This is a genomic window from Halarchaeum nitratireducens (assembly GCF_017874695.1).
GTDB classification, from domain to species: Archaea; Halobacteriota; Halobacteria; order Halobacteriales; family Halobacteriaceae; genus Halarchaeum; species Halarchaeum nitratireducens.
In genome coordinates this window covers 1-55090 of record NZ_JAGIKY010000013.1, presented here as the reverse complement: position 1 = coordinate 55090, position 55090 = coordinate 1, and the positions used below count along the sequence as shown (strand labels likewise).

The following is a 55090-nucleotide window of genomic DNA, read 5'->3' as shown; positions in this document are numbered from 1 at the left end:
GACGATGGAGGGCGGGACGCCGCTCGTGCCGGTGCCGTCGCTGGCCGAAGAACTCGGCGTCGCCGCCGTCTACGTGAAGGACGAGGGACGGAACCCGACGGGAACGATCGACGATCGGGGGCAGTCGGTGGCCGTGACGGCGGCGAAGCGCGCCGGCGCGAGCGACGTGGCGCTCGCCTCGACGGGCGACGACGGGCAGTCCGCGGCGGCGTACGCGTCTCGCGCCGGCCTCGACAGCCACACGTTCGTCCCGTCGCGCGCGACCTTCACGAACAAGGCGATGGTGAACGTTCACGGCGGAGACATGTCGGTCGTCGAGGGGCGCATCGACGCCGCGGCGTCGGCGTTCGCGGACGCGGTCGCCGAGCACGACGAGTGGCACCCCGTACAGGCGCTCTCGACGCCGTACCCCCACGAGGGGCTGAAGACGGCGTACGTCGAGATCGCCGAGGCACTCGACTGGGAGACGCCGGATCGCGTGATCCACCCGACCGGCCGCGGCGCCGGACTCCACGCCTTTCGCAAGGCCGCGCGCGAACTCGACGCGCTCGGACTCGCGTCGGGGACGCCGAAGCTCTACGCCGCGCAGGCCGAGGGGTGTGCCCCGATCGTCCGCGCGTTCGAGGAGGGCCGCGAGGCGTACGAGCCGTGGGACGCCCCGGACACCATCTGCGGACGCATCGAGATCCCCGACCCCGCGGGTGGGAACCTCGCGCTCGACGCGATCCGCGAGACGGGCGGTGGGGCCGTCGCGGCGCCCGACCCCGAGACACTGGAGGGGGCGACGTCACTCGCGGGGACCGCCGGACTCGAACTCTCCGCGTCGAGCGGGACCGCGGTCGCGGCCGCTTACGCGCTCGCCGAACGCGGCGAGCTCGACGCCGATGACACGCTCGTCCTCGTCAACGCGGGAGCGGGGAGCAAGGACGACGACGTCCTGCGCTCGCACCTGATGAGCAAGGGGATCTAGCGGACGGCAACCCTAAGTCTTAGACGCATCTAACTCGGGACAGTGATGCTGAGCGACGTGATGGAAGACTACCTGAAAGCGATCTACGTCCTCCAACGCGAAGGCGAGCCGCCGGTCCGGACGTCCGATCTCGCGGAGTACCTCGGCGTGACGCCGCCGACGGTGACGAGCATGGTGGAGAAACTCGACGAGCGCGACCTCATCGTCCGCGAGAAGTACAAGGGCGTCGAGCTCAGCGAGGAGGGCGAAACGGTCGCGCTCGAAGTGCTACGCCACCATCGGCTCCTCGAATCCTACCTCGCCGAGCACCTCGACTACGACTGGAGCGAGGTCCACGAGGAGGCCGACGCGCTCGAACACCACATCAGTGAGGCGTTCGAACGCCGCGTCGCCGACGCGCTCGGCGAACCCGCGGTCGACCCGCACGGCGATCCGATCCCCACCGCGGAGCTCACGCCGCTCGCCGACGACGACACCGGGGTGCTCGCCGACGCCGAGGAAGGCGACACCGTCACCGTCGCGCGCGTCAGCGACCGCGACGACGAACACCTCCGGTACCTCGCGGAGCGGGGCATCGAACCCGGTGCCGAACTCGACGTGGTCGCCATCGCGCCGATCGACATGGTGACGGTGCGCGTCGACGGCCGAGACGTCCACCTACCGACGTCGATCGCGGCGAGTATTCGCGTCGAATCGACCGCGGAGGCGGCGGCGTAGCGCGCCGCGGACGCCGCACGCGTCGTCCGCGTTCGCGTCGCACGCCCCGCACGTCTCACAGAGGACAGATCGATCGCCGTCCGACGGTTTTTTCGCGCATCGCGTCCGCGTATGCGCCATGTCCGGCCTCGTGTCGCTCGTCGCCGGGATCGCACTCGGCCTCTCGCTCGCCGCGCCCCCCGGCCCGATGAACGCCCTCATCGCTCAGGAGTCAGTGGTGCGCGGGTGGCGTGCGGGGTTCCGCGCCGGGCTCGGCGCCATGACCGCGGACGCCTGTTTCTTCGCGCTCGCGTACGCCGGCGTCGTGGCCTTCATCAGACACGCGCCGACGCTCCAGGCCGCGATGAAGGCGGTCGGTGGCCTCCTCCTCTGCTACTTCGCGTACGGGGCGGTGAAGAGCGCGCGCGAGGGTGCCGCGGAGACCGAGTCGGGCGCGGGCTTCCGCAAGACGTTCCTCGCGGCGCTCACGAATCCGATGCAGATAATCTGGTGGCTGACCGCCGGCGTCGCACTCCTCGACCCCGGGACCGTGTCGGCCTTCGGCTACACCGTCGGCGTGACGAACGGCGCGCTCACCGTAATCGGGTTCTTCTGCGGGATCCTCCTCTGGATCACCGGGTTCCCGGCGCTGTTGCGCGTCGCGGGCGACGCGATCGACACGCTCGAACGCGTCGTCGGGTACGGGAGCGCCGTCGTGCTCTGCGCCTTCGGGCTGTGGTTCCTCTTCGACGCCGTCTAACGCTCCGTTTCGGGCTCGGCGTCCATCCGCGGGACTTCCGCGTCGAGCCACTCGCGGAACCACCGGACGCGCTTGAGTCGCTGGTGGGCGATCGACTCCGCGGCGTCGCTGTGGACGCGGTTTCGAGCCTCCTCACCGCGTTCGAGGACGCGCGTCACCATCTCCGCCGCGTCCATGTGCGTGCGCGCCTCGTACCCCATCCGGAGGAGCATCAGGGCGATCCCGTTCGCGCCGACCTTATCGAGCATGTCCGCCTCGACGAGACAGCGGCTCTCGAGGTCGAGCGATTCGAGGTCCCCGGTCTCCGAGTGCGACGCGACGGCGCGACAGACGCGATCGACGAACGATGGAGGGTACTCACCGTGCGTCTCGAGGTACTGGCGGGCGACGCGTGCGCCCTCCTCCGCGTGGACCTCCTGTTCGGCGTCGAGTTTGGCGATATCGTGGAAGAGCGCGGCGACGCGCACGACGTCGACGTCCGCGCCCTCGCGCTCCGCGATGGTGCTCGCCAGCTCGCGGACGTTGCAGATGTGGTTGAAGCGATACTCGGCGGAGTGCCACGGGTACCAGCGCATCCGGCCGCCGTCCTCCTCGTTCTCGACGCTCGCGCTGAGGTAGTCGTAGACGAAGGCCTCCATCGACGCGAGTTCGTCGGCGGTGAGCGCGGACTCCTTTATCTCGACACCCATCGCCTCACCTCCGGCGGGGGTTCGTGTCGCGTTGTCATTGTTACGTCAATAGACGCCTGTTTCGCTCTTTAGCCTTTTGCAGGCGCCGACGCCCGCACGCGGGCGTCTCAGACGTCCGTCTCGGCGCGCACGCCGGGCTTGAGCGCGTCCTCGACCGCGGCCTCGCAGGTCAACATCGCCTCCGTTCGGTCGTCGCCCTCAACCGCGACGCTCTCGACGACGCGCCAGCCGTCGTCCTCGTGGACGACCCCCTTCACCCAGTCCGCGGCGGCGAGCACGAGCGACTCGGTGACGACCACGGGTTCGTTGTCGTCGGCGCGCACCGCTTCCTCGCGCTCGACGGGAACGACGAGGTCGAAGGCGTCGGCGTCGTTCAGCGCGGCGGCTTCGGTGGTCGTGAGCGGGCGATCCGGGAGCGAGGAGAGAGCGGACATGAACACGAGAAGGCGAGGCGTGCGCTAAACCGTTACGCTCGGGCGCCTCACTCGAGGGAGAGAGTCGGCGGCTCGCCGTTCCACCCGTAGGAGAGGACGACGAACGCGACTGCGAGGACGCCGGCGAGGGCGAATCCGGTACGGAGCAGTTTCCACGTGGCACGAAATACGTGCATATCCGAACGGAGAGACAGGAGCGTGATAACCGCCCCGGTTCGCACGGCGGACGAGTCGGTGACGTCGTCACCGGCGCCTCCCTCAACGTCTACGGGTGGGCGTGTCCACCGCGTCACTCCCGACGACGAACTGGAACCCGGGGGCGCCGTGATCTCGAAGATCGTCGACGCACCCGATTAGCGGTAGGTGTCTGAATAGTCCCGGGCGGATTCGAACCGCCGTCAACGGCTTTCTTCCGTACCGGCCGGAACCGAATACGACCAAAGGCCGCTATGATTGGCCACTACACCACGGGACTTCACGTCGGTAGTGGCTCGTGCACTACTAAGGAGTTACTCTTCGGACCGATATACCGCGAGATCGCCGCTCTCGACTCGGCGGTGACACGGCCGGTAGAGGGTGACGACGTTGTCGAGCGTGTGCGCGTCCGCCGGTGTATCGAAGTCGCGGGCCCGTTGCGTTCGACGTGGTGGACGTCGGGCTCCCGGCCGAGAGTCTCGACGCCGTCGCCACAGAGACAACACGCGTGGCCGTCGCGTTCGAGTGCCTCGCGCCGGATCGCCCACCGCCCGTCGCCGTAGCGAAGTGGGCCGCCCTCCCACTGGTGGTAGTCCTCACCGACGACGTTCTCCGACAACCACGACCCATAGCAGTCGAGGGTACAGAACGGCCCGCGCGTCGCCCCGTCCAACCGCGACGGCACGACGGACGGGGAGGTATCGCAGTACGTACACGCGGTGTCTACGCGCTCGCGTTCGGCCGGGTTCTCGGGCAACAACCCCTCGGCGGCCTCGACGCACGCCGAGCAGTAGACGCCGTCCTCGTCCGAGGGGTAGTAGTCGAACTCGTCGCCGCAGACGCGACACGTCGCGGCCTCCGTCGCGTCGCGGTAGTTGCCGTTGTACTCGCCGGCGTTCGGGTTGCAGTCGTCGCAGAGGTCCCGCTGCGACTCGGGGTCGTAGGACTCGACGCTACAGCCCTACAGGTCCGGTTCGGGAGCGGGTCACCGTGAACCTTCGTGTGATGCCGACGGACGCCGCGCTCCGTGGCGAGCGTGTCGCCGCACGTCGGACAGTCGATGGGGGAGTGGACGGAGACGCGTCGTATAGCGATCGTCTCCGCAGCCCTCAATCACCGGCACCCGCACCCGCGCCGGCCTCACCGAGCTGTTCGACGAGGTGCGAACAGGCGTCGGCCTCCGCGTCGAAGCAGTCCGGGCAGTCCGGTTCGCGGTCGATGATCATGTCGAGGCGGTCGGCGACGGTTTCGTCGATGACGGCCTCGAGTTGGCCGGCCTCGTCCCGGTACTCCTCGACGTCGAGGACGTTCGCGAGGAAGCGTTCGAGGACGCAGTACGTGGCGAGCGCGTCGCGCGCGCGCTCCTCGCCGGCGTCGGTGAGGGTCGCGCCCTTGTACTTCTCGTGGACGAGCAGGTCCTGATCGGCGAGTTTCCCCACCATCTCGTTGGCGGATGCGGGGCTGACACCGAGGCGATCGGCGAGCGCGCCCGTGGAGGCCGGGCCGTCCTCGATCTGTTGCACGAGGAAGACCGCCTTCAGGTACTGATCGGCGGTGTTCACGATGCGTCCTCCGTCGTCGTGTAGCGTGTCATGTGCGTGACTCCATGAGTTCGGCGACTGCCTCGGCACCCTCGGCCTCCGTCTCGCGGATGTCCCGCAGGGTCGAGAGCAGCGATTCACGGTCGATACTGAACGAGGTCTCGCTCCGCTCGATGGCCTCGATGAGGTCGTCGTAGAACTTGTACGCGGTCTCCTCGCCGTTCAGCTGGTCGTAGAGGATCCCGTCGAAGTCCTCGGGCCCGGTCTGTGCGTACTGCTCGCGGACGAGCGGCGTGATGTCGATCGCCGCGTCCTCGTCTATGTCGAGTCGGTCGACGATGGCCTTGAGGCGTTCGCGGTGGTCGGCGGACTCCTCACGGGCTTCTCGGAGGAGTTCCTCGATGCGCTCGTCGCGTTCGTCGTCCGGGAGACGCTGGTAGTGCTCGTACGCGCGGGCCTCCACGACCTCCTCCAGCACGATGCCGATCTGGAGGAGACGGGCGAGCTGACCGTCGGAGTCGACCTGTGACGCGACGCTCACGGTCCCTCCCCGCGTCGTGCTCTCGGTCGCATACCCCCCGCTATGTGGAGCGAGTACCTAAGCGCTTTCACCGAGGACGACGCGAAACGCGGTCGAAAAACGGGGGCGAGCGGAACGCGCGTTAGTGGAGGCGTTCGTGGATCCGCTCTTCGAGGTCCTCGCGGAGCTCGTCGACCTCGACCTCTTCGAGGACGGGAACGAAGAAGCCCTCGACGAGCATGTTCTTCGCGGCCTGCTCGGGGATGGCGCGCCCCTCCATGTAGAAGAGGTCCTCCTGGTCGATCTGGCCGACCGTCGCGGAGTGGCTCGCCTCGGTGTCGTGGTTGTTGATGATGAGCTTCGGCGAGGCGTCGGCCTCGGACTCGTCACTGAGCATCAGCGTGTTCTCGCGCTGGTAGCTCGAGGTGTCCCACGCGTCGCGACCGACGTCCTGCACGCCCTCGTAGACGCTCCGGGCCTCGTCGTCGATGACGCCGCGCGTCACCAGGTCCGCCGTCGTGTGCTCGGCACGGTGCCAGACCTTCGAGTCGAGGTCGAAGTGCTGGTCCTCGTGGCCGAAGAACGCGCCGACGATCTTCGTCTCCGAGGACTCGCCCTCGAGCAGGGTCGAGACGCCGGTCTTCGTGAGCTGAGAGCCGATGTTGCCCTCGATCCAGTTCAGCGTCGCGTACGTGTCGGTGACGCCGCGCTTCAGCGTGTAGTTGTACGTGGACTGATCGAAGTCCTGGAGCGAGCCGTACTGGACGTAGGCGTTCTCGCCGACCGCGGCTTCGACGATGCCGGAGTAGTAGCGCTCCTCGGTGGCGGCGTCCGCTCCGGTGTCCTGACGCTCCAGGATCGTGACGGAGGCGTTCTGGTCGGTGACGACGAGCGTGTAGTTGAACAGGGACGTCCCGTTCATCGTCGTCCGGATCTTCACGTCCTCGGCGTCGACGTTCGAGGGGACGTAGATGACCGTCCCGGTCGTGAAGAGCGCGGTGGAGAGCGCGGTGAGGCGGTTCTCCTCGGGGTCGACGACGCTCCCGAAGTGCTCCTTGACGAGCGCTTCGAGGTCCGCGTCGTTCAGCGCCTCGTGGAACGGCACCACGGTCGCCTGATCGTCCGCGACCCAGTCCTTCTCCTCGGTCTGATCGAACGGCTCGACGAGTGCCTCGAAGTCGAGGTCCGCGAGGTTCGTCCACGTCCGGCCCGGCGTCTGGATGACGTCCGGGTAGTCGAGGTCGGAGAGGGCTTCCAAGGCGTCGAGGCGCTTCGCGCGGAGCCACTTCGGCTCGTTGCGCTCCTCGGCGATCCGCTCGACCGTCTCCACGTCGATGCCGGCGTGGAACCGTGTTGCTCCGCTCATGCTACCCGAGGCTCCCCTCCATCTCGAGCTCGATGAGGCGGTTGAGCTCGACGGCGTACTCGATGGGCAGTTCCTCCGTGATCGGCTCGATGAAGCCGGCGACGATCATCTGCTTCGCGTCGTCGTCGTCGAGCCCACGGCTCTGGAGGTAGAAGACGTCCTCGTCGCCGATCTTCCCGACCGTCGCCTCGTGGGCGACGTCGACCTTGGACTCGTTGATCTCCATGTACGGCATGGTGTCGCTGGTCGACTCGTTGTCGAACATCAGCGCGTCACACTCGACGGACGTCGAGGAGTCCTCGGCGCCGTCCGCGATGTGGACGAGGCCGCGGTAGTTCGTGCGGCCGCCGTCCTTGCTGATGGACTTGGACTCGATGGTGGACTTCGTGTCGGGCGCGTTGTGGTAGACCTTCGCGCCGGTGTCGATGTCCTGGCCCTCGCCCGCGAAGGCGATGGTGATGTGGTTGTCCGTCGCGCCACGCCCCTTCAGGATCGAACAGGGGTAGAGCATCGTGGCCTTCGAGCCCATACTGCCCGAGACCCACTCCATCGTGCCGTTCTCCTCGACGATGGCGCGCTTCGTGTTGAGGTTGAACGTGTTCTTCGACCAGTTCTGCACGGTCGAGTACTGCACGTGGGCGTCCTCCTTCACGAAGACCTCGACGCCACCGGAGTGGAGGTTGTGCGTGCCGTACTTCGGCGCGCTACAGCCCTCGATGTAGTGGACCTCGGAGCCCTCCTCGGCGATGATGAGCGTGTGCTCGAACTGACCCATCCCCTCCGAGTTCATCCGGAAGTAGGCCTGCACGGGCATCTCGACCGTGACGTCCTCGGGGATGTAGACGAACGAGCCGCCGCTCCAGACCGCGCCGTGGAGCGCCGCGAACTTGTTGTCGCTGGCGGGGACGCACTTCGTCATGAAGTGCTGCTTGACGAGCTCCTCGTGCTCCTGGACGGCCTCGTCCATGTTGCAGAAGACGACGCCCTTCTCCTCCCAGCGCTCCTGCATGTTCTGGTAGACGACCTCGGACTCGTACTGCGCGCCGACGCCGCTGAGCGCCTCGCGCTCGGCCTCCGGGATACCGAGCTTCTCGAAGGTGTCCTGAATCTCGTCCGGGAGGTCCTCCCAGTTCTCCGCGCCGCCGCGCGTCTCGACGTCGGGGCGGATGTACGGGACGATCTCCTCGACGTCGAGCTCGGAGAGGTCGGGCTGGCCCGGCCAATCCGTCGGCATCGGCATCTTCTTGTACTGCTTGAGCGCGCGGAGGCGGCGTTCGAGCATCCAGTCGGGTTCGTCCTTGTCCTCGGAGATGAGTCGGATCGTCTCCTCGGTCAGTCCCTTCTCGGACTGGAAGGCCGAATGCTGCTCCTTCTTGAACTCGAAGCGCGCCTCGGTGTCGGTCTCTTGTAGGTTCTCTTCTGAACTCATGATTGTATCTTAAGCCGCGTTGTAGACCTGCTCGCGCACCCAGTCGTACCCCTTGTCCTCGAGCTTCTCGGCGAGCTCCGGACCGCCCTCCATGGCGATCTCGCCGTCGAGCATGATGTGGACGGTGTCGGGTTCGACGTAGTCGAGGATGCGCTGGTAGTGCGTGATCTGCAGGACGCCGGTGCCCTGCTCGTCGCGGAGGGCGTTGATGCCGTCCGCGACGTCCTGGAGGCGGTCGATGTCGAGACCGCTGTCGATCTCGTCGAGCACCGCGATGGTGGGTTCGAGGATGGCCGCCTGCAGGACCTCGTTCTGCTTCTTCTCGCCGCCGGAGAAGCCGGCGTTGAGATAGCGCTGCGCGAACCTCGCGTCCATGTCGAGGAGCTCCATCTTCTCCGAGAGGAGCTGCTGGAACTCGGCGACGCCGACTTCGCCCTCGTCCGCGGGGCCCTCCATCGGGGAGGTCTCGTAACCGGCGTCCGCCTCGTCGTCCTCGTCCTCGTCTTCGTCCTCGCCGAAGAGGAGTTCGTCTCGCTCCTCCAGCTTCGCGTTGAGTGCCGTGCGGAGGAAGTTCGTCATCGTGACACCCTCGATCTCCGCCGGATACTGGAAGGCGAGGAAGACGCCGAGCGCGGCGCGCTCGTTCGGTTCCAGTTCGAGGAGGTCCCAAGTGCGTGCGCTCTCGGGGATCTCGTCGATCCCGTCGAAGTCGTCCGCCTCGAGGTGGAGGAGGATATCGCCCTCGGTCACGTCGTAGGCCGGGTGGCCCGCGATGACCTTCGACGTGGTGGACTTCCCGCTGCCGTTGGGGCCCATAAGGGCGTGAATCTCGCCGGACTTGACCTCCAGGTCGACGCCGTGAAGGATCTGTTCGTCCCCCTCGGCGACTTCCGCGTGAACGTTCTTAAGCTCGATCGTGGCCATTGGTTGGGTCGTTCGTATGAACGCCCGCGCGCGGGATTAACGTTTCGGAACCTACCCCCTCTAGTTCTCTGAGTGAAAAACGATTTTTCGATTGTAGAAAGGCGCGCCGGATCAGTCGTCCGCGGCGGCGGGGTCGGCGTGCGACACCTCGTCGCCGAGCAGGTCGAGGTACTGCGCGATCCACTCCGGGTGGTCCGGCCACGCCTGCCCCGTCACGAGGTTGCCGTCCGTCGTCACCTCGTCGACCCACGAGCACCCGGCGGCCTCGCACTCCGGGCGGACCGCCGGATAGCTCGTCATCTCGTAGCCGTCGAGGACGCCCGCCGCCGCGAGGATCTGCGGGCCGTGACAGAGCGCCGCCACCGGCTTCCCCGCCTCGAAGAAGTGTCGAACGGCGTCGAGAACGATCTCGTGCGTCCGGAGGTACTCGGGGGCGCGCCCACCCGGGACGACGAGGCCGTCGTAGTCCGTGGGATCGACGTCGCGCATCGTCGCGTTCAACTCGAAGTCGTGCCCGCGCTCCTCGAGGTAGGTCTGGTCGCCGCGGAAGTCGTGAATCGCGGTCTTGACCGCCTCCCCGGCCTCCCGCTCGGGGCAGACGGCGTCGACCTCGTGGCCGACGGCCTGCAGGGCCTGGAACGGAACCATGATCTCGTAGTCCTCACCGAAGTCGCCGACGATCATCAGGAGTCTCTTTCCCATGGGTATCACCCGCACGGATATACGGCGGGCACGGGCTTAGGCGTTCGCCCGCCTACATGTAGGAGCCGAGTCCGGTCTGGGTCTGCCCCGATTCGACCTCGTCCCACGAGACGCCGAGCGCCTCCGTGATCCGCTCGATGGGCCCCTTCAAGGTCTTCTCGAGCATCGTCTCCCAGTCCACCTCGAAGGCCTCCGGGATCTGGTCGGCGTACTCGTAGCAGATGACGTCCGGGTCGCGCTTGAACTCAATGTAGAGCGGGTCCTCCACGAGCGTCGGGTTCTCCTCCTCTAGCTCCCGGAAGAACTCGGGGTGGACCTTCTCCAAGTAGAGTCGTTTGGGCTTCGATCCCCGCTGGAAGTTCGTCCCGAGGAGGAGGTTCGCGTACTTCGCACCGCGCACCTGCGCGGTGTCCGTGTCGTAGTTGTCGAGGCGCTTCCCGATCCCGCCCGGAATGCCGACGTCGTCGAGGTCGACGTCGCCGCTCCGGAAGTCCTCCACGACGCCGTGGACGTACTCCTTCACCGCGTCGGTGTCCTCGCCGTGGACGATCATGTCGATGACGCGCTTCTGGACCTCCTTCGTGATCGGCGCGATGTCCGAGCGTTTGTACTCGAAGCCCGTGATGTCGATGTCGTCGACGTCCTTTCCCTCCTTCCAGACGATGTGGCCGGCGTAGCGCTTCTTCTTGCCCGCCTGGAAGAACCGTCTATATAGCTTCTCGAACTCGATCTCGAAGAAGTGCTCCTCGGCGTCGAGTTCCTCGCGCGCGAACTCGTCGTAGCGACCGTTGATGTACTCCTCTATCTCGAAGGACTGCTCGATGGCGTCCTCCGTCTCGACGTCGCCGCCGAGTTCGAGCATCACGGAGTCGGTGTTGTGGAGGACGATTCCCCCGAGGCCGTCCACGAAGTTCTCGTTGTCCGCGACGCTCAGGTCGTAGACGTAACCGTCGTGCTCGGCTTCGGTGAGGACGGGGTCACGCCCGCCACGATAGGAGTCGCAGGTCCGAATCGTGTAGGAGTCCTTGCTGTCGCGGTACTTCAGCGAGTGCTGCTCCCCGCGTTGCGTGAGGAGCATCGAGAGTCCTGCGGCGAGTTCGCGACTCGTCGTCTCGAAGTCGAAGTTCCGCACCGCGTGCTCCTCGGAGTACCGTGGGAATTCGCGTGAGCCGTCGCCTTCGACGAGGATGTCGAGGAAGAGCGCCTGTCGGTCCTCGTCGAGGTGATAGACGAACGAGGGGATCCGTTTCCCACGCGAAGTCTGGCCCGCGAACTCCCGGAAGAACACCGCCGAGAGTTCGTTCATCATCTGGAGCTTCAGCGTCCGGTCGTCGTACGTCGCGGACCCCTCACCGGAGTCCGTCTCGTACTCGACTGTCCGCTCCTCGCACGAGTCGCTCGCCGTGATGCTGGCCGTCGCGTTCTCGAAGAGTCGGTGATAGTCGTCCTGTAGCCGTTCGAGCCACTCGCGACGGGACTCCGCGATGCTCGCGCCGAACTTCGCGTCGCTCGTCTCGACCGTCGAGGCACTCCCCTCGGGAACGTACGCCCCGAGGAGGCGAACGAGCGCCTCACCGTCCTCGCAGGTGAGGTCGATGTGGCGCTGGACTTTCACGGTCGAGTCGAGCTCGCCGTAGTGCTCGTGGCCAAACCAGACGTGTTCGTCGTCCGCGTACACGCGCTTCGTCTTCACCGTCGTTCCGCCGGTTCCGCGACCGTCCTCGTACTCGCGTTCGTACCCCTGTAGCACATCGTAGACGTCGATTTGGGTGGCACGCTCGACGTCGGGCATATCGGGAACGCGGAGCGGTTCGTCGACGTCCACCGGGGCGGCTTCTTCGAGGCTGTCCGGTCCCTCGACCACGTAGGAGTGGTCGCGCGTCGTCGTGGACTCACCGAGCTTGTGCCGGAGGTTCACAACCGACCCGTCCGTCTCGTGGCGGATCGCCTGCGTGATCGGCTTCCACTCCGTCTCGCCGGCGTCGTTCAGCGAGAGCGCGTCCCACCCGTCGAGCGTCCGGCGGTCCTTCCCGACGGACACGCTCGCGACCGGACCGCCGTCGGCGGTGACGAGGACGTTCTCCGACGGTGTCGCCCGCTCGAAGAGGTCCTCGATCGGCGTGATGCGGACGCGTTCCTCGGGGTCGCGCACGACGACCGGTCGGTCGCCCGTGACGCTGTCTCCGTAGGCGATCTCGTAGTCGAGTTCGCCCGCCGCGTCGGCTGTGAACTCGATGACGTCGCGGCCCGTGGCGGTAACGGCGGCGCCCATCTCCTTGTCGTAGAGGCGGAAGCGCTCCCAGCCCAGCACGCCGTAGAGCGAGTTCATGATGACCTTCACGGCGGCCTGCTGGCGGTCGTAGCGCTCGTACTCGTTCGTCCCGGGCTCGTGCTCGTTGCGGAGTCCCTTCTTCTCCTCGCGCTCTGAGAGCGTCTCGTCGATGATCTCGCGGATGATGCCGTCCGGCTCCTCCCGGAAGTGCGTCCCGTTGGGCGCGCGGAAGGTGTCGCCCGCGTACTCGTCGGGGTCGACCTTCGTCTCCGGGGAGGCGTTGATGGTCATCATCGACATCGGGTAGAGGCTCTTCAGGTCGAGCACCGTCACGTTCTCCTTCACGCCGGTGATCGGGTCGAAGACGGCGCCGCCCTCGTAGTCCTCGGACACCTGGCGGCCCTTCGAGGGGAGCGCGAAGCGCCCGTGGGCCTTGTGGAGGACGTAGACGTCCACCGCGTCCCCCGGCGTCGTCGCGTCTTCGAGCTTGCAGCCGACGAACGTCGAGACCTCCTCCCAGAAGGAGATCACGTCCTGTTTTCTGTCGATCTCGACGCAGAGCTCGACGTCCCGGATGTTGTACTCCAGGAGGCGTTCGGGGTCGTCCTCCCAGAGGTCGCCGATGTCGCCCGCGTAGCGCTCCTTCCCGACGCCGAGTTCGGTCTCGCCGACCGCATCGAGCCGATAGGAGTCGAGCTCGGAGAACTGGGTTCGCTGGTAGGCGTAGAGGAGGTCGAAGACGACGCGGCCCTTGACGTTCGGGCCCTGCCAGTCGGAACGCCACACCTCGTTCACGCGCGAGAGGCGGTGGTACGAGAGATCGTAGTCGGCGCCCGAGTCGAGCACGTCGAGGCGGTCGATGAGGTAGGGGGCGTCGAAGTCGGAAAAGTTCCACCCGGTGAGGACGTCGGGGTCGGTCTCCGACACGTAGTCGAGGAACGCGTCGAGCATCGCCGCCTCTTCCTCGAAGACCCGGACGTCGAGGGACGCGTCGGCCGCGTCGTCGAGCAGGTCGTAGTCGGGGAGGTCGTCCGGGGCGGGCGCGTCGCCGTCGGGGGCGTCGTAGAGCCACGCGATGTACTCGTCGCGGTAGCTGTCGTGGCTGGTGAGACAGACGATGGGCTCCTCGCCGTCCTCCGGGAAGCCGTTGCGGTCCTCGACCTCGATGTCGAAGGTGTTCACGCGGAGTTCGGCGTCGGCCTCGACGGCCTCGACCTCGTCGTGGCGGACGACGAGCGCGCCGTCGCTCTCGGCGCGGCGGGCGGGCACGCGGACCCCGCTGTTGACGTCCTTGTCGATGAGGAAGCGATTCGGGAAGAGGATGTCCGCCTCGTAGTGATCGTACTCGTCGCGGATGTTCCCGACGTCGCGCGGGGTGCGCCCGAAGATCTTCGTGAGGTCGTCCCCGCGGATCGACTCGTAGCCCTCCTCGTGACCGGTGATGACGTCCTTGGCGAGGTCGTCCTCGGTGAGCGAGTCGGTGGGGGCGTAGAAGTACGGGCGGAAGCCGTGGACGCGGACGTGCTCGACCGTGTTCTCGCTCGTCCGGCCGAAGACGTGGATGACCGGGCGCTCGCGCTCGCCGGAGCCCTCGACGGTGTAGTCGACCTGCGTCACCAACAGGTCGATGGTGGCGTCGACGTCCGGAAGGGCCCCGGACTCGGCGTCGAACACCTCGCTGACGAGGGGGTCGTCGTCGCCGGCGACGTACCGCGCTTCCTCGTCGGGCCGCGGGGTCGCCGCCGCGTCGCCGTCGCCGCCCCCGTCGTTCGTCCCCGAGGGGAAGTCGGAGAGACTCGCGTTGCTCATTGCGCGTTGCTTGCGCCCGCGTTCCTAAAAGCCCGCTCCTTCGATCGAGCCGCGACCGACGCGGTGACGTCGATCGACCGCCGGACGGGGGAAAGGTATATACCGTGGTACTCCATACCATAGATCAGAGGTGAACGACGTGTCCGATAACGCCACGCAGGACGATCAGCGCGGGAACAACGTCCCCCAGCTCCCGGAAGGCGACGACCCCCGAGACGGTATCGAGACCTACGACACCACCGACGGGGTCGTGCTCTACGACTCGGAGAACCCGCTCGCGTGGCTGAAGGCGACGCACGCGGTCCCGCTGGGCGACCAGCGATAACTAGCAACGCTCTTTATCCTCGGTGGCGGTCTTCCGTTCGTGTTCGACTCGCTGAAGCCCGAGAGCGCCGACGCGGACGGGAGCGACGACGGGGACGAGGAGTCCCCCGACGTCGACCTCAGCGACCCGCTTCAGCGCCAGTTCGTCTACCTCGTCGTCGTCTTCAATCTCGCCGTCCTCGCGGCGGCGCTCGGCCTGCTCTTCGTTTACTTCCGCGGTCGGCTCCTCCTCGGCGGTGGCCTCGCTGTCGTCGGGTTCGCCGGCCTCGCCTACGGCTTCGTCACCTACCGGCGCGTCCAGCGCGCCATCGACGCCGGCGAACACGACACGCCGGCGGACGGCGCTGACGGAGAGGCCGCGAGCGACGGGGCCGATCCGGCGGACGCGACGGCGGACGACCCGGCGGCGTGAGAGGCGACACGCCTACCACCGCGGAGTCCCACCGATCGGGTATGCGTACCGTCCGCGACGCCGACGGTCACACCTACCTGCTCGTGAAGCGCTCGGCGGAGAGCAGCCGCGTCCGCGATCCGGAGACCGGGACGGAGACCCACCTGCCGAACGACGAGCTGGAGCCGGCGGGTGGAGTCGATCCCCTCGAAGCCGCCGCACGCGCCGTCCCCGATCCCGTCCGACGCGTGCTCACCGTCGCGCGCAGCGAGCGCGCGCTCGGCCTCCTCTGCGAGCTCCACGAGCGCGGCGCCCTCCCCGTCAGGACGGTGCTCGCCGAGTACGACCTCTGCGAGAGCGACGCCCACGGTCTCTTCACCGAGTTCCGCGCCGCTGGCCTCGTCACCGAGGCCGACGTGCACGGCGAACGCGGCTACGAGCTCACCGAGGCGGGCCGAGCGGGCGTCGGCGTGCTCCTCGATCAGGCGCCGGGCTCCGCGTAGGCGGTGCGGGCGCCGACGGCGATACAGCCGAGTCCGAAGAGCGCGAGCGCGGCGGCGACGAACGGCTCGCCCCGCCCATCGAGGAGGTCGGACGCGTACGACCCGAGAAGGCAGAGCGCGGACCCCGCCGCGATGAGCGCGTAGCCGCGATCGGCGGTCGTCCAGTGCCACCACGCGAGAGCGAACGTGCCACCGGGGATCAGGAAGCTGCCGGCGACGCCGAGCGGGAACGCGACGTCGAGGGCGGCGTCCGCGACGATGCAGGCGAGCCCGAGGAGTGAGACGGCGATGGACACGCGGGAGGGCGTATCAGACATACATCCCCGTGGAGAGCGGACGAAAAAAGAGTTCCCGTCAGTCGAGCGTCGCGGCGGCTGCCGCGTCGACGCCGCGGGAGACGTGCGAGCGATTCGAGGTGGCGTCCTTCTCGACGTGGAGGAGGTCGTCCGCGGCGCCGACGAGTTCGTCGTCGTGGCTGACGACGAGGATCTGCTCGACGCCGAGATCGCGCATCGACTCTACGAGGTTGACGAGCCGCGAGACGTGCCCCGAGTCGAGGAAGACGGTGGGTTCGTCGAGGATGAGCGGCGGAAGCGGCGCCGCGCCGTCGATGCCCTCGGCGAGCAGCCGGTAGACCGCACAGCGCAGGGAGAGATTGAACAGCGCGCGCTCGCCCCCGGAGAGCTGATCGGGCCGGAGCGTCTCGCCGTCCTTCTGATAGACGGTGAGCTCGTAGTTCCCGTCGAGTTCGAGACGCGCGTAGGAGTCGTTCCCGTAGACGAGGTCGAAGGTTTCGTTGAGGAGGCGTTCGAGCTTCTCGACGTTCCGCTGGCGTAACTCTCCGCGGAGGTCGCCGTACGTCGCCTCCAACGCCTCCGTCTCCGCGACGAGATCGTCGAGCGCCTCGACGCGTTCCCGCGCGGCGTCGCGTTTCTCGCGGAGGTCCTCGAGGGTCCCGATGTCCTTTTTCAGGGCGGTGATGCGGTCGCGCACGTCGTCGCGGCGCTCGCTCAGCTCGTCGAGTTTCGCCTCGACCTGTTCGAGGTACTCCGCCGCCCGGTCGCGCTCTGTGCGCGCCTCCGCGAGGCGCTCCTCGTCGAACTCGGCTTCGAGGTCGCGCTTTCGCTCCCGGGCGTCCGCGAGGCGCTCGCGGCGCTCGTCGTTCAGTTCTTCGAGGTCCGTCCGCCGGTCGCGCGCGTTCTCTCGGTCGTTCGCGGCGCTCTCGCGGTCGGCGAGCGCGTCGGCGAGGTCGTCGAGCGTTTCGAGGCGGTCTTTCAGGTCGGCGATCCGACCGTTCAGCTCGCCGAGTCGCTCGCGGGCGTCGTCGGCCGCCGCGTCGGCTTCCGCGGCCGCTTCGCGGGCGGCGTCCGCACGCTCTTCGAGGTCCGCGGCCTCGTCGCGCTTCGCTTCGGCCTCGTCGCGCTTCGATTCGACGGCGTCCGCGTGCCCGTCGCGGAGGTCGGTGACGTCCGCGCGGCGCTCGGTGCGCGTTTCGAGCTCGCTCTCGGCGTCCACGAGCTCGTTCGCGCGTTCGAGGTCGGCTTCGAGCGCCGCCTTCTCTTCGCGGACGGCGTCGAGGTCGGCCTCGATGGATTCGACCGCGTCGCGGCGCTCGTCGATCGCGTCGACGTGCGGCGAGCCCTCGACCGACTGACCGCACTCGGGGCACTTCCCGGCGTCGCGGAGTTCCTCGGCCTCCGCGAGGGCGGCGCGCGCGGCCTGCAGGTCCCCCTTCAGGTCCGATTCGCGCTCGCGGACGTCGTCGAGGTCCGCGCGGATCGACTCGCGGTACGACTCGGCCTCGCCGGGGTCGACGGGCGCGTCGACGAACGCGTCGCGCAACTCCTCGCGCTCGGCGTCGATGGCGTCGATCCGCGCGTCGGCCTCGGCGACCCGCTCGGCGGCCTCCCGGGCCTCACCGTCGAGCGCCACGGCGCGCTCGCGGGCTTCCGCGGCGCGCTCGGCGAGTTCCGCGGCGCGCTCGCGCTTCGACTCGGCCTCGCTCGCGCGCGTCTGGATCGTCGTCCGGCAGTCGCCGTGGGCGTCCTGCACGTCGTCGCGTTCGTCGGCGACGACGGCGCGGCGCTCGCGCACCGTCTCGACGGTCACGTCGTCCGGGGACGCCTCGATGTCGGTCTCCGCGAGGAGGCGCTCGATCCGCTCGTCGAGTCCCTCGACGCGCTCGCGGGCCGTCGAGACGGCGTCGGCGAGCTCCTCGCGCTCGCGCTCCGTCTCCGTGATCTGTTCTTTGAGGTCGGCGACGGTCTCCGTCAGTTCGTCGAGTTCGGCGCGTCGGTCGGCGTACTCCTCGATGACGCGCTCGGCGTCGGCCTTCGTCTCCGCCGCCTGCTCCCGGTTCGCCTCGAAGGTCTCGATCTCGTCTTCGACCGCCGCGAGCTCGGTCTCGGCCTCGTTCAGTCCGGCGTGGAGGTCGCGCGCCTCGAGTTCCGCGACTTGCTCGTCGAGGGTGTCGAGACGCTCGGCGCGGCCGTCGCGGACCGCCTGAACCCCGCGACGGGCCTGCTCGGCGCGCTGGCGGTACGCCTCCAGTTTTCCGAGTTGGAGGAGGTCGTCGATCATGTCCTGTCGCTCCCCCGGCGAGGCGTTGATGAGCTTGTTCACCTCGCCCTGCCGGACGTACGCGCAGTTGACGAACGCGTCCGCGTCCATCCGGAGGAGGTCGACGACGTAGTCGCGGACGTCGCGCGCGCCGTCGATCGTGTCGTCGGGCGTCTCCAGCGTGCAGTCGGCCGTGCTCGCCCGCTCGCCCGCGTGGCGGACGCGCCGGTGGAGGTGGAACGATCCGCCCGCGTGGGTGAACCAGAGGTCGACTTCGGCCTCCTCAGCGCCGATGGTGACGATCTCGTCGAGCGTGCGATCGAGCGGCGTCGCGCCGTAGAGCGCGAAGAAACACGCCTCCAAGAGCGAGGACTTCCCGCTCCCGTTGAGGCCGTGGATCACCGTGACGCCCGAGTCGAGCGAGACGTCCGCGTCCTCGTAACACTTGAAGTTGCGGAGTCGGAGGCGATCGACCCTCATAGGTAGTCCTCCACGGTGGTCGTCTCCGTGTCGGTCGGTGCGCGCTCGTCGGAGTCGGCGCGCTCCGTGTCGGTCGGTGCGTCGGGTCGGTCCATCGCCCCGTCTGTCGTCGCGTCCGTCGACTCGTCAGTACGAGCCGCCGCCTCGTCGGTCGCCGCGTCACTCGCGTCCGGGGTCGTCGCGTCGTCCCCCGCGGCGTCCGCCGCGTCGACGTCCGTCGAGGCGGTGTCGTTCACGGCGGTCTCGAACGCCGCGAGGTCGTCCTCCGCGACGATCTCCTCGATCCGGCCCTTCACCTCGTCGCGGACGTTCGAGTCGGCGATCGATCCCTCGCGGACGGTCTCGTCGATCTCGCGCGCGGCCTCGCTCAGTCCGAGGTCGCGGACGCGCTCGCGGACGGCCTCGTCCGGGTCGGCGAACGACACCTCGTAGTCGGCCTCGACGTCGACCTCGCGGCGGTCGTTGACGCGCGTGATCAGCGCGCCGCGCTCGTCGCCGAAGCGCTCGACGTCCGCGGGCGTCACCTCTCCGCCCACGCCCTCGATGGTGACGACGACGACGGCGTCGTCGATGGCTTCCTCGCGGAGGCGTCGACGGACGCGTTCCTCGCCCTCGGACTCCCCGAGTTCGAGGTCGACGAAAACGAAGTCGCGCGTGTCGAGTCCCCGGCGACTGATCGTCACGCCCTCGCCGGTGGCGCGCTCGGCGTCGGTGGGCTCACGGGGCGCTTCGCTCGCGGCTCCGCCGCTCGCCGTTCGCGGCGCTTCGCGCCGCGCTTCGCTTCCCGTTCCCTCGTTCGGCGACGTCTCGCTTCGCTCGGCGTCGCCCGCATCGAACGTGACGAGGTTGTACCCGCGGGGGTCGCGTTCGCTCGCGCTCGCGCGCTCCGTCGACCCGCAGTAGGTCGCCCACGTGCCGTCGATCCGAACGGTGTCGGGCGTGTGGTCGTCACCGAGGAGGACGGCGTCGAAGGCGACGGGTGAGGCCTCAAGTACGCCTTCGAGGTCCCACTCGCCGTGCGGGAACGGCGTGAAGAGGCCGTGCGAGACGAGCGCGGTGTGCGCGGCGTCGTGCTCGGCGAAGTCGTAGTCGAGGGCGTCGCGCTTGGACTCCGGGACGTAGTCGAGACCGTAGAAGACCGTGTCGCCGACGCGGCGACCAGTGAAGTCGAGGCGTTCTGCGAGTCCGAGCGTCTCGAAGAGGTCGAGCCACTGGGCGTGGCGCGTCCCCTCGTGGTTGCCGACGACGGCGAGGAAGGGGATGTCCGCGTCGGCGAGCGGGCGGAGGATCTCGATGGTACCCATGAGGTCCTCGAGGCCGGGCGTGCGGTCGTGGTAGAGGTCGCCGGCGTGGACGACGGCGTCGACGTCGTCGGCGATCGCGTCCTCGACGACCTGGCGGAAGGCCTCGAGGAAGTCCTGTCGGCGCTCGGGGGAGTGGTACTGTCGGTACCCGAGGTGGGTGTCCCCCGTGTGGATCACCTTCGTCATACTCCACAGTTACGCGCTCCGTCGTAAGTATGCAGCGTCGGATTACTCGGCGACGGCGAGCGTGTAGAGGCGTTTGCGCGCGTCGACGAAGGAGAACCGCGAGTCGACGACGCCGGCCTCGTCGAGGCGGGTCAACGCGTAGCGGACGGTGCGGGGCGGCAACAGCGTCTCCTCGGCGAGTTCGCTCTGCGTGAGGGTCTCCTCGTACTCCAGCACCTTCGCGACGAGCTTCGCGCTCGGCGGCAGGTCACGCAACTGCTCGACGGTGGCCTCGTCGGCCGTCCGAATCGCGCTCATACGATCGACCACGGGATACACAGTGATAATACTTTTTCTTCTCTTAGATTACTGTAGGACATTACTCTCGACCCGCGCAGGGGTGTGGGTACGTCACCCGAAGCCTCTTATGAACTAACGCCCTAGCGATGGGCGATGAGTGACACCGTCGACGACGTCGAACTCCCGTACGAGGAGGGGGCGCCTCAGCAGGAGAAGATCGAGGCCCTACGGGAGCGCCTCGACGTCCTCGAGGAGCAAAACGAGGAGATGCGAGACGAGCTCCTCGACGCGAACGCCGAGAACAACAAGTACCAGCAGAAGCTCGAGCGGCTCACCCACGAGAACAAGAAGCTCAAGCAGTCCCCGCTGTTCGTCGCCACGGTCCAAGAGCTGAACGACCGGGGCGCGATCATCAAACAGCACGGGAACAACCAAGAGGCGCTCACCGAGGTGACCGAGGAGCTCCGCGAAGACCTCGAACCGGGCGCGCGCGTCGCCGTCAACAACAGCCTCTCCATCGTCAAGCAGCTGAACGACGAGGCCGACGTCCGCGCTCAAGTCATGCAGGTCGAGGAGTCGCCCGCGGTCGGCTACGAGGACATCGGTGGGCTGGACGATCAGCTCCGCGAGGTCCGCGAGACCGTCGAACTCCCGATGGAGAACCCGGGTCTCTTCGACAACGTCGGCATCCAGCCGCCGAGCGGCGTCCTCCTCTACGGCCCGCCGGGCACGGGGAAGACGATGATGGCGAAGGCCGTCGCCGCCCAGACGGACGCGACGTTCATCAAGATGGCCGGCAGCGAACTCGTCCACAAGTTCATCGGCGAGGGCGCGAAGCTCGTCCGTGACCTCTTCCAAGTCGCCCGGGACCACGAGCCCGCCGTCGTCTTCATCGACGAGATCGACGCCATCGCCTCGAAGCGCACGGACTCGAAGACCTCCGGGGACGCAGAGGTCCAGCGGACGATGATGCAGCTCCTCTCCGAGATGGACGGCTTCGACGAGCGCGGCGACATCCGCATCATCGCCGCCACCAACCGCTTCGACATGCTGGATCGCGCCATCCTCCGTCCAGGCCGCTTCGATCGCCTCATCGAGGTGCCCAAGCCCGACGAGGTGGGTCGCGCGAAGATCTTCCGCATCCACACCCGCGACATGAACGTCGCGGACGACGTCGACTTCGACGCCCTCGCGCGCGAGAGCGAGGAGCTCTCCGGCGCGGACGTGAAGGCCGTCACCACCGAGGCCGGCATGTACGCCATCCGCGACGATCGGACGGAGGTCCGGATGGACGACTTCCGCAACGCCCTCGAAAAGCTCGATCACGACGACGAGCCGGACATCTCGCGGACGTTTGCGTAGCTCGCTCGTCCCCTCCTACTCCCGCGACTCCCCCAGGCGCTCGCGGCGCTCCTCGTACTCTTCGGTCGTGAGATCGCCGCGCGCGTACGCCGCGCGGAGCTCGTCCAGCGCCGCGTCCCCGCGCTCGGCCGTACCGAACGCCCGATAGACGGCGTAGCCGAGGACGGGCAGGATCCCGAACGGGACGAGGAGGCCGATCCAGCCGCCCATTCCGCCACCGTACATTCCACCGCCGCCCATTCCGCCGCCGTACATTCCACTGCCGCCCATCACCGGAACGAAGAGCAGCATCGCGAGGACGGGAGCGGCGACGAACAGGACGCCGAGCGCGAGCACGGCTTTCAGCCAATCGTCCATACCGGCGCCGTCGGGCGCCGGGGAGAAAAAAGGTGGGAGCGGCCGTTACTGCTCGTCGACGATGTCGCCGATCTGCCGGGCCTCGCCGGAGATGTGGGGGTCGGTCTCGACGATCCGCAACACCTCGTGGTCGGTGACGTCGAAGTAGTCCTTCTGCGTCGCGTCCTCGACGAGATCTCGTTCCAGACGGAACTCGGTACCCTCGTAGACGACGTCGACGCCGTCCTCGGTGAAGGAGAGCGTGGTCATATCCGCCCGGAGGCGATCGACGCGTAAAAGCGACGCGTCGGCGGCCCGTCCGACGAGCCCTTTATTGCGGTGGGGTGGCTCCGTACGGCCGTGTTCGGTTCGGACCCACTCGACCGGTTGCGGCTCCCCGACGGGACGACCGTGGAGGAGCACGACCTCGTGAACGAGGGGGACGTCCTCGTCGGCGGGCAGAGCACCGTCGAGTTCGGCGTCCGGGGGCGAAACGTCGTCGCGGGGGAGCGCGCCCGCTTCGGCGGCGACATCGAGGCCGAGGCGGACGTCCGCCTCGACATGTGGAGCGACGTCGAGGGCAACGTCCTCGCGGGCGGCGACGCCTACCTCGGCGAGCGCGCGCACATCTCCGGTCGGCTCGTCGTCGGCGGCGACCTCGACATCGGCGACGACGTCGACATCGAGGAGGGCTTCGAGGCCAACGGCTGGATCGTCATCCGCAACCCGATGCCGACCGTCGTCTTCTTCATGGCGTACCTCGCCCAGCTGTTGCGGCTCGGCGAGGAGGCCGAAGCGCAGGAGCTCATCGACGAGCTCAGTAGCGACGCCGACGCCCCGCCGATCACGATCCCGCGCGGGGCGCACGTCAGCGACGACGCGTGGCGGGCGTCGACGCCCGCGGAGATCGGTGCGGAGTGTCGCCTCCACGGGAACGTCCGCGCGACGGAGATCGAGGTCGGCGCGGACTCGAACCTCTTCGGGAGCCTGCGCGCGCAGGACGACATCGTCGTCGGCGTCGACACGAAGGTCCACGGCGACGTGACGACGCGCGGTGGCGACGTCTACGTCCGCGAGGGCGCGCTGATCCTCGGGGACGTCTCCGGTGAGAACGTGATCGTCCATCCGGACGCGGACATCGACGGCGGCATCCGCGCGCGCGGCGAGATGACGCTGGATCGAGAGCCCCGGCGGGACCCGGAGTAGTCGCCACGTCCGAGGGGGCGCCCGGACGCACGAAGAGTCGCCGCGGGACCCGCTGACTCCCCGCGGCGTCCGCGTCCGTGCGCGGCGTGCGGAGCCGACGACCCCGTGCGCGTCGCGTCCGCAGTCGTTGTCGTTTTGCGCCCGCCGGTCCACGCCACGCGTATGAGCAACGACGTCACGCCGAGCGCGCACCACTACGGCATCACCGTCTCGGACCTTGACGAGTCACTGGCGTTCTACCGCGACATCCTCGACCTCGACGTCCTCGCTGAGTTCGACGTCGGTGGCGAGGCGTTCGCGGAGGGCGTCGGCGTCGCCGGGGCGTCGGCGTCGTTCGCGCACCTCGACGCGGGCGGCGCGCGGATCGAGCTCGTCGAGTACGATCCCGAGGGCGACGACCGTCGGGGCGGGACGGTGAACGACACGGGGGCGACACATCTCGGGCTCTCCGTCCCGGACGTCGAGGCGTTCCACGAGTCGCTCCCCGACGACGTGGAGACGATCGCGGACGGTCCGCGCACGACCGAGAGCGGGACGACGATCCTCTTCGTGCGCGACCCGGACGGGAACCCGGTCGAGATCCTCGACGCCTGAGCGGGCGGAAGCGAAACGGCCTTTCGCGTCGTCGCATAGCCTAGCGTATGCTCTCCCTCGCGCTCGCCGGCAAGCCCAACGCCGGCAAGTCCACCTTCTACACGGCGGCGACGATGGCGGAGGTCCAGATGGCGAACTACCCGTTCACGACGATCGACGCGAACCGCGGCGTCACGCACGTCCGCACGACGTGCCCCTGTGCGGACCGCGAGGAGCGCTGCGACAGCGAGCACTGCCGCGACGGGACGCGCTACGTGCCCGTCGAGTTGCTCGACGTCGCGGGTCTCGTCCCGGGCGCGCACGAGGGGCGCGGGCTCGGCAATCAGTTCCTCGACGAACTGACGAACGCGGACGCGATCCTGAACGTCGTCGACGCCTCCGGGGGGACGAACGCGGAGGGCGAACCCGTCGAGGCGGGGACGCACGACCCCCTCACCGACATCGACTTCGTCGAGGAGGAGATGGACCTCTGGCTGGCGAGCATCGTGGAGCGCAACTGGGAGTCCGTCGAGCGCCAATCGCGGAGTCCGGGCTTCGACATCGAGGAGGCCGTGACGGACCTCCTGACGGGCTTCGGCGCGACGGAGTACGACGTGATGGCGACGCTGCGCGAGATCGAGTACCCCGAGGACCCGATCCAGTGGACGGACGACGACCGCGAAGCGCTCGCGCGCGACATCCGACAGCGGACGAAGCCGATCGTCGTCGTGGCGAACAAGATCGACGTCGCGCCCGACGAGTACGTCGAGCGACTGCTGGCGCTGGATAAGCCCGTGATCCCCGCGACCGCACAGGGGGAGCTCGCGCTCCGCCGCGGCGCGGAGGCGGGCGTCCTCGACTACGATCCCGGCGACGAGACCTTCGCCGTGACGGGCGAGCTCCCGGACGAGCAGGCGGCCCTCCTCTCCGAGTTGCGCGAGACGATGAGCGAGTACGGCGGAACGGGCGTGCAGGCGTCGCTGAACGCCGCCGTGTACGACCTCCTCGATCACCTCACGGTCTACCCGGTGCAGGACGCGTCGAAGTGGACGGACGGGACGGGGAGCGTTCTCCCGGACGCCTTCTTGCTTCCCCGCGGCTCGACGCCGAAGGACCTCGCGTACGCCGTCCACTCGGACATCGGCGACGGCTACCTCCACGCGGTGAACGCCCGCACCGCTCGGGAGGTCGCGGAGGAGTACGAGCTGGAGGAAGGCGACGTCATCAAGATCGTCAGCACCGCGAAGTAGCGATCGACGGCGGGCGAAAAAACGACCCGTCGGTCGACGACGCGCGGACCGTCCCGCTACGGTCCGGCCGTCGGGCGGGGCGTCCGCGCGCCCTCGTCGTTCCCGCGGATGATGCGCCCGACGAGGTCGTCCAGGTCGGGGGCACCACCGCGACGGTCCGGTTCGTCGCTCGGGTACGTCGGAACTGGCATTGTGGGTTCCCCATTGATATACTTTGTGGTGGAGCGTATTGAAGGTTTCCCCGCGTCCGGCGTCCGTCGTGCCCCGCCTCGCGGCCGATCAGTCCGACGGTTGCTCGACGCGTTCCTCCAGCGCGCGGAGCGCGTCGGCGACCTCGTCGGGGTCTTCACCGGTGACCTTCAGGCGGTTCGGGCCCTCGCCGGAGGGATAGCTTCCGACGACGATGTCGTACGCGTCGCGGATCGCCTCGATGTCCGGGCCGATCGCGCCCTCGGGGGCGCTCGTGTACGTGATCTCGGAGACGACGTCGCCGCCGAAGTCCTCGGCCACGAGGTCGAACATCGCGTGGACTTCGTCGGGGACGCCGGGGAAGACGTAGATCGCCCCCTCGTCGACGTCGCCGACCTTCGCGCCGGGGGAGAGCCCGGGTTCGTTCGGGATGACGCGCGCGCCGACCGGGACGGTCGCCCACGCCTCCACGTCGAGGTCGAGTTCGAAGCGCTCGGCCTCCTCGGGGTTCGCGTCGCGGTAGGCGCGCGCGGCGCGCTCGACGGCCTCGCGGGCCTCGTCGGGAACGTGGAGGTCGACGCCGGCGGCGTCCGCGACCGCGTCCATCGTCACGTCGTCGTGCGTCCCGCCCAAGCCGCCGGTGACGATGACGGCGTCGTAGGCGTCGCGCCATTCGCGGACGTACTCGGCGATCGTGTCGCGCTCGTCCGGGACGACGAGGACGCGCTTGACGGACGCGCCGCGAGCGGACAGCTGTCGAGCGAGCCACGTTGCGTTCGTGTTCTCCGTGTCGCCGGCGAGCAGTTCGTCGCCGACGGTGAGGATCGCGACTTCCATGCGAGGACGCAGGACCGCGGGCGGATTAAGCCGTGTGGCACCGGCGGATCACGGCTCCGAGAGACGGCGTCCCGGCGCGCGTCTTCCAGCACGGGCGGCGGTCGGCTACGCGCGGTCGAGCGAGGGGCACGGCGGGAGTGAGCTCGCGTCGCTCGCCGCCGACGTCGGAGAGGACGCGATCGAGACGGTCTACGAGGGGGGCGTCCTGTCGGCGTTCCGAACGCCGGTATCGTCCGCGCCGGTGTCGAGACCGTCGGCGACGATGTCGTCGAGGTGCGCGCCCTGATCGCGAACGAGCCGTGCGGCGGCCGTCCCGACGTCGACCCACCGACACGCGTAGACGAGGCCGTCGTCCTCGCCGCCGCCCGTGACCTCGTGCGTCCACCGATCCGGCGCCGAGTCGGCGCGGACGTGGTAGAAGTGCCGCCGGTACGCCTTCGGTTTCGTGGGGTGTGGCCACTCGTCGGTCGCCACGCGGTCCCGGAGCGTCGCGTCCGCGAGACCCGTCTCCTCGCTGAGTTCACGCAGGACGGCGTCCGCGGGGTCCTCGCCCCGCTCGATTCCCCCCTTCGGGACCTGTGGACCCTCGCCGGTCGGCGGATCGAAGACGAGTAACTCCGTGCCGCCGGCTCGCGTCACGTACGCGTACGCTTTCTCCTCGATGCGTCGCGGTGCGTCGGACATGCCTCGAACTTCGACCGAGCGCGGCTAAAACCCCGGGGATGGCGACCGGCCTACCGGACCGCGGCGGTCGCCTCGCGCATCGCGTCCAGCGCCGCCTCGATGTTCTCCATGCTCGTCGCGTAGGAGATCCGGGCGGACCCCTCGCCGCGCGCGCCGAACGCGCCGCCGGGGACGACGACGACGCCGCGATCGAGCACCGCGTCGACCCAGCCCGCCGGCACCTCGGGCATCGCGTAGAACGCGCCCTTCGGCGTCGGCACGTCGAGGCCCATGTCTTCGAGGCCGTCGAGGAGGACGTTCCGGCGCTCCTCGAACGCCGCGACCATCTCGTCGACGGGGTCCTGCGGGCCGGTGAGCGCGGCCTCGGCGGCGTACTGCGCCGGCGCGGACGCGCAGGCCTGGGCGTACTGGTGGACGCGGAGCATCCGCTCGACGCGCTCCGAGTCGCCCGTCACCCACCCGAGCCGCCATCCGGTCATCGAGTACGTCTTCGAGCAGGCGTTCACGACGACGACGTTCCCCGCGTCGTCGTAGGCCCTCGGCGAGCGGTGTTCGCCCTCGAAGACGATGTGCTCGTAGACCTCGTCGCTGATGCAGAGCACGTCGTGCTCCGCGGCGATACGCGCGAACTCGCGCATGTCCTCGGGGGGCGACACCGCGCCCGTCGGGTTCGCCGGGGAGTTCACGACGAACGCCGCCGTGTCGTCCGTGATGTACTCTTCGACCGTAGCCGGATCGAGCGTCAGGTCGTCGCGCAGCGGCAGGCCGACCGGCGTCCCGCCCGCGAGCTTCGTCAGCGCGTCGTAGGAGACGAAGCCCGGATCGGGGAAGAGCACCTCCTCGCCCTCGTCGACGTGCGCCTCGATGGCGAGGTGGAGCGCCTCGCTCCCGCCCGAAGTGGCGATGACGTCCTCGGGGGACGCCGTGAACGCGTTGTCGCGGCCGTGCTTCTCCGCGATCGCCGCGCGGAGGCTCGCCGTCCCCTTATTCGAGGTGTAACCGTCGGCCTGTCCGGCCTCGATCGCGTCGATGGCCCCCCGCCGGGCGTGCTCGGGCGTCGGGAAGTCCGGCTGGCCGAGTCCGAGGTTGATCGCGTCCTCGCTCGCCGCCTCGAACACCTTCCGGATGCCGCTGATGTCGATCGCCTCCACGCGTCGGGAGAAGTCGCTCATGCGTGAGAGGGCGGTGCGCACCCGATTAAAGGAACCGGAACGGGGTTTCGCCTACAGGCTGCTCTTGATCTTCTCGAAGAAGCCCTGCTCGACGTCGACCTCCTCGCCGCCGGCTTCCGCGAACTGCTCCAGGGCCTCGCGTTGCTCCTCGTTGAGGGAGTCGGGCGTCACCACTTGGACGGTGACGTAGAGGTCGCCCTGCCCGCGGCCGCGGAGGCGGGGCATCCCCTTCCCCCGCAGGCGGAAGCGCTCGCCGCTCTGCGTCCCCTTCGGGACGTCGAGCTCGACCGCACCGTCGAGCGTCGGCACCTGGATCGTCGCACCGAAGACGGCCTGCGGGAACGAGATGGGGTGGCGGTGTTCGAGGTCGTCCCCGTCGCGCTCGAAGTCGGGGTGATCGGCGACCGAGATCTCGATGAGGAGGTCGCCGTTCGGGCCGCCGTTCTCGCCGGGCGCGCCCTCGCGCTCCATGCGGAGGGTCTGCCCGTCGGCGATCCCCGCGGGGACCTCGACGGTGAGCGTCGCCTCGCGCCGGACCGTCCCGTCGCCGTTGCACTCGTCGCAGCGCTCGCTGTAGATCTGCCCCTCGCCGCCGCAGCGCCGACAGGTCTGGCGCTGCTGGACGCGCCCCAAGGGCGTCTGCTGGACGGTCGTCGTCTGGCCCTGCCCGTCGCACTCCGGACAGGTGCGGACGTCGGCGTCGGGCGGGTGGCCGCTCCCGTCACACGCCGGACAGGCCTCCGGGCGGGTGACGGTGAGCTGCTTCGTCGCGCCGTCGTGGGCCTCTTCGAGGTCGATCTCCATGCGGGTCCGGAGGTCCTGACCCTGCTGGGGGCGGTTCGGGTCCTGCGAACGGCCGCCGCCGAAGAACTGCTCGAAGATGTCGTTCATCCCGCCAGCGCCGGCGCCGCCCATGCCGCCCATTCCTCCCATGCCGCCGGCACCGCCCATACCGCCGTCACCGCCGGGGTCGGCGCCGTGCTTCTCGGCCTCCTCGTAGCGCTCGTGGCCGAGGCGGTCGTAGGCCTCGCGCTTGTCCTCGTCCGTGAGGACGTCCTTGGCCTTTTGGATGGTCTTGAACTTCTCCTCGGCGTCGGGCTCGTCGCTCACGTCCGGGTGGTACTGCTTGACCTTCTCGCGATACGCCTTCTTGATCTCGCTCTCGTCGGCGTCGCGGCTGACCCCGAGCGCGTCGTAGAAGTCCTGGCTCATCGGGTAGGTGGCGGAGGTAGTGGGTGTGTGCGGTTAGGCGTTGGCTTCAGCTCTCGTCGTCCGACTCGTCGACGTCACCAGAACGCGAAGCGTTCTGGTCGGCAGACGAGTCGCTCCGCGATTCGTCGACGTCCTCGAAGTCGGCGTCGACGAAGTCCTCGGCGTCGACGTCCTCGGGGTCCACATCGCCCATGCCTCCCATTCCCCCCATGCCGCCCATGCCGGCACCGGCACCGCCCGCGCCGGCCTGCTGCTGGTAGGCCTGCTTACCGATCTCCTGGAGGTCCTCGGAGAGCTGCTCTGTGGCGTCCTGGATCGCCTCGGTCTCGGCGTCCTCGTCGTCGAGGAGCGCCTCGATCTCCTCACAGTCGGCCTCGATCGTCTCGCGCGTCTCGTCGTCGACTATCTCCTCGTTCTCGTCGAGGAGGGCCTCGGCGCGCTGGACGGCGGTTTCGGCCTCGTTGCGGGCCTCGATGCGCTCGCGGCGCTCCTCGTCCTCGGCCGCGTGTTCCTCGGCCTCCTCCTGCATCCGCTCGATCTCCTCGTCGCTGAGGCCGGCGCCGCCCTCGATGGTGATGTCCTCGGAGTTGCCCGACCCCTGATCCTCCGCGGAGACGTGGACGATGCCGTCCGCGTCGATCTCGAAGGAGACCTCGATCTGCGGAGTACCGGCGGGGGCCGGCGGGATGCCGGTGAGCTGGAAGGCGCCGAGGAGCTCGTTCTCCTCGGCGATCTCGCGCTCGCCCTGGAAGACCCGGATCTGCACGCTCTGTTGGTTGTCGGCGGCGGTCGTGAACACCTTCGAGGCCTCCGTCGGGATCGTCGTGTTCTTCTCGACGAGGCGCTCGAAGAGCCCGCCCTTCACCTCGATACCCAGGCTCAGGGGCGTGACGTCGAGGAGGACGACGTCGTCGACGTCGCCGCTCAGGACGCCGCCCTGCACGGCCGCACCGAGCGCGACGGCCTCGTCGGGGTTGACGGACTTCCGGGGCTCCTGGCCGACGACTTCCTCGACCTTCTCTTGGACCTGGGGCATCCGCGTGGAGCCGCCGACGAGCACGACGTCGTCGATGTCGCTCGCGTCGAAACCGGCGTCCGAGAGGGCCTGTTGGGTCGGGCCGACCGTCCGCTCGATGAGGTCGCTCGTGATCTTCTCGAACGTCGCGCGCGTCACGTCCTGTTCGAGGTGGACGGGACCGTCGTCCGTCGCCGTGATGAACGGGAGGTTGACCGTCGTCTCCTTTCTGCTGCTCAGCTCGATCTTCGCCTCCTCGGCGGCGTCCTTCAGCCGCTGGAGGGCCTGCCGGTCCTCGCGGAGGTCGATGCCGTGCTCGTCCTCGAACTCGTCGGCGAGGTAGTCGATGAGGGCCTCGTCCCAGTCGTCGCCGCCGAGGTCGTTGTCGCCGTTCGTCGCGATGACGTCGTAGGCGCCCTCGGCGATCTCGAGGACGGAGACGTCGAACGTCCCGCCGCCGAGGTCGTAGACGAGAACGGTGTTCTCGCCCTCCTCGTCGAGGCCGTACGCCATCGAGGCGGCCGTCGGCTCGTTGACGATCCGCTCGACGTCGAAGCCGGCGATCTCGCCGGCGTTCTTGGTCGCTTGGCGCTGCTTGTCGTTGAAGTACGCCGGGACGGTGATGACCGCCTTCTCGACGTCGTCGCCGAGGTAATCCTCGGCGTCGCGCTTGATCTTCTGGAGGATGCGCGCCGAAATCTCCTCGGGCGTGTACTCGTCGTCGCCGAGCGTGACCGTGTAGTCCTCCTCGCCCATGTGGCGCTTGATGGAGGCGACGGTCTGGTCGGGGTTCTGCACCGCCTGGTTCTTCGCGGGCTTCCCGACGAGGAGCTCGCCGTCGTCGTACGCGACGACCGAGGGCGTCGTCCGGTCGCCCTCGCTGTTGGCGATGATCTCGGGCTCGCCGCCCTCCATCACCGCGAACGCGCTGTTCGTGGTACCGAGGTCGATACCGAGAATCTTCTGACTGGCCATCTTGGGAGGTAATGAGTCGCCGTTTCGGTTTAAAGCTTGCTAGTGTGGACGGCTCACACGACCGTCAACGAACGCGAATACGAGCGTTTCGGGGCGTGAGAGCCGCGGGGAACGCTGGATTTATGATGAACCGGTAAGCGATCGACCGCGTCGACGCGCCGCCCCTACGCGTCGTTCGCGTCGCCGGACCCGTCGCTCACCGTCACCTGCGCCGCGCGCAGGACCTTCTCCCCCATCTCGTACCCCGGCCGGTAGACCTCCGCGACGGTCCCCTCGGGTTCGTCGCTCGACACCTCGAGCATCACCTCGTGACGGTGCGGATCCGTCTCGCTCCCGGGCTCGGGCGCGATCTCCGCGACGCCCTCGTCCTCGAAGACCCGATCGAGCTCGCGTTTCGTCATCTCGACCCCCTCGCGCAGCGAGTCGACGTCGCCCGACTCCTCCGCGAGCGCCCGCGTGAGGTTGTCCCGAACGTCGAGCAGGCGCGTCACCAAGTCCTCCGTCGCGCGCTCCTCCGTCTCCGCCTGCTTGCGCTTCGCGCGCTTCTTGTAGTTCTGGAAGTCCGCCTGCACGCGTTGCAGGCGCTCTTCGAGGTCCTCGACCTCGGCCTCGAGGTCCTCGACGTCCTCCGCGAGGCGGTTTCGGTCGCCAACGACGTCCGCGACCTCCTCGGCGAGGTCCTCGTCGTACTCGGCGACGCGGTCGGCGAGCGGGTCCCCGACCGTCTCGGGATCCGCCGCCTCGTCCGCGTCCGCCTCGGCGTCGCTCGCCTCGGGGTCCTCCACGTCGACCTCCACACCGTCGGCGTCGTCTGTCATGGCCGAAGGAAGCGCCCGACGCGGCATAAGGGTTTCAGAAGACCGTTCGAGGGACCTAAACGCGCGTCCGTCCAACGTCCGGGCGATGACGGTCACGCTCGGCTACGCGGACGGCACGGTGCGGGTGGACGGCGACGCCGACGTCTACGGACGCCTCCCCTACGTCGAGCGCGACGATCGCACCGACTCGGGGCGGGTGCCGGGCTACCGGTACGGCCCGCTGCGCGCCCACCTCCGCACGCTTGGCACGACGGTGGAAGACTCGGTCCCCCGGTGGGAGCGCCTCGCCGTCGCCACGACGTACGAGCTCCGGGACTACCAGCGCGCGGCGCTCGACGCCTGGCGCGAGAACGACCGGCGCGGCGTCGTCGAACTCCCGACGGGCGCGGGCAAGACCGTCCTCGCGCTGAAGGCCATCGAGGCCGTCGGGGAGACGACGCTCGTCGTCGTCCCGACCATCGACCTCCTCACGCAGTGGCGCGAGGAGCTGGCGAGCGAGTTCGACTGCGAGATCGGCCAGCTCGGCGGCGGCGAGCAGACCGTCGGAGACGTCACCGTCTCGACCTACGACTCCGCGTATCTGCGCGCCGACGAGCTCGGCGATCGCTTCGGGTTCGTCGTCTTCGACGAGGTCCACCACCTCGGCGGCGAGGGCTACCGCGACGTCGCGCGCCTGCTCGCCGCCCCCGCGCGCCTCGGCCTCACCGCGACGTTCGAACGCCCGGACGGCGCGCACGAGGTCCTCACGGACCTCGTCGGGGACGTGGTGTATCGCCTCGACGTCGACGACCTCGCGGGCGAGCACCTCGCGGCGTACGACGTGCGCCGGCTCGAAGTCCCGCTCACCCCCGAGGAGCGCGAGCGCTACGAGGACGCGCAGGGCACCTTCACGGACTACCTCCAGCAGTCCTCGATCACGTTCACCTCCGGGAGCGACTACCAGGAGCTCGTGAAGCGCTCGGGGAACGACCCGCGGGCGCGCGAGGCCCTGCTGGCGAAACAGCGCGCGCGCACCATCGTGCAGGAGTCCGACGCGAAGGTCGCCGAACTCGCCTCGATCCTCGGCCGCCACCGCGGGGATCGAGTGATCGTCTTCACGGCGTCGACGGACCTCGTCTACCGGCTCTCCGAGCGCTTTTTGATCCCGCCGATCACGCACGAGACGGGGGCGAGCGAGCGCCGCGAAATCCTGAGGAAGTTCCGCGCGGGGACGTACTCGCGGGTCGTGACCGCGAACGTCCTCGACGAGGGCGTCGACGTCCCGGACGCGAACGTCGCGGTCGTCTTCGCGGGCTCGGGGAGCGAGCGCGAGTTCACCCAGCGACTCGGGCGCGTCCTCCGGCCGAAGGACGACGGGTCGCGCGCGACGCTCTACGAGCTCGTGAGCGCCGACACCGCAGAGGAGCGCGTCGCGGACCGGCGGCGGTGACGGGTGACGGTCGGCGGCAGTCGCTCACGAGCTCGTCCGCTACGCCCGCACCCGCCGAACGTCGCGCAGCGAGACGTGGGGCGTCACGCTCGGCGCGTTCGCGCGCTGGACGTCGCCGTAGGTCGCCCGCACGACCCGGGTGCTGTTCGGGTCGAGCGTCACGCCGACGGTCCGCTCGCGCGTCTCCCCGTCGATCTCGGGGCGGAAGACGACGGTCGCGGCGTACGGATCAGCCTCGACGTTCGAGACGATGGCCTCGATGACGAGCGCGCCCGCCTCGTCGAAGGCGACGTCGCTGCTCGCCACGAGCACCGGCGCGGCGTCGGCCGACGCGTCGAGACAGCCGGCGAGCCCGCAGAGACCCGCGAAGCCGGCGCCTCGCGCGAGGAACGTCCGTCGATCCATACCGAGTCGGTCGGTCCCCGGTGTCTTTTATCCGCCGGTCGCCAACGGGCGGTCGTGCTCACGAAGGACCTCCTCCGGGTGTCGCGCGCCGGCGGCGGCTATCGGCCGCGGTTCGCGGGCCCCGACGACGCCGCCGTCGCCGATCGGGTTCTCGACGCCTATCGGGACGCCGTCGGCGCGGAGCGGGCGACGCTGACGGACGCCCTCACCGACGTCGAACGCGACTCGCCCGACTTCAAGCTCGTGCGCGGCTTCGCCAAGCTCGTCGAGCGTGACGCGACCTTCGAGGTGCGCGCGCCCGTCGAACCCCGAACGGCCCGGAACGTCGCGTTCGCCGCCGCGGAGGACGTCGGCGTCGTCACGGAGGCCGAGCGCGACGCCGCCATCGCGGACGCCGCCGACCGCCTCGACGCGACGCCGGACGACGTGCGCTCGAGCCTCCACGCGGACCGGGAGTCGCGCGAGGTGCTCGTCGACGCCGACGCGCGCTGGGACGCCGACGGCCTCGTCGCCCAGTACAACCTCTCGCTCGCCCAGACCGCGCTGTTCGACGCGACCGAGGTCCGCGTCCGCACGGACGACCCCCGCTCGCTCGTCCTCGCGATCAAGCGCCTCGGCCTCCTCTACGAGGTGCGATCGACCGAGGACGGGGTCGGCCGCGAGGTGGTCCTCACCGGCCCGGACGCGCTCTTCCGTCGCACCAGACGGTACGGCACCCGATTCGCGCGCGTCCTCCGCGCCGTCGTCGATCGGGACGACTGGCGCATCGAGGCGACGATCGACGACCGCGGGACCGAGCGGGCGATGACGCTCAGCGACGCCGATCCGCTCCGCGCTCCCGACGCCGACCCCGTCGCCGACGTCTCCTACGACAGCGGCGTCGAGCGCGAGTTCGCGGCGCGCTTCGACGCGCTCGACCTCGACTGGGACCTCGTGCGCGAACCCGACCTCCTCGACGCCGGCGAGCACCTGATGGTCCCCGACTTCGCCTTCGACTACCGTTACGCCGACGTGCGCGTCTACTTCGAGATCATGGGGTTCTGGACGCCCGAGTACGTCGAGAAGAAGCTCGCGCAGTTGGACGCGACGGACGTCGAACTGCTCGTCGCCGTCGACGAGTCGCTCGGCGTGGGCGACGAGATCGAGACGCGGGATCACCGCGCGATCCCCTACACGGGGTCGGTGCGCGTGAAGGACGTCGTGGACGCCCTCCGCGAGTTCGAGGCCGCCCTCGAAGCCGACGCGAGCCGCGACCTCCCCGCGGAACTCACCCCTACCGCGGACGTCGTCGCCTTGGACGACGTCGCTGCGGAGTACGGCGTCCCCGTCGAGGCGGTCGAATCGCGAGCCGTCCCCGAGCACGAGCTGGTCGGGCGGACGCTCGTCCGGCCCGCCGTGCTAGACGCCCTCGGGACGGAGATCGAGGCGGGGATGGCGCTCGACGCCGCCGAAGCGGTGCTGGCGGATCACGGGCTCACCGAGACGAGCGCGGTGCTCGCCGCGCTGGGGTATCGCGTCGAGTGGGAGGGCCTCGGGGGCGGCGTGGTGCGCGAGAAGGGATCCTAGAGCTCCCGACGGCGGCCCTTCGGGATCATCGAGCGGAGCTCGCCGTGGAGGTAGAGGCCGACGCCGAGCGGTTCGCGTCGCGCGCTCGACTCGGCGCCCGCGCAATCCGCATCCTCGCGCGCCTCGTCCGCCGCACCGTCCGCGATCTCGTGGGCGGCGATCAGGTAGCCCCAGTCGCCGTCCCACTCGACCTCCCGGTCCTCGCCCGCGACGAACGCCCGGGCGTCCGCGGGCGAGAGGTCGATCACGTTCCGCGTCGCGTGGCGGCCGAAGCGCTGGGCGGCGTTCGTCGTCGGCTTCCAGTGCTCCTGTCGCGTTCGGAGGAACGTCATGCCGAGCGATTCGACTTCGAGGCCGTCGGGCACGTCGCTCGCCGCGATCCAGATCTTTCCCGCGCCCTTCTCCCAGAAGGTGTAGGGGGCGAGGACGTCACGCGGGACGCCGAAGCGATCCGTCCAGTAGGAGAGGACCGCCTCGCGGGTCGCCCGGCCCTCGACGTCGCGCTCGTCGGCGCTCGCGGGCAGGCGCTCGAAGCGGTGGCTCGTGTTCTCCATCAGGCACCGACCTCCAGCTTCGCGCAGAAGAACCCCCCGGTGTCGTTCTGGTGGGGGTAGAAGCGCTTGGCCCTCGTCAGCGAGCCGTCGTACGTCTCCCCGTTCCACGCGGTGAGACCGGGCGAGTGCGCGAGGTCGACGTCGAAGTCGACGAGCGCGACCGGTTCGTCGTCGAGGACGCGATCGATGACGCCCTCGTTCTCCTCGGGCGCGAACGTGCACGTCGAGTAGACGACCGTGCCGCCCTCGCGGGTGAGGCGGATCGCGCGCCGGAGGATGTCGGTCTGGAGCGCGGCGATGTTCAGGCTCGCCTCGCGGCCGACGGTGTCGAGGGCGTCCGCGTTCTTCCGGATCGTCCCCTCGCAGGTGCAGGGGACGTCGGCGAGCACGGCGTCGAAGGCGTCGATCCCGAAGCCGTCCGCGGTGAAGCGCCGCGCGTCCTCGTTCGTGACGGTGACGCACGTCGCGCCGAGGCGTTCGGCGTTCGAGCGCAGCGCGGAGAGCCGCCCGAGGTTGTCGTCGTTCGCCACGAGCAGTCCCGCGTCGTCGAGCAGGTCGGCGAGCTGCGTCGTCTTCGAGCCCGGGGCGGCGCAGGCGTCCCACACCGCGTCGCCCGGCTCCGGGTCGAGGACGCGCGCGGGGATCGCCGAGACTTCCTCCTGCCCGTGGATCCACCCGTGGAAGTACGGCCACGTGTTCCCGGGTTTGTCCGTATCGACTTCGAGGATCGAGGGGTTCCACGCGCGGCGCGTCACGGTCACGCCCTCGTCCTCAAGGGCCGCGGCCGCCCGGTCGGGGTCGGCCTTGATCCCGTTCGCGCGGACGACCGAGGGGAGCGGACGCTCGCAGGCCTCGCGGAACGCCGCGTAGTCGTCGACGATCGGCTCGTAGCGTTCGAGCGCGTCCATTCGTGTCCGTCCACTCGCGCCCCCGGCGCTTGGGGGTTGCGTTTCTCCCGGTCGCCGGCGGGCCGTCTCGCCCCCGGACTTATCTCCCTCGCGCGAGTCGTCGCTACCATGGCACGCGTCAGAGAACGAGCCGAGTTCGACCTCGACGACCCCGTGCTGGTCGAGGGGTTGCCGGGCGTCGGTCTCGTCGGGAAGATCGCCACCGATCACCTCGTCGATCAGTTCGACATGGCGTACGTCGGCAGCGTCGACTGCGAGGGGCTCCCCGAGGTCGCCGTCTACGGCGCGGACGACTACACCGCGCGCCCGCCGGTCCGCCTCTACGCCGACGAGGAGCACGACCTGCTCGCCCTGCAGGCCGACATCCCCGTCAACCGCGTCGCCGCCGCCGAGTTCGCCAAGTGCGTCACCGACTGGGTGACCGACGTCGGCGCGACGCCGCTCTACCTCAGCGGCTTCCCGAACCAGGAGGACGACCCGGCGCACGTCCCCGACGTGTTCGGCGTCGCTACCGGCGACGGCGCGGGAATCCTCGACGAGCACGGGATCGGCGCGCCTCCCGAGCAGGGCGTCATCGGCGGGCCGACCGGTGCGCTCGTCAATCGGGCGGACGTCAACGACCTCACCGGCGTCGGCATCGTCGTCGAATCGGACCCCCAGTTCCCCGATCCCGCCGCGTCCAAGCAGCTCATCGACAAGGGCATCGAGCCGATCGCCGACGTCGGGATCGAGACCGACACGCTCGTCGAGCAGGCCGAGCAGATCCGCGACCAGAAAGAGCAACTCGCCCAGCGGATGCAACAGGCCAGCGAGGAGGAGTCCACGCAGGCCCAGTCGATGCGGATGTTCGAATAGCGCGGGAGCGGACGGCGACCGTCAGACCCCCGTATCGGGCCGCATCTTTTTGCGACGTGACGCCCTATCGTCACGCATGGGAGACGACCGAGAGAGTGAGGAGCTCAGCAAGAACTCGAAGAGCGGCGGGAACGACTCGAAGGACGCGCCCGCGACGATGGCGAAGGGGTCGAAGCCGACGAGCGACGACGAATAGGTCGTGGCCAGCGTTCTCACCGACGTCCTCACGCATCTCGACGCGGTCGTCGCGTCGCTCACGATCCTCTTCCCCGGGTTCCTCACGTACTTCGTGTACGTCGGCGTTCGCGCAGTCGGATACGACCGACTGAAGCGGGGTCACGTCGTACTCGTCCTCTTCTTCACGCTGTTCTTCCAGATTGCGAGAGGGTTCTCGGGAGGTCTCATGTCGTGGCTCCCGTACCAGTTCCTCTTCTACTTCGTCTTCCCGCTGGTGCTGGGAATCCTCGCGGACATCGGCCATCGTCTCTTCATCAACGTCGGCGTCGACTGGTACCAATCGTACATCGTCGGACGGACCGAACGGCTTGAGGGTCTCGATGTCGGGAACGTCTCTCGGTGGCAAAAGACGGTACAAAGCTACGTCAAAGACGGGTTGAACGATTTCACGAAGGAGTACTACGTCGAAGTGGAGGTCCCGGGCGTAGACGGCGAAGTACGAACCAAGCGCGGGTTTCTAAACGGGTATAGCGACGACGACATCGAGATACTCCGGTACGACGACCTCGCAGAGAAGAGTTTCGCCGGGGTCGGGAGCCCGGACATCGACGAAGAACGACTCACGATGACGGTCGAGCTCGTCCCCCGCGACAGGATCGAGGCGATCCGAATCTATCGCGTGAAGATGGAAGATTTCGAGCTGGAGTAGCCCCTCAGAGGAGCGGGACGGCGTCCTTCAGCCCGAACTTGACGATCTTCGGGTTCTCGCGGGCGAAGTCGCGGAGCATCGGGAGGTCCTCGCGGTGGAGGAGTTCGGCGATGGCGCGAACGCTGCCGCCGTTCGCGGCGGCGAGCGTGTCGAGGTCGACCTCGTTGATGTCGCGCATGAGTCGGTCGTAGCGCTCGTTGGGCGCGTAGTAGAGGAGGTGCGTCATCAGGAGGCGGACGCCGGCGTCGGGCGCGACGTCGCGGTGCCAGAGCTCGTCGTAGATGCCGAGTTCCTCGGCGGAGGTGTCGACCGCGCCCGTGAGACAGTGATCGGCGGCGATCGCGGCGGCGCGCGCGGACTTCATCCCCTTGTGGATCCCCTCACCCCAGAGCGGATCGATTGACGGAACGGTGTCACCGATCGCCATGAAGCCGTCCGTGGAGAGCTGACCCGGCGGCTGGATGTGCGCGGACCCGCGGTGCTGTTTGCCCTCCAGCTTCTCCGCGTCCGCGAAGCGCGGGTCGCTCTCCAGCCAGTGTTCGAGGTAGTCGTCGATGCTCATCCCGTCGGTGTTCGAGTGGTACTTCTCGTTCTGGATGTAGCAGAGGCCGACCTTCGCGGTATCGCCGCCCGTGTGGAAGATCCAAGAGTACCCACCCGGCGCGAGGTCGTGATCGAGGCGGAGCATCATCGCGTCCGTGAGGTCGGCGTAGTCGGGATGATCGATCTCGATGCCCTCCATCTCCCACTCGATGCCGATCGCCTGATTCTCGCGTTCGAGGTCGGAGACGCCGAGTTGCTTGGCGAGCGGCGCCGCGGGCCCGGTAGCGTCGACGACGATGTCGGCGCGGACCTCCTCGTCGCCGTCGTAGCGGACGCCGACGACGGAGCCGTTCTCCGTGAGTGGGGCGGTCGCGCGCGAGTCGAAGCGGTACTCCGCGCCGTTCTCGCGTCCCTCGTGGACGAGGAAGCGCTTGAACTCCGCGAACTCGAGCACCGCCCCCGGCTGGGACTGCGTGAAGTGGTTCGACGGCGATTCGAGGACGACGCCGTCCGTGAACTGCATCACGACGTCGTCGGGAATCCCGAACGCCCCCATCATCCCCGGGAACGTCCCGGCGGTCGATTTGTTGCTCTGTCGCGGGAAGTCGTCCTCGGTCTCCGTCTCGAGGACGAGCACGTCGTAGTCGCGTGCCGCGAGGTCCCTGGCGCACTGCGCGCCCGCGGGCCCGGCGCCGGCGATAACCACGTCGAAGTGGTCAGTCATACAGTACGGAACCGGGGTTTCGCTAATAAGTGTTGCTGAATACGCACGCCTCGGGGTCGTTTTCGACGTTTGAGCGAGAACAGAAGGACGTGGGCGGTCCGCCACGCCCACGAGGAGAGCACGAGCACGACGACGCCGGGAACGAGGGCGGCGAAGAACGCGACGGCCGTGAGGAACGCCCACTGCCGCGCCCACTCGCTCCCCCGCGCCGTCGCGTCCCGATACACCCACCGGGCGATGTCGTGGATGGCGACGGCGACGACGAGGAGGGCGAGATAGCCGTGCAGATTCTACGGGGGGAGAGACTCGGAGAGGAACGAGTCGAGGCATCCGTCAGACTCAGCCAGCGTACTTACCGCGCGCGACCGCAGGGTGCGAGCGGGCCGAGAGCCGACCAACGGGAGGCTCGCAGTGCTTTCGGTCGAGCTTTTGCCAGCGAGCCGTAGGCGAGCGCAGGAAAAGGTCGTTTAGAGACGATAGTCGTGCTCCCCGGTCTCCGTGTCGAGGAACACCGCGAGCAACGCGACCGCCGCGTCCACGTCGTCGAGGTGCGCGGTCTCCGTTACCGTGTGCATGTAGCGCAGCGGAACGCTGATCGCCGCGACCGGCTTCGCGCCGTGCGTGTTCTGGAACCCCGCGGTGTCCGTCCCGCCTGCCGGCAGCACCTCGGGCTGGTGGGCGATACCCTCCGTCTCGGCGACCGACTCCAGGCGTTTTCGCACCTTGGGGTTCGTGATGACGCTCCCGTCCTTCAGTTTGATCGCCGCGCCGGAACCGAGTTCCGTGACGTGTTTCGAGGCGTCCGAGAACTGCGGGACGTCGTTCGCCACCGTCACGTCGAGCGCGACGGCGAGGTCCGGGTCGAGGTCGACGCCGAGCGCCGTCGCTCCCCGCAGTCCCACCTCCTCTTGCACCGTCGCCGCGACGTGCACCGTCACGTCGGGATCGATCCGCTTCGCGGCTTCCAACACCGCGAAGAGACACACGCGGTCGTCGAGCGACTTCCCCGTCACCGTCTCGCCGAGGCGTCGGGTGTCCTGCGCCATTGTCACGACGTCGCCCACGGAGACGCGCTCCGCGACGTCCTCGCCGTCCCGCCCGAGGTCCACGTAGAGGTCCTCGACTTCGTCGCTGGACTCGCGCTCCTCGTCACTTATCGTGTGCGGCGGCGGCGACCCGATGACCCCCTCCAGGTCGCCCTCCGCGGCGTGGACGGTGACGCGCTGGGCGCGCAACACGCGCGGGTCCCACCCGCCGAGCGCGTCGAGTCGGAGGAACCCCTCGTCGGTGACGTGTTTCACCATGAAGCCGATCTCGTCCATGTGCGCCGCCACCGCGACCTCGTAGTCGGGGTTCGTCGAGCCCTCGATCGTCGCCACGACGTTCCCCATCGCGTCCGTCCGGATCGCGTCCGCGACGTCGTCGAGCTCGCGGCGCACGATCGCCCGGATGCGGTCCTCGTGACCCGGCGCGCCGTGGGCCTCCGTCAGCTCCGTCAGCAGGTCGAAGTCGGCGTCCATGCCCGGAGACGACGGCCGCCCGGCTCATAAACGCCCGCGATCAGCGCCGACGCGGGCGGTGCGCGCGGACCGAAACGGCGGGCCGATTCAGGCGTCGCGCTCGACGACGTACTCCGCGAACGCGGCGAGTTCGGCGGCGACGTCGTCGGTGAGCGGGACGCTGTCGAGGTGGTCGCGCGCCTCCTCGACGAGCGCGAGGGCGCGCTCGCGGGCGTACTCGACGCTCCCCGTCTCCTCCATGATCTCGATGGCCGCGAGCGCCTCGGCGTCGGTCGTGTCGTCCGCGGCGAGGATCTCCTGGAGGCGCGCCGCGTCCTCGGGCGCGGCGTTGCGCACGGCGTGGACGGCGATGAGCGTCTTCTTCCCCTCTTTGACGTCGTTCCCGACGGCCTTCCCGAAGTCGCCGGCGCGATCGAGGCTGTGCTCGACGTCGAGGATGTCGTCCGCGATCTGGAAGGCGATGCAGACCGTCTCCATGAACGCCGCGAGTTCGGCCTCGACGTCGTCGTCCTGATCGGTGACGATCGCCGCGAGGCGGCCGACGATCCGCCCGAGACAGCCGGTCTTACACGCGCACATCTCCATGTACTCCGCCTCGGTGATCGCCACCTCGTCGCTGTTGTGCCAGCGGATGTCCATCCCCTGACCGAGGTGCGTCCGGTTCAGCTCGTGCGTGAGCATCTCGTAGACGGCGAGGCGGGTCGCGGGGTCGAGGTCGGCGGGGTTGCGTTCGACGATCTTCAGGGGGATGAAGTAGAGCGCGTTACCGGCGTTCAGCGCGATGTCCTGCCCGTAGCGGTGGTGGACGGCCTCCTCGCCGCGGCGGATCTCCGCGCCGTCCTCCACGTCGTCGACGATGATCGTGCCGTTGTGAAGGATCTCCGGGATGACCGCGTACGGGAGGAGCTCCGTGGGGTCCGCACCGAACCCCTCGGCGAGCATCAGGAAGACGACGGCGCGCCAGCGCTTCCCGCCGCGATCGAGGAGGTCCCAGACGGGCGTCGAGAGGGCGTCCTCGATGGCGTCGGGGTCGTACTCGTAGCGACCCTCCCCGAAGAACGAGCGGAGGTAGTCGGCAGTCAGTTCGCGCGGGAGGACGCGTTCGATCTCGCGATCCACCGCGGGTCGCCATTCCGAGAGCGATTTGGACATGTCGAGCGAGTTCGCGGTCACGGGGCAAAAAGCTGCCACCTTCGCGCCCCCCGCAGACGCAATCCTTTTCCGCTATCTCGGCGACGAACGCCCATGAGCGACGCAGATACGGACGCCGAGGCCGAGCTCCGCGAGGAGCTCACCGCCGCACTCGAAGGCGCCGACTACCCCGTCACGAGCATGACCAGCCTCGTCCCCGAACTCCCGCGCGGCCCGATGACGAAGTTCCACGCCGGCGACCGCACCTTCTCCGCGATGGAACTCGCCAAGCTCCTCTCCGGTCACGAGGAGTTCCCCTACGACGACGTCGAGACCCTCGTCGACGACGTCATCGCGGGCCTGCGAGCCGAGGGGGAACTGTAAGCCCGCTCCGCCCACTCCGCACCGACTTCACCCACGCTTTTGCCGGTCGGCGACGCCACTCACCACATGACCGACTGGATCGGCCGGACCTTCACGAGCGAGACGGGCTGGACGCACCTCGAAACGCTCGTCGACATCGGGAACCGGATGGCGGGAAGCGCGGGCGAACGCGAGGCCGCCGTCGCCACGCGCGATGCTCTCGCCGAGCACGCCCGGAACGCCCACCTCGACGAGTTCGAGATCCAGGGGTGGGACCGGGGGACGTCCGCGATCGTCGCGGGCGGGACCGAGCAGGGCTGTATCGCGCTCCCGCGCAGCCCCTCCGGATCGGCGTCCGGCCCCCTCGTCGACCTCGATCATGGTCTCCCCGACGACTTCGCGGGCCGCGACCTCTCGGGGGCCGTGGTGCTCGTCGACTCCACCGTCCCCGACCACGCCGAGCGCGTCGTCCACCGCCGCGAGAAGTATTACCGCGCGGTCGAGGCGGGCGCGGCCGCGTTCGTCTTCGCAAACCACTACCCCGGAGGGTTGGCGCCGACGGGGAGCGTCGGAACCGCCGACGCGCCGGTCGGCGAGATCCCCGCCGTCGGCGTCTCGAAGGAGGTCGGCGCGCGCCTCGCGCGGCGCTTCGCGGGCGAGACCGTCACCGTCGACGTCGAGGCGTCGCTCGGCGACGCCACCTCGCAGAACGTCCACGCCGAACTCGGACCGCGAACCGACGAGGCGCTCCTCGTCACGGCGCACGTCGACGCCCACGACATCAGCGAGGGCGCGATGGACAACGGGGCCGGCACCGCGATGGTCGTCGAGCTCGCGCGAGCGCTCGCGGCGCGCGAGGACGAACTCGACACGCGGGTGCGCTTCGTCGTCTTCGGCGCCGAGGAGGTCGGGCTCGTCGGCTCCGCGCACGACGCCGCGATCCGCGATCTCGATCGCGTGCGCGCCGTGTTGAACCTCGACGGCGTCGCCGCGGCGCGCACGCTCGAGTGCACGACGCACGGATTCGACGCGCTCGGCCGCGTCGTCCGTGAGGTCGCCGACCGCTTCTCGCACCCGATCACGATCGACCCGGAGCTCGGGCCCCACTCCGATCACTGGAACTACGTCCAGCATGGCGTCCCGGGCTACGTGGTGGCGAGCGACACCGGGGACAGCGGGCGCGGGTGGGGTCACACCGCCGCGGACACACTCGACAAGCTCGAAGCGCGTACCTTCCGGGAGCAGGCGATCCTCCTCACGGCGCTCGCCGTCGCGCTCGCCGACGACGGCTTCACGGTCGCGCACGCCGCACCGGCCGATATCGCGGCCGCTTGCGAGGCCCAGGACCTCGCCGCGGGAATGCGAGTCACCGGCGACTGGCCGTACTGATCCCCGCGCGGATCGACCGCCGACAGCAGCTTTTTGCCCGCGGGGGGCCACCCTCCGACGATGACCGAGGCACACGTCGGGCTCGTCGGCCCGGAGGCCGAGAGCGCCGCCGCCGTCGTCGAGAACGCCGGCGGAACCGCGACCGTCGGGGACGCCCGATCGGTCCTCGACGGCGACGTCGACGCCGTCGCGGCGTTCGCCGAGCGCGCGCTCTACGCCCTCGTCCGCGCCGGTCTCTCCCCCGAAACGCCCGTGCTCCCCCTCAACGCCGACCCGGTGGCCGACGCCGTCACCCCGACGGAGCGCGACCGCGCGCTTCGCCGCCTCGTCCGCGGCGAGTACGACTCGCGCGAGCGACCGACGATCGCCGTCGAGGCGCGTCGCGAGACGTATCGCGCGCTCTCCGACGTCATGCTCGCCACCGCGGAGGCCGCGCGGATCTCCGAGTACGCCATCGAGGCGTGTGGCGAGGCCGGCGTCGCGCCCCTCGACACGGTCCGCGCCGACGGTATCGCCGTCGCCACGCCGCTCGGGAGCCGCGGGTACACGGCCACGGCGGACGGCCCCGCGCTCTCGCCGACCGTCGACGCCGTCGCTGTCGTTCCGATCGCTCCGTTCCGCGTCGAGTGCCCGAACTGGGTCGTCTCGCTCCCCGGCACGCTCACCGTCGAACGCGACGAGACCGACGTCGTCCTCCTGATCGACGACGCCGACGTCGGCCTCGTCCGACCGGGCGCGCCCGTCCGTCTCTCCTACGGCGAGCCCGTGACGCTCGCCGCGACGACCGAGGACTGAGTCCGCCTCACTCCTCGCCGCCGCGCGCTCGCACCGCCTCGGGGTCGAACTCGTTCACCGCTCGGTTCGGGCGGAGCCCCGCCCGCTCGACGACGTCGAGGTCGGCCGCCGCGCTCTGCCCGTCCGTCGTGAGGTAGTCGCCCGTCAAGAGGCCGTCCGCGCCCGCTTCGAAGGGGCGGTGCGCGTCCGCGTCGTCGAACGCGACCTCGCGCCCGCCGGTGAGTCGGACGCGCGCCTCCGGGTGGAGGAACCGGTAGACGGCGACGGTCTTCACCACGGCCGTGGTGTCGATGGCCGGTCCGTCCGGGAAGCGCTCGCCGAGCGGCGTCCCCGGGACGGGGTCGAGGACGTTCACGGGGAGCGAGGAGACGCCGACCTCGCGGAGCGCGAGCGCGGCGTCGATCCGGTCCGTCGGACTCTCCCCCATCCCGAGAATCACGCCCGCGCAGAGGTCGAGCCCCGCGGCCTTCGCGGTCTCCAGCGTCTCGACGCGGTCCGCGAAGTCGTGGCTGCCGACGACTTCGGGGAAGTAGTCCGGCGAGGTCTCGATGTTGTGGTTGTAGTGGTTCAGCCCGACGTCCGAGAGGGTCTCGGCTTCCGCCTCGGTGAGAACGCCGAGACTGGCGTCCACCGCGACCGCGGTCTCGTCGCGGACGAGCCGGATCGCCTCCAGCACTCGCTCCCACTCGTCAGGGCGGCGCTCCTTCGAGACGCCGCGCTCCGCGACGACGATCCCGAATCGTTGCGCGCCGTCCCGTTCGGCGCGCTTCGCCGCCTCGAGGATCGCGTCGGGGTCGAGCAGGTCGTGGGTATCGATGCCGGTGTCGAAGCGACCCGACTGCGCGCAGAACCCGCAATCCTCCGCGCAGCCGCCCGCCTTCGCGTTCACGATGCTGCACGCGTCGACCGTCCCGTCTCCGTAGCGCGCGCGGATGGCGTCCGCCGCGGGCGCGAGCGCTTCGATCGGCTGCGCGACGAGGGCGAGCGCGTCACGGCGCGTCAGCGTCTCGCCGGCCGACACGCGTTCGAGCGCGTCGTCGACCGTTCGATTGCCGGTCTCGTAAACCATGATCCAGTCCCTAGTTTACGGGACCGTAAGGATTGGGTCCACACCTCGCTGACGGGCGGCGCTAACCGACCGCGACAGCCGACACGACCGGCGCTATCGGCCGTGAACCGGCCGAATCGCCCCATCCAGTCATCCATCGAGCGGCCGACCAGCCGACGCCGGCGAGTCGGACGACGACCCTCGATAGAACTCTCCGCGTGGTGCTCCGCGTCGCGCTCCCCGTACTCGCCGCCGGCTAAGCGAGCGGACGCGAACGGCGGTCCCGCCGCGACCGCCACGATGACAGATACGACCAGTCCCTCGACGCGGGCACGCACGAGAGCGTGCGGATGATGCTCGACGGGCCGCCGAAGGAGGGCGTGGCGCTCGCCGTCGTAGCGCATCGGGTCACCGGCGGTGACGAAACGGACGGCTCCCCCGACGTAGACGGTTCGCCCCGCGCCGACGGTGATCGGGTCGTGGCGACGGCCGACGTCGACGTCAGCCGAGACCGGCGTCGTGAGGGTCGTCCCCCGTCCCCCGTCCCGCGGCGCGCGCGATGTGCGCCCCCGCGCTACCACTCGCTTCCGTCCGCGAGATCGACGGCGTGATCGAGCTTGGAGGACGGACAGACGTCTTCGAGCACGCACTCCTCGCAGTCGGGGTTGCGCGCCGTGCAGGTGTCCCGGCCGTGCGCGATCAGCCAGTGCGTGTAGTTCTTCCAGTGCTCCTCGGGGACGACACCGTCCATGAGGTCCGCCTCGATCTTCTCGGGGCGTTCCTCCTCGGTGATGCCGAGTCGCCGCGAGAGGCGCTGGACGTGCGTGTCGACGACGATCCCCTCCGTCAGGTCGTGTCCGTGCTGGAGGACGACGTTCGCCGTCTTACGCCCGACGCCCGGGAGGTCGGTGAGCGCGCTCATCGTGTCGGGCACCGCCCCGTCGTGCGCCGCGATGATCTGCTCGGCGGCGTCGTGGATGTAGCCCGCCTTGCTGTTGTAGTACGTGATCGAGTCGATGTGCGACGCGATCTCGTCGACGTCCGCGGCCGCGAACGCCGCGGGGCCGTCGTACGTCTCGAAGAGGTCGGCAGTCACGCCGTTCACGCGCTCGTCCGTGCACTGCGCGGAGAGGATCACGGCGACGAGGAGCTCGAAGCGGTTCGAGAAATCGAGCGAGATCTCCGGATCCGGGTATTCGCGCTGGAGGCGCTCGATGACCTCCGACGCCTGCGCCGCGCGCGTGTCGAGTGGGTCGCCCATGCCGGCGCAACTCGGACGGCGGCCTTCAGGGTTGCGGACCCCCGCGGGGGGACGAGAGCGTTCGAGTCTCCGCAGGACGGAAACGCCGTCGCGCCGTCGCGCGTGGGCGGGGCGAGCCGAAGTAATGGATGGAAACGCGAACGCGGGCTTTCGGGACGTTTATGCGCGCGAGCGTCCCGCGTGCAGGCATGAAAGCCACCGCGAGAGCCCATCCGATTCAGGGGCTCGTGAAGTACCACGGGATGCGGGATCACGACGCGCGCTACCCGTACCACGACAGCATCAGCGTCTGCACCGCGCCCGCGAGCACCACGACGACGGTCGCGTTCGACGACCGGCTGGACGCCGACGAGTACGTCATCGGCGGCGAGGACGTGACGGGACGGGGCGCCGAGCGCGTCGAGAGCGTCCTCGACGAGGTGCGCGAGCGCGCCGGCATCGACACCCGCGCGAGGCTCGTCAGCGAAAACGACTTCCCGACGAACATCGGCCTCGGCTCCTCGGCGTCGGGGTTCGCCGCCGCCGCCGTCGCCGCCTGCGAGGCCGCGGGGCTCGACCTCTCGCATCCCGAGATGTCGACCATCGCCCGACGCGGGTCGGCGTCCGCCGCGCGCGCCGTCACCGGCGGATACTCCGACCTCGGGGGCGGGCTGAGCGACGCGGAGTGTCGGAGCCACCGACTCGACGCCGCCGAGCGCCTCGAGGAGGACGTCCGCATCGTCATCGCCGAAGTCCCCGCGTACAAGGAGACGCAGGCCGCCCACGACGAGGCCGAGGAGAGTCACATGTTCGACGCGCGGCGCGTCCACGTCGAGGACCAACTCGCGGAGATGCGCGACGCGGTGCGAAACGGCGACACGGAGCGCGTCTTCGAGACCGCCGAACACGACTCCCTCTCGCTCGCCGCGACGACGATGACCGGCCCCGAGGGGTGGGTCTACTGGCAGCCGGAGACCCTCGAAGTCTTCGAGACGGTGCGCGACCTCCGCGCCGACGGCGTGCCCGCGTGGTTCTCGACCGACACGGGCGCGACGGTGTACGTGAACACGGACGCCGAGCACGCCGCGGCGGTCGAGGACGCGATCGCCGCGACCGGCGTCGACACGCGCGTCTGGGAGGTCGGCGGGCCCGCGCGGATCCTCGACGACGGCGCGGCGCTGTTCTGAGACGGCCCGAACTTCAAAGGGGGCGCTCCACGACGGTTCGAGTATGCGCGTCGCTGTGCTCGGCGGTGGCTACGCCGGCCTGATGGTCACACGCAAACTCGAAGAGCGACTCCCCCCCGACGACGAGCTCGTCCTCGTCGACGAGACGGGCGACCACCTCGTCCAACACGAGCTCCACCGAACGATACGCTACCCCGGTTTCGCCGACGACATCACCGTTCCCCTCGACGCACTGGTCACACGCGCGACGGTCCGCGAGGCGACCGTGGCGGACCTCGACCCGGACGCGGGGACGGTCGCGCTCGCCGACGGCGGCTCGATCGAGTACGACGCCGGCGTCGTCGCGCTCGGCTCCCAGACCGCGGACTACGACATCCCCGGCGTCGCCGCGCACGCGACGCCGCTCAAGCGCCTCGAACACGCCGCGACGCTCCGACGCGACTTCTTCGACGCGGTCGACCCGAACGCCGGCACGGTCGCCGTCGTCGGCGCGGGCCTCTCGGGCATCCAGACCGCGGGGGAGTTCGCCGAACTCGCCGACCGCGAGGGGGTCGCCGCCGATGTCGACGTCGTGCTCCTCGAGCGCGCCGAGACGGTCGCGCCCTCGTTCCCCGAGCACTTCCGGACGGCGGCGCGCGACGCCCTCCGCGACCTCGGCGTCCGCCTCGAAACCGGGACCGAAGTGACGGAAGTCACGGCGTCGACCGTCGTCGCCGACGACCGGGACGTCCCGTACGACGTGCTCGCGTGGACCGGCGGCGTCCGCGGCCCGGACGCGCTCGGCGGTGAGCGGCGGGCCGTTCGGGCGGACCTCCGCCTCTCCGAGCGGACGTTCATCGCCGGCGACGCCGCGGACGTCGTGGACGCCGACGGGGAGCGCGTCCCCGCGAGCGCGCAGGCCGCCGTCCGCTCCGCACCGGTGGTCGCGCGGAACGTCGAACGCGTCCTCGACGCCGCGCGCACCGGCGACTCCGTTCGACACCTCGAGAAGTGGGCCTTCGAGACGCCGGGCTGGCTCATCAGCGTCGGCGACGACGCTGTCGCCCAGCTCGGCCCCGAGGTGTTCCGCGGGACGGCCGCGAACGTCATCAAGACGAGCGTCGGCCTCACCTACCTCGCCGAACACGGCTCACTCCGCGACGCGGTCGCGGTCGTCCGCGACGAACTCGGCGACGATCGAGTCCTCCCGGACCGCGAGGACCGCGGTTTCTGACTACTCGCGCGTCCGGCGGGGCGCGTCGCCCGCATCGTCGTCTGTGTCGGTTGCGTCACCGCCGCCTCCGTCGGCGTCGCTGGCGGTGGCCTCGTCCGCCCCGCTCACGCCGTCGATCTCGAAGCGCGCCCCGCCGCGCTCTCCCTCCGAGACCGCGACGTCCCAGCCGTGGGCATCGGCGATCTGCTCGACGATCGAGAGACCGAGTCCCGTGCCGTCCTGACGTGTCGTGAACCCGTCCTCGAAGATCTCCTCTCGTCGGTCGGCGGGGATGCCGGGGCCGTCGTCCGCGACGTAGAACCCATCGTCGGTCGTCCCGACCGTGACGGTGAGCGCCCCGTCGGCCGCGTGTTCGAGCGCGTTCCGAAAGAGGTTCTCCAAGAGGTGGCGGAGGCGCTCGTCGTCCGCCGCCACCGTGCCCAGCGGACCCGCGACGTCGAGCGTCGCGTCGGCTTCCTCGCCGACCGCGAGGTCCCACGACGACGCCACGAGGGCGTCGAGGTCGACGGACTTCACCGACCCGAGCTCCTCGCCCTCCCGGGTGAGCGTGAGGAGGTCCGCGATGATTGTCTCCATCCGCTCGTGGGCGGCCTCGACCCGGTCGAACGCCTCCGGGTCGTCGCCCTCGCGCGCGAGGGCGAGGTAGCCGCGCGCGACCGACAGCGGCGATCGGAGGTCATGGCTGACGACGGACGCGAAGCGTTCGAGGCGTTCGTTCTGTTCCGCCAAGCGATCGGTCGTCCGACGGCGCTCGAGCTCGTAGCTCACCCAGCGCGCCATCAACTCGACGAACGTTCGCTCGGCGTCGCCGAACGGCTCCGTCCGGGGGTCGCTGCCGGCGAAACAGAACGTCCCGTAGAGGTCGCCGCCGACGGTCACCTTCGCGCCGATGTAACAGCCGAACCCGAACCGCTCGTACGCCGGATCGTCCGCCCACCCCTCTCTCGTGGCGTTCTGGACGGTGACGAGCTCGCCGTGCGTCATCGTCCGCTTGCAGTACGCCTCTTCGAGTGGACACGTCTCTCCGGGCGAGATATCGTCGTCTCCGACCGCGGTGACGACGCGCTGGTGGCCCTCGTCGATCTGCATGAAGTAGCCGCCGGGGACGTCGAGATAGTCGCGGCCGAGATCGAGCAGACGCTCGACCTTCTCGTCGAAGGACGCCTCGCCGTCGGCCGTGATCCGGTACATCTCCTCCAGGGCGGCCTGCTCACGTTCGAGGCGCTCACCGAGGTCAACGCGCTCGGTGACGTCGTGGAGGACGGAGAGGTGCTCGCCGGGGGCGACGTTCGCCGTCGCCCCGTACTCGACGATGCGCTCCTCCCCGTCCGAGCGGACTAGCGGGAACGTCCCGTGGACGATCTCGCTCTCCCGGAACGACATCCACTCGCCCTCGACGTCGTAGCCCGGGGCGGCGAAGTCGTTCACCCGGCTCCCGACGAGCTCCGCGCGCGGCACGTCGAACAGCTCGCAGGCCGCCGCGTTCACCTCGACGTATCGGCCGTCGTCGTCGGCGATCACCATGGCCGTCGCGGCCTCCTCGAACGCCGCGCGGTAGCGAGCACGCCCCTCGTCGCGCGCCTCGCGGTCCGTGACGTCGCGGAGGACCGCGACGACCCCGTCCGCGCCGTCCCACGTCAGCCGTCGGCCGGTCGCCTCCATCGTCAACTGTCGGCCGTCCGGTGTCTCGAACGGCCGCGTGACCCGGGCGCGTCGCTCGTCGCCGGACGCCGCGTGCTCGATGGCGCGGAGCACCGACTCGCGCGTTCCACCCGAGGCGAACGCGTCGACGGATCGGCCGACGAGGCCGGACTCGTCCTCGACGCCGGCAGTCGCCACCGCGGGTGGGTTCGCGTACGCGATCGCGCCGTCGACGATCACGACGATCGAGTCCGGTGATCCCTCCAAGATCAGCCGTCGTCGCTCCTCCGCGGCGTCCGCGGCCCGGCGGGCACGGACGCGTTCGACGGCGTGCACCACCCGTCGCGCGAGCAGAGCGTACTGCTCGGCCCCGCGCGCCTTTCGGAGGTAGTCAGTGACGCCCGCCGAGATCGCGCGGCTCGCCAACTCCTCCGAGCCGCGCCCGGTGAACAGGACGAAGGGCAACCCCGGATCGTCCGCCCGGATCGCTTCGAGGAGCTCGATCCCGTCCGTGCCCGGCATCTCGTAGTCGCTGACGACGCAGTCGATCCCCATCGTGTCGAGCGCGTCGAACGCCGCCGCGGCGCTCGTCACCGCGACGCTCGTCAGCCGCTCGTCGGCGCGTTCGAGGTGCGTCCCAACGAGTTCGGCGAGCCCCGGCTCGTCGTCCACGCAGAGAACCGAGATCGTGTCCCCTCCCGTCATACCTCCCCTTGGCCGCTAACGCGTATAAGTGTCCTCGCCGCACCGGCGCGCCGACGCTCTCGCGTCGCACCCGCCGCGATCAGTACTCGTGACGTAGGACGACGGTACCGTCGGCGTCCGTGACGCGGACCGTATCGCCGTCGTTGTCCCACACCGGCTGATCCAACCCCCAGTAGAGGTCGGTCTCGCTCCACTGGCCGTCGCCGGTGTGGAGTCGGACGGACGCGCCGGCGTCGAGGGCGAACGTCTCGGGGAAGTGGAACTCCCAGCCCTCGGCGTCGGCGACGGTGTAGCCGCCCACGTCGAGCGTCTCGCTTCCCTCGTTCGTGAGCTCGACGTACTCCCGCGCGAGGCTCTCGGCGTCGTCGCCGTCCGGATCCACGTGCGTCTCCGTGACGGCGAGCGACGGCCCGGACGTCGCGTTCTCGAAGTCCCCCGGACGCACCGTATCGCGCCCGCGGAACCACGTGTACGACCCCGTCTTGCCGACGAGGAAGCCGTACGCCGAGTCGAGAGCGAAGTTCGCGGACGTGCGGTTGTACTTCAGGTAGAGGTCGCCGTCCCGCCGGATGTGCTTCTGGGGCGACGCGCCGTTCTGCCCGGCGAGGTAGTCCCGCGACCCGAAGTAGACGGAGTAGTTCCCCGGGTCGACGTCGCTCGGATCGACCCACTCGCTCGCGTTCGCGCCCTCCGGCGGCGAGCGGATGACGACGGTGACGTCGCCCTCCTCGTAGGGGTCGAAGGTGTTCGGATCGTCCGACGGCATGATCTCGACGTTCGCGCGCCTCACGCTGCGCTTCCCCGCCGGCCTGATCTTCACCGGCTTCTCCGTCGAGAGGTCGAACGACGACGTCGCGTCGCCATCGTCGCTCAGGACGCGCCACGCCGGGACGTTCGAGAACGTCTTCGGCGTGACCTCGATCGTCGAGCTCCCGTCGCCGATACCCCAGTACGCGCCGCCGTCCGTCTCGCCGGCCTCCCACTCCCACCTCACCTTCGCGTTACCACCCTCCCACTTCTCGAAGTCGTCGTCGCCCCCCAGCGGGTCGTCCCGGACCGCCCACTCGCCCTTCGAGCGCGAGAGCCCCGAGAACGTCAGGAACGCCGTCCCGCCGTGCTCGGCGCGCGCGCTCCCGTGGAGGAAGACGAGCGACGACCCCACGGGACCGTCGTAGACGAACAGCCGCGACGCGTCCGGTTCCGCGGTCAGGTCGGCGGGCGGGTTCGCCGACGACCCCCGGTAGTTGTAGAACTCCTCGACCGTCTCCCCGTCGTGTGAGAGCGGCGCGACCTCCCAGCGGAGGTAGCCCTGCTGGACGACGTACGAGTCCGGGCGCGACCCGCTCGGCGCGTCCCGGTTCGTCGCCCCGAAGAGACCGCCGCCGCCGAGCGCCAGCGCGCCGAGGCCGCCGGCCCCCAGCACGTACTCGCGCCGCGACAGCGACGCGCCCTCGGCCGACGTCCCGTCCGGCGACGCCGGATCGTAGTCCTCGCTCATGCCGCCGGCTTGTCGACGCGTCGATAAAAGGGGCGTGGCCGTTCCGGTGCGTCCCGTCCCGTGGCGTCCGGACCGCGAACCGATTCGCCCCTCACGTTATGTATGTACGGACCATGCACCCGGCACGCACGATGGATCGCGGTGAGCGAGACCGGGACGGGGTCAGCGACGCGGCGCGACTAGTCCCACACGGCCTCGTCGCCCTCGGCGCGCTCGCGCTCGTCGCGCTCGTCGCCGAGTGGCTCGCTTTCGGGATGCTCGACGGCACCACGGCCCCGCGCCAGCTCGTCGGCGAGTTCCTCATCTCGCTGGCCCTCGCGGCCGCCCTCGCGTACGGCGGCTACTGGATCACGACCCGTGACTACTCCGTCGATCTCTATCCGCGGATCGCACGCTGGTGTCTCTGTGGCCTCCTCGGCTTCCTTCTCTTCAACCTCCTCATCATGATGATTTCCCCCGCACCGACGCCCCGCGCGAACGTCGCGTGGGCGCGCGGTACCGCGGTGCTCGGCGCCTTCGGCGGGCTCCTCCTCGGTATCGTCGAGGCCCGCTCCATCCAGCGTGCTCGCCGCGCCGAACGCGCCGTCGCGCGCGCCGAGTACGCCGAGCGCCAACAGCAGTGGTTCGACTACCTCAACGGCCTCCTCCGCCACGAAGTGCTCAACAAGGCCAACGTCATCGAGGGGTACGCCGCGCTCGTCGCCGAGGACGTGGACGATCCGGTCCTCCGCGAGCGTCTCGACGTCATCCGGCGCAACAGCGACGAGATGGCCGAGGTCATCGAGGACGTCCGCGTCCTCATCCACGCCACCGAGGAACCCGACGAACTCTCCGCCGTCGATCTCGTCCCGATCGTTCGGAACGCCATCGCGGACGTCCGCGATCGCACCGAGCGCGTGCACGTCGAGGCCGACCTCCCCAGCGACGCCCCGGTCTCCGCCGACGCCCTCCTCCCGCGGGTCTTCTCCAATCTCCTCGACAACGCCGTCGAACACAGCGACACCGGCGACGTCGCGATCGACGTGACCATCGACGAACACCCCGATGAAGTCCTCGTCACCGTCTCCGACGACGGCCCGGGGATCCCCGACGACGAGCGCTCCTCCCTCTTCGAGCGGAGCGACAACACGGGCAGCACGCACGGCCTCGGTCTCTACCTCGTCCGCCACCTCGTCGATCGCTACGACGGCGACGTCGCGCTCACCGAGACCGGCCCCGGCGGGACGACTTTCACCGTCGCTCTCCCGCGCGCCGACACAGCGAACGACGGCGACGCGCCGGACGAGTCGCCGCTCCGATAGCGGAGGCTGTCTTTGCCGACAGATCGACCGAGGCGCGGGGCCACAGGGGGAGGCCTCGTCGTGATAGATGTGCGCCGCTGATTCGAGAACTCGGAAGCGGCGGCGATACGGTGTAGCAGCGATGAACGGAACGGTACGTGTTTAGCCCCAGATCGGTTTCGGTAGTCTCTCGTAGGGGCCGTGAAACAAATAACGTAGATCGATGCAACAGGCGAGTGAGTGCACCC

At 69.4% G+C, this 55090-nt stretch carries 54 protein-coding genes, 1 tRNA gene and 2 pseudogenes (1 of these 57 cut by a window edge); 22 read left to right on the top strand and 35 right to left on the bottom strand.

What is annotated here, in order from left to right; all coding sequences use genetic code 11:
* From J2754_RS12550 to J2754_RS12540, 3 genes are all read left to right on the top strand, one after another.
* Positions 1 to 970, top strand: the 3' portion of a protein-coding gene (locus J2754_RS12550) for a threonine synthase (RefSeq protein WP_211087623.1). 224 nt of this gene lie to the left of the window's left edge; the window shows 970 of its 1194 coding nt (coding positions 225-1194); the start codon falls outside the window, past its left edge; the stop codon is at positions 968 to 970.
* A gap of 45 nt (positions 971 to 1015) precedes the next feature.
* Complete coding sequence (locus tag J2754_RS12545) at positions 1016 to 1687, top strand: metal-dependent transcriptional regulator (protein ID WP_188878590.1); 672 nt, start codon at positions 1016 to 1018, stop codon at positions 1685 to 1687.
* Positions 1688 to 1805: 118 nt separating this feature from the next.
* Positions 1806 to 2426, top strand: coding sequence for a LysE family translocator (locus tag J2754_RS12540; RefSeq protein WP_188878591.1), 621 nt, complete (start codon positions 1806 to 1808; stop codon positions 2424 to 2426).
* Here J2754_RS12540 and J2754_RS12535 read toward each other — a convergent pair.
* The 12 genes and pseudogenes from J2754_RS12535 to J2754_RS16230 form a co-directional block, all read right to left on the bottom strand.
* Positions 2423 to 3115, bottom strand: coding sequence for an HD domain-containing protein (locus J2754_RS12535; RefSeq protein WP_211087622.1), 693 nt, complete (start codon positions 3113 to 3115; stop codon positions 2423 to 2425). The genes J2754_RS12540 and J2754_RS12535 overlap by 4 nt on opposite strands.
* A 107-nt stretch (positions 3116 to 3222) precedes the next feature.
* Positions 3223 to 3549, bottom strand: a complete 327-nt coding sequence (locus J2754_RS12530; protein ID WP_211087621.1) for a DUF7964 domain-containing protein — start codon at positions 3547 to 3549, stop codon at positions 3223 to 3225.
* A gap of 47 nt (positions 3550 to 3596) precedes the next feature.
* Entirely contained in the window at positions 3597 to 3725 is a 129-nt protein-coding gene (locus J2754_RS16495) for a hypothetical protein (protein WP_268238689.1), read from the bottom strand.
* A gap of 196 nt (positions 3726 to 3921) precedes the next feature.
* Positions 3922 to 4024, bottom strand: a tRNA-Gln gene (locus J2754_RS12525).
* Positions 4025 to 4058: 34 nt separating this feature from the next.
* A pseudogene (locus J2754_RS16760) lies at positions 4059 to 4806 on the bottom strand (HNH endonuclease).
* A 47-nt stretch (positions 4807 to 4853) separates the two neighbouring features.
* Positions 4854 to 5306 (bottom strand): metal-dependent transcriptional regulator, encoded by a 453-nt coding sequence (locus J2754_RS12515; protein ID WP_188878596.1) that lies wholly within the window; start codon positions 5304 to 5306, stop codon positions 4854 to 4856.
* 28 nt (positions 5307 to 5334) lie between these two features.
* On the bottom strand, positions 5335 to 5826 hold the full coding sequence (locus tag J2754_RS12510; protein ID WP_188878598.1) for a ferritin-like domain-containing protein: 492 nt from the start codon (positions 5824 to 5826) through the stop codon (positions 5335 to 5337).
* A gap of 121 nt (positions 5827 to 5947) precedes the next feature.
* Positions 5948 to 7171: a Fe-S cluster assembly protein SufD gene (gene sufD / locus J2754_RS12505; RefSeq protein WP_188878600.1), complete on the bottom strand. Its 1224-nt coding sequence runs from the start codon at positions 7169 to 7171 to the stop codon at positions 5948 to 5950.
* A 1-nt stretch (position 7172) separates the two neighbouring features.
* Positions 7173 to 8600: a Fe-S cluster assembly protein SufB gene (gene sufB, locus J2754_RS12500; RefSeq protein ID WP_245333022.1), complete on the bottom strand. Its 1428-nt coding sequence runs from the start codon at positions 8598 to 8600 to the stop codon at positions 7173 to 7175.
* A gap of 9 nt (positions 8601 to 8609) precedes the next feature.
* Complete coding sequence (locus tag J2754_RS12495; RefSeq protein ID WP_211087620.1) at positions 8610 to 9524, bottom strand: ABC transporter ATP-binding protein; 915 nt, start codon at positions 9522 to 9524, stop codon at positions 8610 to 8612.
* A 111-nt stretch (positions 9525 to 9635) separates the two neighbouring features.
* Positions 9636 to 10226, bottom strand: a complete 591-nt coding sequence (locus J2754_RS12490; protein WP_188878605.1) for a DJ-1/PfpI family protein — start codon at positions 10224 to 10226, stop codon at positions 9636 to 9638.
* 52 nt (positions 10227 to 10278) lie between these two features.
* Entirely contained in the window at positions 10279 to 14307 is a 4029-nt protein-coding gene (locus J2754_RS16230) for a DNA polymerase domain-containing protein (RefSeq protein WP_245333021.1), read from the bottom strand.
* Positions 14308 to 14437: 130 nt separating this feature from the next.
* On the opposite strand from J2754_RS16230, the gene J2754_RS12475 reads away from it, so the two are divergent.
* The 3 genes from J2754_RS12475 to J2754_RS12465 are packed head-to-tail and all read left to right on the top strand — an operon-like array spanning position 14438 to position 15525.
* A complete protein-coding gene (locus J2754_RS12475; RefSeq protein ID WP_211087619.1) occupies positions 14438 to 14632 on the top strand; it encodes a DUF7331 family protein in 195 nt (64 codons plus the stop codon).
* A gap of 39 nt (positions 14633 to 14671) precedes the next feature.
* Positions 14672 to 15043 (top strand): DUF7322 domain-containing protein, encoded by a 372-nt coding sequence (locus J2754_RS12470; protein ID WP_188878608.1) that lies wholly within the window; start codon positions 14672 to 14674, stop codon positions 15041 to 15043.
* A 41-nt stretch (positions 15044 to 15084) separates the two neighbouring features.
* Positions 15085 to 15525: a DUF7346 family protein gene (locus J2754_RS12465; RefSeq protein WP_188878609.1), complete on the top strand. Its 441-nt coding sequence runs from the start codon at positions 15085 to 15087 to the stop codon at positions 15523 to 15525.
* Here J2754_RS12465 and J2754_RS12460 read toward each other — a convergent pair.
* The 4 genes from J2754_RS12460 to J2754_RS12445 are packed head-to-tail and all read right to left on the bottom strand — an operon-like array spanning position 15504 to position 20351.
* Positions 15504 to 15842, bottom strand: a complete 339-nt coding sequence (locus J2754_RS12460) for a hypothetical protein (RefSeq protein WP_188878610.1) — start codon at positions 15840 to 15842, stop codon at positions 15504 to 15506. The two genes, J2754_RS12465 and J2754_RS12460, sit on opposite strands and share 22 nt — an antisense overlap.
* Positions 15843 to 15879: 37 nt before the next feature.
* Positions 15880 to 18564, bottom strand: a complete 2685-nt coding sequence (gene rad50, locus J2754_RS12455) for a DNA double-strand break repair ATPase Rad50 (RefSeq protein ID WP_211087618.1) — start codon at positions 18562 to 18564, stop codon at positions 15880 to 15882.
* Positions 18561 to 20054, bottom strand: a complete 1494-nt coding sequence (locus J2754_RS12450) for a metallophosphoesterase family protein (RefSeq protein WP_211087617.1) — start codon at positions 20052 to 20054, stop codon at positions 18561 to 18563. The genes rad50 and J2754_RS12450 overlap by 4 nt, the downstream gene beginning before the upstream one ends.
* 42 nt (positions 20055 to 20096) lie before the next feature.
* Positions 20097 to 20351 (bottom strand): MarR family transcriptional regulator, encoded by a 255-nt coding sequence (locus J2754_RS12445; protein ID WP_211087616.1) that lies wholly within the window; start codon positions 20349 to 20351, stop codon positions 20097 to 20099.
* Positions 20352 to 20486: 135 nt separating this feature from the next.
* Here J2754_RS12445 and pan1 point away from each other — a divergent pair, with 135 nt between their 5' ends.
* A complete protein-coding gene (gene pan1, locus J2754_RS12440; RefSeq protein ID WP_211087615.1) occupies positions 20487 to 21695 on the top strand; it encodes a proteasome-activating nucleotidase Pan1 in 1209 nt (402 codons plus the stop codon).
* A gap of 15 nt (positions 21696 to 21710) precedes the next feature.
* On the opposite strand, the gene J2754_RS12435 is transcribed toward pan1, so the two are convergent.
* Together J2754_RS12435 and J2754_RS12430 are read right to left on the bottom strand one after the other, a co-directional pair.
* Positions 21711 to 22052: an SHOCT domain-containing protein gene (locus tag J2754_RS12435; RefSeq protein ID WP_211087614.1), complete on the bottom strand. Its 342-nt coding sequence runs from the start codon at positions 22050 to 22052 to the stop codon at positions 21711 to 21713.
* 45 nt (positions 22053 to 22097) lie between these two features.
* A complete protein-coding gene (locus J2754_RS12430) occupies positions 22098 to 22301 on the bottom strand; it encodes a DUF5800 family protein (RefSeq protein ID WP_188878618.1) in 204 nt (67 codons plus the stop codon).
* A gap of 90 nt (positions 22302 to 22391) precedes the next feature.
* On the opposite strand from J2754_RS12430, the gene J2754_RS12425 reads away from it, so the two are divergent.
* The 3 genes from J2754_RS12425 (at position 22392) to J2754_RS12415 (ending at position 25060) form a co-directional block, all read left to right on the top strand.
* Entirely contained in the window at positions 22392 to 23237 is an 846-nt protein-coding gene (locus J2754_RS12425; RefSeq protein ID WP_188878620.1) for an acyltransferase, read from the top strand.
* 162 nt (positions 23238 to 23399) lie between these two features.
* Positions 23400 to 23831 carry a VOC family protein gene (locus J2754_RS12420; protein WP_188878621.1) on the top strand — a complete coding sequence of 144 codons (432 nt, stop codon included), beginning with the start codon at positions 23400 to 23402 and terminating at the stop codon, positions 23829 to 23831.
* Between the two features lie 47 nt (positions 23832 to 23878).
* Positions 23879 to 25060 carry a redox-regulated ATPase YchF gene (locus J2754_RS12415; RefSeq protein WP_211087613.1) on the top strand — a complete coding sequence of 394 codons (1182 nt, stop codon included), beginning with the start codon at positions 23879 to 23881 and terminating at the stop codon, positions 25058 to 25060.
* A 56-nt stretch (positions 25061 to 25116) separates the two neighbouring features.
* On the opposite strand, the gene J2754_RS16490 is transcribed toward J2754_RS12415, so the two are convergent.
* From J2754_RS16490 to J2754_RS12385, 7 genes are all read right to left on the bottom strand, one after another.
* Positions 25117 to 25251, bottom strand: coding sequence for a hypothetical protein (locus J2754_RS16490; RefSeq protein ID WP_268238690.1), 135 nt, complete (start codon positions 25249 to 25251; stop codon positions 25117 to 25119).
* Positions 25252 to 25339: 88 nt separating this feature from the next.
* The gene (locus tag J2754_RS12410) at positions 25340 to 26086 is read right to left on the bottom strand and encodes a competence/damage-inducible protein A (protein WP_211087612.1); all 747 of its coding nucleotides are present in this window, start codon (positions 26084 to 26086) and stop codon (positions 25340 to 25342) included.
* Between the two features lie 189 nt (positions 26087 to 26275).
* Positions 26276 to 26770, bottom strand: a complete 495-nt coding sequence (locus J2754_RS12405) for an NUDIX hydrolase (protein ID WP_211087611.1) — start codon at positions 26768 to 26770, stop codon at positions 26276 to 26278.
* Positions 26771 to 26820: 50 nt separating this feature from the next.
* The gene (locus J2754_RS12400; RefSeq protein ID WP_188878625.1) at positions 26821 to 27942 is read right to left on the bottom strand and encodes a pyridoxal phosphate-dependent aminotransferase; all 1122 of its coding nucleotides are present in this window, start codon (positions 27940 to 27942) and stop codon (positions 26821 to 26823) included.
* 51 nt (positions 27943 to 27993) lie between these two features.
* Positions 27994 to 29154: a molecular chaperone DnaJ gene (gene dnaJ / locus J2754_RS12395; RefSeq protein WP_188878626.1), complete on the bottom strand. Its 1161-nt coding sequence runs from the start codon at positions 29152 to 29154 to the stop codon at positions 27994 to 27996.
* Positions 29155 to 29200: 46 nt separating this feature from the next.
* Positions 29201 to 31144, bottom strand: coding sequence for a molecular chaperone DnaK (gene dnaK, locus J2754_RS12390; protein ID WP_211087610.1), 1944 nt, complete (start codon positions 31142 to 31144; stop codon positions 29201 to 29203).
* A 164-nt stretch (positions 31145 to 31308) separates the two neighbouring features.
* Complete coding sequence (locus J2754_RS12385; protein WP_211087609.1) at positions 31309 to 31962, bottom strand: nucleotide exchange factor GrpE; 654 nt, start codon at positions 31960 to 31962, stop codon at positions 31309 to 31311.
* 85 nt (positions 31963 to 32047) lie between these two features.
* On the opposite strand from J2754_RS12385, the gene J2754_RS12380 reads away from it, so the two are divergent.
* Entirely contained in the window at positions 32048 to 33391 is a 1344-nt protein-coding gene (locus J2754_RS12380) for a DEAD/DEAH box helicase family protein (protein ID WP_211087608.1), read from the top strand.
* Positions 33392 to 33430: 39 nt separating this feature from the next.
* Here the strand turns inward: J2754_RS12380 and J2754_RS12375 are convergent, their stop codons facing one another.
* Positions 33431 to 33796, bottom strand: a complete 366-nt coding sequence (locus J2754_RS12375) for a hypothetical protein (protein ID WP_211087607.1) — start codon at positions 33794 to 33796, stop codon at positions 33431 to 33433.
* 54 nt (positions 33797 to 33850) lie between these two features.
* On the opposite strand from J2754_RS12375, the gene J2754_RS12370 reads away from it, so the two are divergent.
* Complete coding sequence (locus tag J2754_RS12370; RefSeq protein WP_188878632.1) at positions 33851 to 35362, top strand: DUF790 family protein; 1512 nt, start codon at positions 33851 to 33853, stop codon at positions 35360 to 35362.
* Here J2754_RS12370 and J2754_RS12365 read toward each other — a convergent pair.
* Together J2754_RS12365 and J2754_RS12360 are read right to left on the bottom strand one after the other, a co-directional pair.
* A complete protein-coding gene (locus J2754_RS12365; RefSeq protein ID WP_211087606.1) occupies positions 35359 to 35916 on the bottom strand; it encodes a DUF7122 family protein in 558 nt (185 codons plus the stop codon). The genes J2754_RS12370 and J2754_RS12365 overlap by 4 nt on opposite strands.
* Positions 35916 to 36824: an RsmB/NOP family class I SAM-dependent RNA methyltransferase gene (locus J2754_RS12360; protein ID WP_211087605.1), complete on the bottom strand. Its 909-nt coding sequence runs from the start codon at positions 36822 to 36824 to the stop codon at positions 35916 to 35918. The genes J2754_RS12365 and J2754_RS12360 overlap by 1 nt, the downstream gene beginning before the upstream one ends.
* A 108-nt stretch (positions 36825 to 36932) precedes the next feature.
* On the opposite strand from J2754_RS12360, the gene J2754_RS12355 reads away from it, so the two are divergent.
* On the top strand, positions 36933 to 37679 hold the full coding sequence (locus tag J2754_RS12355) for a proteasome assembly chaperone family protein (RefSeq protein ID WP_188878636.1): 747 nt from the start codon (positions 36933 to 36935) through the stop codon (positions 37677 to 37679).
* A 199-nt stretch (positions 37680 to 37878) separates the two neighbouring features.
* Positions 37879 to 38565, top strand: a complete 687-nt coding sequence (locus tag J2754_RS12350) for a hypothetical protein (RefSeq protein WP_188878637.1) — start codon at positions 37879 to 37881, stop codon at positions 38563 to 38565.
* A 4-nt stretch (positions 38566 to 38569) separates the two neighbouring features.
* Here J2754_RS12350 and J2754_RS12345 read toward each other — a convergent pair whose 3' ends face one another.
* Positions 38570 to 39832, bottom strand: coding sequence for a digeranylgeranylglycerophospholipid reductase (locus J2754_RS12345; RefSeq protein ID WP_211087604.1), 1263 nt, complete (start codon positions 39830 to 39832; stop codon positions 38570 to 38572).
* Between the two features lie 69 nt (positions 39833 to 39901).
* Between J2754_RS12345 and J2754_RS12340 the strand changes: the two genes are divergently transcribed.
* Positions 39902 to 40111, top strand: coding sequence for a hypothetical protein (locus J2754_RS12340; RefSeq protein ID WP_211087603.1), 210 nt, complete (start codon positions 39902 to 39904; stop codon positions 40109 to 40111).
* A 188-nt stretch (positions 40112 to 40299) separates the two neighbouring features.
* On the opposite strand, the gene J2754_RS12335 is transcribed toward J2754_RS12340, so the two are convergent.
* Together J2754_RS12335 and J2754_RS12330 are read right to left on the bottom strand one after the other, a co-directional pair.
* On the bottom strand, positions 40300 to 41352 hold the full coding sequence (locus J2754_RS12335; protein WP_211087602.1) for a M42 family metallopeptidase: 1053 nt from the start codon (positions 41350 to 41352) through the stop codon (positions 40300 to 40302).
* An 87-nt stretch (positions 41353 to 41439) separates the two neighbouring features.
* Positions 41440 to 42504: a polyprenyl synthetase family protein gene (locus J2754_RS12330; protein ID WP_188878642.1), complete on the bottom strand. Its 1065-nt coding sequence runs from the start codon at positions 42502 to 42504 to the stop codon at positions 41440 to 41442.
* A gap of 93 nt (positions 42505 to 42597) precedes the next feature.
* Here J2754_RS12330 and J2754_RS12325 point away from each other — a divergent pair, with 93 nt between their 5' ends.
* The 3 genes from J2754_RS12325 to J2754_RS12315 all read left to right on the top strand — a co-directional run bounded on the left by J2754_RS12325 (position 42598) and on the right by J2754_RS12315 (position 45030).
* Positions 42598 to 42867 carry an MTH865 family protein gene (locus J2754_RS12325; RefSeq protein ID WP_188878643.1) on the top strand — a complete coding sequence of 90 codons (270 nt, stop codon included), beginning with the start codon at positions 42598 to 42600 and terminating at the stop codon, positions 42865 to 42867.
* Between the two features lie 66 nt (positions 42868 to 42933).
* A complete protein-coding gene (locus J2754_RS12320; protein WP_211087601.1) occupies positions 42934 to 44235 on the top strand; it encodes a M28 family peptidase in 1302 nt (433 codons plus the stop codon).
* A gap of 60 nt (positions 44236 to 44295) precedes the next feature.
* On the top strand, positions 44296 to 45030 hold the full coding sequence (locus J2754_RS12315) for an NAD(+)/NADH kinase (RefSeq protein ID WP_211087600.1): 735 nt from the start codon (positions 44296 to 44298) through the stop codon (positions 45028 to 45030).
* Positions 45031 to 45037: 7 nt separating this feature from the next.
* Here J2754_RS12315 and bioB read toward each other — a convergent pair whose 3' ends face one another.
* Positions 45038 to 46099 carry a biotin synthase BioB gene (bioB, locus tag J2754_RS12310; RefSeq protein WP_188878646.1) on the bottom strand — a complete coding sequence of 354 codons (1062 nt, stop codon included), beginning with the start codon at positions 46097 to 46099 and terminating at the stop codon, positions 45038 to 45040.
* Positions 46100 to 46404: 305 nt separating this feature from the next.
* Here bioB and J2754_RS16755 point away from each other — a divergent pair.
* Positions 46405 to 46689, top strand: a pseudogene (locus tag J2754_RS16755) (hypothetical protein); the annotation flags it as partial.
* Here J2754_RS16755 and nth read toward each other — a convergent pair.
* Positions 46653 to 47339: an endonuclease III gene (gene nth, locus J2754_RS12305; protein WP_211087599.1), complete on the bottom strand. Its 687-nt coding sequence runs from the start codon at positions 47337 to 47339 to the stop codon at positions 46653 to 46655. The pseudogene J2754_RS16755 and the gene nth sit on opposite strands and share 37 nt — an antisense overlap.
* A gap of 188 nt (positions 47340 to 47527) precedes the next feature.
* Here nth and mvaD point away from each other — a divergent pair, with 188 nt between their 5' ends.
* Both mvaD and J2754_RS12295 read left to right on the top strand, forming a co-directional pair.
* Entirely contained in the window at positions 47528 to 48505 is a 978-nt protein-coding gene (gene mvaD / locus J2754_RS12300) for a phosphomevalonate decarboxylase MvaD (protein WP_211087598.1), read from the top strand.
* Between the two features lie 43 nt (positions 48506 to 48548).
* Positions 48549 to 49718: an NAD(P)/FAD-dependent oxidoreductase gene (locus J2754_RS12295; protein ID WP_188878649.1), complete on the top strand. Its 1170-nt coding sequence runs from the start codon at positions 48549 to 48551 to the stop codon at positions 49716 to 49718.
* On the opposite strand, the gene J2754_RS12290 is transcribed toward J2754_RS12295, so the two are convergent.
* Both J2754_RS12290 and J2754_RS12285 read right to left on the bottom strand, forming a co-directional pair.
* Complete coding sequence (locus J2754_RS12290; RefSeq protein WP_188878650.1) at positions 49719 to 52064, bottom strand: PAS domain S-box protein; 2346 nt, start codon at positions 52062 to 52064, stop codon at positions 49719 to 49721. It lies immediately after the preceding gene.
* A 79-nt stretch (positions 52065 to 52143) separates the two neighbouring features.
* Positions 52144 to 53562, bottom strand: a complete 1419-nt coding sequence (locus tag J2754_RS12285; protein ID WP_188878651.1) for a lamin tail domain-containing protein — start codon at positions 53560 to 53562, stop codon at positions 52144 to 52146.
* A 113-nt stretch (positions 53563 to 53675) separates the two neighbouring features.
* On the opposite strand from J2754_RS12285, the gene J2754_RS12280 reads away from it, so the two are divergent.
* Positions 53676 to 54863 (top strand): sensor histidine kinase, encoded by a 1188-nt coding sequence (locus tag J2754_RS12280; protein ID WP_188878652.1) that lies wholly within the window; start codon positions 53676 to 53678, stop codon positions 54861 to 54863.
* The last annotated feature ends 227 nt before the right edge of the window (positions 54864 to 55090 follow it).

Excerpts from the sequence above, each read along its gene's own strand:
- J2754_RS12320 (WP_211087601.1), top strand. The coding sequence starts at position 42,934 with ATGACCGACTGGATCGGCCGGACCTTCACGAGCGAGACGGGCTGGACG.
- J2754_RS12405 (WP_211087611.1), bottom strand. The coding sequence starts at position 26,770 with ATGTCCGACGCACCGCGACGCATCGAGGAGAAAGCGTACGCGTACGTG.
- J2754_RS12355 (WP_188878636.1), top strand. The coding sequence starts at position 36,933 with ATGGCACGCGTCAGAGAACGAGCCGAGTTCGACCTCGACGACCCCGTG.
- J2754_RS12280 (WP_188878652.1), top strand. The coding sequence starts at position 53,676 with ATGCACCCGGCACGCACGATGGATCGCGGTGAGCGAGACCGGGACGGG.
- dnaJ (WP_188878626.1), bottom strand. The coding sequence starts at position 29,154 with ATGAGCCAGGACTTCTACGACGCGCTCGGGGTCAGCCGCGACGCCGAC.
- sufD (WP_188878600.1), bottom strand. The coding sequence starts at position 7,171 with ATGAGCGGAGCAACACGGTTCCACGCCGGCATCGACGTGGAGACGGTC.
- J2754_RS12315 (WP_211087600.1), top strand. The coding sequence starts at position 44,296 with ATGACCGAGGCACACGTCGGGCTCGTCGGCCCGGAGGCCGAGAGCGCC.
- J2754_RS12335 (WP_211087602.1), bottom strand. The coding sequence starts at position 41,352 with ATGGACGCCGACTTCGACCTGCTGACGGAGCTGACGGAGGCCCACGGC.
- J2754_RS12410 (WP_211087612.1), bottom strand. The coding sequence starts at position 26,086 with ATGGAAGTCGCGATCCTCACCGTCGGCGACGAACTGCTCGCCGGCGAC.
- J2754_RS12435 (WP_211087614.1), bottom strand. The coding sequence starts at position 22,052 with ATGGACGATTGGCTGAAAGCCGTGCTCGCGCTCGGCGTCCTGTTCGTC.
- nth (WP_211087599.1), bottom strand. The coding sequence starts at position 47,339 with ATGGGCGACCCACTCGACACGCGCGCGGCGCAGGCGTCGGAGGTCATC.
- J2754_RS12400 (WP_188878625.1), bottom strand. The coding sequence starts at position 27,942 with ATGAGCGACTTCTCCCGACGCGTGGAGGCGATCGACATCAGCGGCATC.
- J2754_RS12290 (WP_188878650.1), bottom strand. The coding sequence starts at position 52,064 with ATGACGGGAGGGGACACGATCTCGGTTCTCTGCGTGGACGACGAGCCG.
- J2754_RS12530 (WP_211087621.1), bottom strand. The coding sequence starts at position 3,549 with ATGTCCGCTCTCTCCTCGCTCCCGGATCGCCCGCTCACGACCACCGAA.
- J2754_RS12540 (WP_188878591.1), top strand. The coding sequence starts at position 1,806 with ATGTCCGGCCTCGTGTCGCTCGTCGCCGGGATCGCACTCGGCCTCTCG.
- J2754_RS12375 (WP_211087607.1), bottom strand. The coding sequence starts at position 33,796 with ATGGATCGACGGACGTTCCTCGCGCGAGGCGCCGGCTTCGCGGGTCTC.
- J2754_RS12360 (WP_211087605.1), bottom strand. The coding sequence starts at position 36,824 with ATGGACGCGCTCGAACGCTACGAGCCGATCGTCGACGACTACGCGGCG.
- J2754_RS12420 (WP_188878621.1), top strand. The coding sequence starts at position 23,400 with ATGAGCAACGACGTCACGCCGAGCGCGCACCACTACGGCATCACCGTC.
- J2754_RS12380 (WP_211087608.1), top strand. The coding sequence starts at position 32,048 with ATGACGGTCACGCTCGGCTACGCGGACGGCACGGTGCGGGTGGACGGC.
- J2754_RS12295 (WP_188878649.1), top strand. The coding sequence starts at position 48,549 with ATGCGCGTCGCTGTGCTCGGCGGTGGCTACGCCGGCCTGATGGTCACA.
- J2754_RS12450 (WP_211087617.1), bottom strand. The coding sequence starts at position 20,054 with ATGACGAAGGTGATCCACACGGGGGACACCCACCTCGGGTACCGACAG.
- J2754_RS12345 (WP_211087604.1), bottom strand. The coding sequence starts at position 39,832 with ATGACTGACCACTTCGACGTGGTTATCGCCGGCGCCGGGCCCGCGGGC.
- J2754_RS12325 (WP_188878643.1), top strand. The coding sequence starts at position 42,598 with ATGAGCGACGCAGATACGGACGCCGAGGCCGAGCTCCGCGAGGAGCTC.
- J2754_RS12285 (WP_188878651.1), bottom strand. The coding sequence starts at position 53,562 with ATGAGCGAGGACTACGATCCGGCGTCGCCGGACGGGACGTCGGCCGAG.
- J2754_RS16230 (WP_245333021.1), bottom strand. The coding sequence starts at position 14,307 with ATGAGCAACGCGAGTCTCTCCGACTTCCCCTCGGGGACGAACGACGGG.
- J2754_RS12365 (WP_211087606.1), bottom strand. The coding sequence starts at position 35,916 with ATGGAGAACACGAGCCACCGCTTCGAGCGCCTGCCCGCGAGCGCCGAC.
- rad50 (WP_211087618.1), bottom strand. The coding sequence starts at position 18,564 with ATGAGGGTCGATCGCCTCCGACTCCGCAACTTCAAGTGTTACGAGGAC.
- J2754_RS16490 (WP_268238690.1), bottom strand. The coding sequence starts at position 25,251 with ATGCCAGTTCCGACGTACCCGAGCGACGAACCGGACCGTCGCGGTGGT.
- J2754_RS12545 (WP_188878590.1), top strand. The coding sequence starts at position 1,016 with ATGCTGAGCGACGTGATGGAAGACTACCTGAAAGCGATCTACGTCCTC.
- J2754_RS12330 (WP_188878642.1), bottom strand. The coding sequence starts at position 42,504 with ATGTCCAAATCGCTCTCGGAATGGCGACCCGCGGTGGATCGCGAGATC.
- J2754_RS12430 (WP_188878618.1), bottom strand. The coding sequence starts at position 22,301 with ATGACCACGCTCTCCTTCACCGAGGACGGCGTCGACGTCGTCTACGAG.
- pan1 (WP_211087615.1), top strand. The coding sequence starts at position 20,487 with ATGAGTGACACCGTCGACGACGTCGAACTCCCGTACGAGGAGGGGGCG.
- dnaK (WP_211087610.1), bottom strand. The coding sequence starts at position 31,144 with ATGGCCAGTCAGAAGATTCTCGGTATCGACCTCGGTACCACGAACAGC.
- bioB (WP_188878646.1), bottom strand. The coding sequence starts at position 46,099 with ATGGTTTACGAGACCGGCAATCGAACGGTCGACGACGCGCTCGAACGC.
- mvaD (WP_211087598.1), top strand. The coding sequence starts at position 47,528 with ATGAAAGCCACCGCGAGAGCCCATCCGATTCAGGGGCTCGTGAAGTAC.
- J2754_RS12465 (WP_188878609.1), top strand. The coding sequence starts at position 15,085 with ATGCGTACCGTCCGCGACGCCGACGGTCACACCTACCTGCTCGTGAAG.
- J2754_RS12415 (WP_211087613.1), top strand. The coding sequence starts at position 23,879 with ATGCTCTCCCTCGCGCTCGCCGGCAAGCCCAACGCCGGCAAGTCCACC.
- J2754_RS12535 (WP_211087622.1), bottom strand. The coding sequence starts at position 3,115 with ATGGGTGTCGAGATAAAGGAGTCCGCGCTCACCGCCGACGAACTCGCG.
- sufB (WP_245333022.1), bottom strand. The coding sequence starts at position 8,600 with ATGAGTTCAGAAGAGAACCTACAAGAGACCGACACCGAGGCGCGCTTC.
- J2754_RS16495 (WP_268238689.1), bottom strand. The coding sequence starts at position 3,725 with ATGCACGTATTTCGTGCCACGTGGAAACTGCTCCGTACCGGATTCGCC.
- J2754_RS12385 (WP_211087609.1), bottom strand. The coding sequence starts at position 31,962 with ATGACAGACGACGCCGACGGTGTGGAGGTCGACGTGGAGGACCCCGAG.
- J2754_RS12460 (WP_188878610.1), bottom strand. The coding sequence starts at position 15,842 with ATGTCTGATACGCCCTCCCGCGTGTCCATCGCCGTCTCACTCCTCGGG.
- J2754_RS12490 (WP_188878605.1), bottom strand. The coding sequence starts at position 10,226 with ATGGGAAAGAGACTCCTGATGATCGTCGGCGACTTCGGTGAGGACTAC.
- J2754_RS12495 (WP_211087620.1), bottom strand. The coding sequence starts at position 9,524 with ATGGCCACGATCGAGCTTAAGAACGTTCACGCGGAAGTCGCCGAGGGG.
- J2754_RS12445 (WP_211087616.1), bottom strand. The coding sequence starts at position 20,351 with ATGAGCGCGATTCGGACGGCCGACGAGGCCACCGTCGAGCAGTTGCGT.